Here is a 45,368-nt window from a genome sequence, read left to right as displayed (position 1 = left end):
CATCTATATCGGAGATCGGTTCGATATCAATCAACGGCTGTCGATTAGTGGCGGATTGCGGTACTCATTCTTTACGTATCTGGGTCCGCGCTCCGTCTTTCAATACGCGCCCGGCCTGCCAAAAACTGTAGCAAATATCGTCGATACGGTCACCTATATACGTAACAAATTTATCAACACGTACCACGGTCCGGAGTATCGATTATCGCTACGGTATGCGCTCTCTTCTTCGGCTTCGCTGAAAGCCAGTTTCAACCGGACACGACAGTATATTCAGATGCTGTCGAATACGACGGTCATTTCGCCCACCGATATCTGGAAACTAAGCGACCCGAATATAGGCCCGCAGATTGGTGATCAGTATGCCCTCGGATTTTATAAGAATAATCGCGCTAACACGATTGAAATGTCGGTGGAAGGATATTACAAAACCATGCAGAACATGCTCGACTTTCGAAATGGCGCTACGTTGATTCTGAATCATCATATCGAAACCGACGTCGTGAATGCACAGGGAATGGCGTATGGAGTTGAATTTCTGGTGAAAAAAATGACCGGCAAGCTAAACGGCTGGCTGAGCTACACGTATGCCCGAACACTGCTGCGCACAAACGGAAATATAGGTTCGGACGTCATCAACAAGGGCGAATATTACCCAAGCAGCTACGACAAACCGCACGAAGTAACGATGATCGGGTACTACAAAATAAACCGTCGGTTTAGTATCTCGCTCAATTTTACCTACAGCACCGGGCGGCCCATTACGTTGCCTATTGCCAAATACACAGTCGATAATGCGCTGCGGTTGCTGTATTCAGAGCGAAATCAGTATCGCATTCCCGACTATTACCGCGCTGACTTTGCGATGAACATTGAGGGAAATCATAAAATCAGAAAGCTGGCGCATAGCTCCTGGACGATTGCCGTTTATAACCTGACGGGCCGCCGGAATGCGTACTCCGTTTATTTCAAATCAGAGAATGGGGTTGTAAATGGATATAAGCTGTCCATCTTCGGGCAACCGATACCCTCCGTTACGTACAATTTCAGATTCTAGGTTTTGGTGTGTACTGCTACGTATGAAAAACAGAATGTATCGACAAATTATTGGATGGTTTCTGGTGCTTCTCGTCGGGGGCTGCGTCGATCCTTACCGTCCGGCAGAAATTACATCGCCGGATAGTTATCTGGTGGTCAATGGTTTTTTTGACAGCGCCCCCGGAACAACAACCAGGATCACTTTATCGCGGTCGCAGAACCTGTCAGATCCAAAAGCGCCCACTGCCGAAACCAGGGCCCGCGTAACCATCGAAAGTGCACGTAATGCAATCTATACGCTTTCCGAAGGAAGCGGGGGCGTTTATTCGTTGTCGGGCGTAACGCCGTTGTCGGGCGAAACGTATCGTCTGCACATCCGTACGGCCAGCGGAGGAGACTACTATTCCGATTACGTGCCGGTTCTTAAGACGCCCGCCATCGACAGCATTAGCTGGTATCCTGAAGATGATGGGTTGCAGATTAATGTAAATACGCACGATTCAAACAACAACACCCGGTATTATCGCTGGGAGTTCGACGAAACCTGGGCATACGTAGCGGCCTATTATTCGTCGTATGAGTACGATCCAAAAACCCGGCAAGTGAATCCCCGAACCGAAAACGTGTACAACTGCTGGGGAAGCGGCAACTCCAAAAACATTATAGTTAACTCGACCACCCGGCTTAGTCAGGACATAGTGAGTCAATATCCGCTGATCAGGATACCGAGCACGTCAATTAAGTTTCAGGTGAAGTACAGCATCTTGGTCCGGCAGTATGCGCTGAGTCAGGAAGGTTACAATTACTACGACCAACTGGCGAGAATAACGCAGAATATCGGTTCGATTTTTGACCCGCAACCGTCGCAGGTTACGGGGAATATCCGTTCGACGAATAAGCCTGCGGATCTGGTGTTAGGTTTTTTTCGGGTAGGCGACATCGTAAGCAAGCGGATTTTTATCAGTAAAACGCAACTTCCTCCTTCCTGGCGGGCTTACACCGGGAATCCCTGCGAGGTAGATACGTTAAGTCTGGGGGAAATTCAGGATTTGCAACCGGGTATTATTAACATCGTCGACCCCCCGCAATCCGCACAATATACGACGTCATCCATTGACTGCGTAGATTGTCGAATAAGGGGGGGCGTTAACAAAAAACCTGAATTCTGGGAGAATTGAGATCTCGGATTCGAACGGATACGCCAGTTCGACCGCGTTACAAAAACATAAGGAAATATGGCTGCAAATCGGTTTTGGGGTGGTCTGTTGCTGCTGAGCTACCTGTCTGGCTTCGGGCAAACGCCGGCATCAGTCAATACGTTGGTACAGTCGTTTGATACGTATCGGCAACAGACTTTGCAGGAAAAGCTTTTTGTGCACACCGATCAGGGGTTTTACTTTACCGGCGAAACCATGTGGTTTAAGCTTTACTACGTAGATGCTACGCTCCACCAGCCAATTGATCTTAGCAAAGTAGCTTATCTGGAACTGCTTGATAAAGAAGGTAAATCTGTATTGCAGACCAAAATTGAGTTGACGAAAGCTGGAGGGAACGGGTCGTTGTTTTTGCCTTCGTCGGTCAACTCAGGTACGTATCGGCTGCGTGCCTATACCAACTGGATGAAGAATTTCAGCGCCGATTACTTCTTCGAAAAGAACGTAACCATTATCAACCCGTTCAAACGATTAGGCTTGCCATTACTACGTGAACGGGCAAATTACTATATTCAATTTTTTCCGGAAGGAGGCAGCCTGGTTCAGGGAATTACCAGCAGAGTTGCTTTCAAGGTTGCCGACGAATCCGGAAAAGGAGTTGGAGTTCGTGGCTGGCTGTTAAACGCTCAGAACGATACACTTACCCGGTTGTCTGCGCACAGGTTTGGCATGGGGTCTTTTACATTTACTCCTTCGGATAACGTAACGTACCGGGTGGTTGTCATGGACGAGAAAGGTCGTTCGTTTACGCGTCCGCTACCCCAAATCCAGCCACAGGGATATGTTCTACGATTGGAAGAAAACGGGGCTGAGCAACTGAAACTTACGGTTACGACAAACGTAGCGAACCCGTCGGCTGTGTATTTGCTGGGGCATACGCGGCAAGTTATTAACGTAGCAGAAATGCGATCAATTCAGCGGGAAACTACGTTTTTGATCGACAAAAAAAAGTTGGGTGAAGGCGTCTCGCATCTGACGGTTTTTGATGCAGAGCGCAGGCCGGTTTGTGAGCGATTGTATTTCAGGCGACCCAAAAACCCGTTAGCCATTACGCTGAAAACCGACCGGAAAGACTACACGTCCCGAACGAAGGTGTCTCTGGAAGCGGCTGTGCAGGGGCGAGCATCCATGGCTAACCCCGCTACGTTGTCGATGGCCGTTTACCGAATCGATTCACTGGCTACGGTCGATTCGGGTTCGATTCTGAGCTATTTGTCGATGACCTCTGATTTGCCGGGATTGATTGAATCGCCGGATTATTATCTGCAATCAGAAAATGCTGCCGTGCAGGAGGCCACTGATCATCTGATGCTGACACACGGATGGCGTCGTTTCCGTTGGGATGCTATTCTAAAACAACCGACGGCCAGTAAACCGACGTTCCAGTTTTTGCCTGAATACAACGGCCCGATCGTTGAAGGAAGCGTAACTGACCCGTCGTCTGGCCAGCCCGTACCAAACATCATTACGTATCTTTCTTCGCCGGGCAAGCCCATTCGGCTTTACGTGTCCCGAAGTGATTCGTTGGGCCGTATCCGCTTTGAAATGCAGGATTTTTATGGGCCGAAAAACCTGATTGCACAAACCAATCCTGTCGATAGTATCAACAAAATAACAATTGATAACCCTTTTGTTGCTACGTCGACGAAGGGGCAACCGCCGGAACTTTCGGTAACGGAGTCGCAGAGCGATCAGGTGCTGAGTCGGAGTGTAGCGATGCAGGTGCAGGGAACGTATTGGGGCGAACGGGCAATCCAGTATCGTTATCCGACGGTCGATAGTACGGCATTCTACGGAAAGCCCAGGGAGAGTTATTTACTAGATGCCTACACGCGATTTCCGCGAATGGAGGAAGTGTTACGTGAATATGTGCTGGGGGTAATGCCCCGTAAAAAGCAGGAACACTTTCAGCTATACGTACTGAACGAGCCTTACCGGGAAACGTTCAATGATCTGTCGATGGTCATGATCGACGGAATTCCAGTTTTCGACATGGACAAAATCATTGAATTCAGTCCGTTGAAAATACAAAAACTCGATGTCATGACGAATCGATACCTGTTTGGCCCGGTTATGTTCAATGGAATCATCAGTTTCCAGACCTATAAAGGCGACTTGGCGGGTTTTCCACTCGAACCGAATCTGCTGAAGGTTGACTATGACGGTTTACAACTTCAGCGGGAATTTTACAGCCCGCGTTATGATACAGCCAAACAACTCGAAAGCCGTTTACCTGATGGTCGAACCCTGCTTTACTGGAACCCGAATCTACAAGCGGATAACAGCGGCAACAGTCGCGTCGAATTCTTTACCTCCGACCAGCCCGGTACGTATCTTATCGAAGTAAACGGCTTGGCAAAAGACGGTACGGCCGGAAGCCAGCGAGTACTGTTCGAAGTGAAAAATACGCCAAAGTAGATTGACACTTTACTCCCGCAGTTACTTACGCACCGTATAGATTCATCGCCAGAAAATCATTCCGAAATTTGCCTTTAGGATCAAACTGTTTTACGAGTTCTTTGAATTCGTCCAGCCTGGCGTAACGCGATTGCAACGTAGCAGGTGCTAACGTAAATAGCTTTCCCCAGTGGGGGCGGGCCTGAAAAGGAGCCAGTTCTTTCTCGATCATCGGCAATACTTTCTTAACGGCGGGCCAATCCTGTTTCCAGGTAAAATGAATGGCTAAACTGGGCTGTATGTAGCACGGACTCATCCAGAAATTATCGGCGTCGATGGTACGTAGTTCCGAAATAAACAGGTGTGGGCTAATGTGATCACGTAATCGCTCAACGGCCAGGATGGCTTCTACCGCATTTTTACGCGGCACGAAATATTCGGACTGCAATTCCTTACCGCTGCTTGGCGTAAAGCCCATCCGGAAGTGAGGCAATCGTTCGTACCAGGGCCCCGGCACGCCCATTTGCTCGGTGCAGTTAACGGCTGAGAGTTCAGCAATGGGATGGAGGTTTTTGGTTGCGAGTTTAGCGCCATAAAACTCAGATTTCGGTTTTGGAGCATCTCCTTTTTCAAGCAGGCTTTTTATCCAGACTTCGTTGATCCGTTTCTTCTGCCAATCGGTGAATAAACTGACGCTGTAGCCACTTGATACAATAGCCTCGAAGTGATCTCTAAGCTGATCCAGCGGTAGATTTTCGTAGACGTATTGCCGCATCTGGTACGTTGGCTGAATGTCGAGCGTAACCTTAGTAATGGCTCCCAACGCACCCAGTCCCACAACAGCACCCCGGAACGTATCGCCATCTTTTGCGCGCGAAAGTGTTCGAACTTCACCGCTGGCAGTAATGATTTCGAGGGCCGCGACCGCCGTAGAAAGATTCCCGTTTTTAACCCCGGAACCGTGCGTCGCTGTGGTACAGGCACCCGCAATCGATATGTGCGGTAACGAAGCCAGATTATGCAGCGCATAACCTTTTTTGTCGAGGTAAGGAGCAAGCTGGCCGTAACTCATTCCAGATTCGACCGTCACCGTACGTGCCTTTGGATCTAGGGATATGACCTGATCCATGTCTCTGAGCGAGATAAAGTTATGCTTACTGTCGGCAATATTATTAAAGCAGTGCCGTGTTCCCAGCACTTTCACTTTATCGTATTTTTTGATGAGTTCCTGCGTATTTTTTACCGAATTTGCTTTGTAAAGCTTATCGGTGCTATACTCAAAATTACCTGCCCAGTTTTTTAGTTTTTCAGCGGCAAACCATTCCGACAGAGGAGAAAATACAGGAGCGGCCATTAAGGTCGATGATAGTTTTATAAACGTTCTTTTCTTCATGGAGGTAGGGCTTTCTGCGAAACTAATTGGATAATTTGATAATGATGACGCTTTTCTTAACAAATTCGAAAAGAACGTAACGAAATCCTAACCCCGGCGATTTTGCTTTGACACATAGTATTTGTTCTGAACAGGTCAGGTCATAAAAAAAGGCTTCTGAAATCATTTCAGCAGCCTTTTTTTATGACGTTACGTAACGATTACAACCATTTCTTGTATTCGTTGTGAGTGATTTTCTCAACGAGAACTTCCGCCAGTGACTTAGCCTGTTCCTGCTTCGTTTCTGACTTGCCTTTCGTTTCAACGGTTACATTGATAATGTGATTGTTGTATAGCACGTGCATCGCCCCGGTTGTGGCGTCCCAAACAGCTTTGTCGCCCACATTAGCAACGGCTTTATAGTTGCCTTTGCTAACGGCTGGTTTGGTTAATGGGGGCGTAGCGGCCGACTCACCAGCGTGTTCCGGGTGCTTGTCGTCGGTGTTATGGTGCGTTGTATCAGCAGCGGATGTTTCAGAGTTTGTTCCTTCGGTCGCCGGGCCCGTGTCTGCCGAGTCTACCAGCATTTGCTCCGAAACCGGTGCTGTAATGGTTTCGGCAGGTGCACCCTGAAACATTCTATCAAAGACGTACTGAGCCTGATTAGTAGAAGAAAATGGTTTTGCTCCACCAAAGGCCACGATAACTTTGTTTCCAGCCCACTCAAATTCACAACCTTCGTGGGTATGCCCTTCGCTCAATTCTGTCTTCTCATCCAGATTGAACGTAGTGCGGATATACTCTTCACCCAAAATGTTGCAAGGCTCGTCGTAGTTGAAATCGACCGAAAGCGTATTGACGCCTGCTACTTTCCTGGCCTGAATAGGGCTGGCCTCCATTTGGGTGGCCGGATCGGAGGGTGAACTAGGGTCATTACACGCAAAGCAAAGTACAGGAAAGGCGAGTATCAGTGTTTTGATTTTCATAAGATGTTCTGAGAAAGCCCAAAAATAGCGTTTTCTTAAATACCATTTGTGTTGGTCTGATGTTTTTGATGCTTCTGGTAATTTAACTGCTTCAGTCTTCTGATGGCTATTCGCCTTCCTGGCTAACGTAATATAGAAGTGAAATGCGGTCGATATATCCGATAACCGCATTCGTTACGTAGTTTTACAAACGAATTGCCGTGTTCATGTTTGATATAGAAACCATTCCGCTTCCTCCTGGCCGTAAGGTATATTTTGCTTCCGATTTTCACCTTGGTGCGCCCGACCCTGCACGAAGTCGTCAGCGCGAACGGCAAATCGTTCGCTGGCTCGATCAGATTCGGACCGATGCCGAAGTGATTTTTTTAGTAGGAGATGTATTCGACTTCTGGTTTGAATACAAAAAAACCATTCCTAAAGGATTTGTGCGGCTGCTCGGAAAACTGGCCGAACTGACCGATGCGGGCCAGCGTATTATTCTCTTTACAGGGAATCATGATATGTGGATGGAAACGTATTTTACCGACGAAATGGGCATACCGGTCTATCGCCAGCCTCGTACGTACCATATTGGTGATAAACAATTTTACATCGGCCACGGCGACGGACTCGGTCCCGGCGACGAAACGTACAAGAAGCTCAAAGTCGTGTTTGAGCACAAACTGGCCCGAAAACTGTTTCGGTGGCTACATCCTGATATTGGCATTTCGATTGCCAACGCCTGGTCAAAACAGAGTCGGCTGAGTCATTATGACGAGATGGTTGCGCGGGACCCAGAAGAAGAATGGCTCTTTCAGTACAGCCGGACGTTGGAGAAGGAGCGCCATCACGATTACTACGTTTTCGGGCATCGGCATGTTCCCCTTAATCTGGAAATTGGGCCAGACAGTCGATACGTAAATATCGGTGAATGGATATCAGCTAAGACCTACGGCGTTTTTGACGGCAAAACGCTTGAGCTTAAGAAATGGATGGAATAGAGTTAGCGCTTCCCGAACTAGTTTCCGTCCTGCAGTATATCTTTTCGTGATACGTTTTCCCGGGGCGCTTTGTTGAGTTCGCTGCGCCATTCCTTGTTCTTGAAGTCGCCACGCTTAACCGAGCGAATGAAATTGGCCCAGGCAAACGGATTGGTAAAGGAAAAGCTTGGTGTCTGGGAACGTCCGACCACGGATTCACGCCCGAAAAACTGCTGATTCACAAAGTTCTGATGATTTGCCAGTGCGCCCATCGGCATTGTGGCGGCCTGGCGCATAATCGCTTCCGGACTGGTGTTACGTGCCAGGGCTTCCCGTTCTTTCTCGTCGGGGAGCTTTAAATTCACAAAAGCGTCTTTGAATAGCTCTTCCGTCGCGTATGGATACACCTTTACCTCGGCCAGTGTTTTTACATCTTCCTGCAACGCGACAACTGCCGAATACGTAAGGTCAGTTAATCGACGCGGGATAATGTGGTACTGCGTTTTGAAGCCGACGTAGCTAAATATAACACTATCGCCCGGAAAAACGGGTAAGGCAAAGTAACCGTTGGGAGCCGACAGAACTCCTTTGCCTGCTTTAGGAATATAGATGTATGCGCCGGGTAAAGGCTCATTGGTGCGGCCGCCTGTCAGAAAGCCGGTGAACGTAATCTGCCGTTCCTGGCCTTGCGCCTGTGCCGAAGAAAACAGGCCACCCAGAAAAAAAATCACCAGAACGAACCCGATTAACGTTAGTAAATTTTTCATACACCTTCTATCCATTCTACAAAGTAAACGAGGAAAAGGCAAGATATGGTTTCGGTTACCCGAATTTTAAGAATTTTAACAGGCTTACAGAGCCATAATCTGATCACGCAAACAGCTTCAAAAACGTAATAATGAAGGGGGCGGCCAGCAATAAACCATCGAACCGATCTAAAAAGCCTCCATGACCCGGAATGCTGCTCCCGGAGTCTTTTATTGCGATGCTACGTTTAAATAACGATTCAACCAGATCGCCGTAGGTTCCGGTTACAACAATAATCCCACCCACGCAGTACCACTGCCAGGGTCTGAGTTCCGGTGCCCAGAAAGCCAGCCCTAACGCAACTAATGCAGCCGCGGCTGCACCGCCCAGGGCGCCTTCCCACGATTTTTTTGGTGATACGCGTTCGAACAGTTTCCGACGCCCAAACTTTGTTCCGGCAAAATAAGCCCCAATGTCGCTGGCCCAGAGTAAGAGCAGGCAGCCCGTAATCAGCATGGGGTGGAATCCTCCGCCACGTAGCGCCAGAATAATAAGCAGCGCAAACGGCATAGCTACGTAAATAATGCCGAGAAACGTAAAGCCAATATTGGTGAAGGGTTTCATATCCCGCTTTTTGTAGAGCTTGATCAGGAAAATCATGGATGAAGCCGGACAAATCAGGAAATAATGCCCCATACTGATGCGGTCGGTTTCAATAAAATAGGCGAGCACGCAAATCATGACCCCGACGAGCGTTCCGTAGGCAGTAAGCGGTTCGAATCCGTCAAGACCAAGTAATCGGTAAAATTCCCGTTGAGTAAGGGCGCTGATAACGCAGAAGAGTATGGTGAACGTCCAGTCGGCATACCAGATCATGAACAGAATAAAGGGAACCCCAACTACAGCGGCAATGACGCGCTGCTGAAGATTCGACAGGTTAGCTAAACGTTGCTTCATTCTCTAAGATAACTTTTGCCAGGATTGCGTCTTTGGCCAGTACGTGAACTTCGCTTTTACCCGAACCGATCGTCGGATAGCTGCTGCTCTGTTTGTTGATAACCACGGCCGGAATATCATGTTCGAACAATAACGCTTTTGCCAGTTCAGCCCGATGGGGCAAAGGAGTAGTATAAATTGATTCCCAGGTTTCGTTCATCGTATTTGATTGGTAGGGGCCGATCACTACGTGGGGCGGTTAATTTTTCTAAAATAATATAACAGTCCTACCGTAAAGACGAAGGCTATGAGTGCATTGAGGAGAGGTACCGATTCCGTGCTTTCGATATTCATAGAAATCATTTTCTTCTGATACAAATAGACCATGAACACGGTAAAACCATTATTGACAAAGTGAGCCAGAATGGCTACCCACAGATTGCCCGACCACAGATACAAATAGCCAAACAAAGCACCCAGGAGCATGCGGGGAAAGAACCCCAGAAACTGTACGTGGATAGCGCTGAACAGGGCCGCAGCCAGCCAGATTCCGACGTGTGCATTGCCTGTCCAGTAACTGAAATTGCGTTGCAGAATCCCCCGGAAAAGCGTTTCCTCGCCGATGGCTGGGATTACCGCAATGACCAGTAAGGCTACAAGAAGCTGGCCGGTAGTCCGGAACGTAGTGAGGTATTTGGTGATACCTTCCAGATTCTTTTCTTTGTCACGAATCCATTGTTCGATAGGGGCCAGCGTTTCGGGTAAATGCAGGTTTTGATTCCACTCGATGATCAGGCCATCGAAAGGCATAAACGCGACAACAATTAAAGCGACCAGTACCAGCCCCGCCACAGCCGAAACGGGGCGTGGATTAAACTGTTCCCACGTCCGTCGTTCAACAACGTACCAGTAGAGGAGGGAAGGCAATAAAAAGGTACCCAGGTGGTTGACAGCCTGCAGAAGCATCAACTCGTACCAACTGTTTGGGGAAGTTGTTGGATTGGTTGCCAGGTCGCTCAGATACACTTGCGCCTGCTCAAAGCCCATCCCTTTGCTGAGAGCCAGAATAACAAACAAGAGTAATGTACTGACAACACCCCCGATGAGGACGAAACCGACGAGCATAATCAGCCCGCCGAGCGTTGGTGGCCGTAATGTGGAGCCTTCCGGCGTATAGATGGATTGCATATTTCCCTGTAAATTTACGTACTCGTTCGCATAATCACCATAAGGGAACCATTTCTGCCTTCGGATTGTGCTAAAACGTACCATTTATCATTTTCCTGAGGCCAGGTACGATCATGTAGTGATACGACTATTTCTGATGATAAATGGCTCTGGAATGAGTTGAAGAGAATGACATTAGCAAGAATATGGTAACAATCGGCAATATACAACTCCCGGATTTCCCACTGTTACTGGCGCCTATGGAGGATGTGAGCGATCCGCCATTTCGGGCCGTTTGTAAAGCCAATGGGGCCGATTTGATGTATACCGAATTCATCTCGTCGGAAGGGTTGATTCGCGACGCAGCGAAGAGTGTCCAGAAGCTCGATATTTTTGAATACGAACGACCCATCGGGATTCAGCTCTTTGGCTCCGACGTAGAAACGATGGGCGAATGCGCCCGAATTGCCACCAAAGCGCAGCCCGACCTGATCGATATTAATTATGGTTGTCCGGTCAAGAACGTAGCGTGCCGGGGGGCCGGAGCCGCGTTATTGCAGGACATCCCGAAAATGGTACGTATGACTGAAGCCGTCGTGAAAGCAACCCATCTACCCGTTACGGTGAAAACCCGGCTCGGCTGGGACGATCATACGAAAAATATCGGCGAAGTGGCTGAGCGGTTGCAGGATATTGGCATCAAAGCGCTCACGATTCACGGCCGTACACGCGTGCAGATGTACAAAGGCGAAGCCGACTGGACGCTTATTGGGCGAATCAAAGAAAACTCACGTATACAGATTCCAATTTTTGGGAATGGCGATATTGATTCACCCGAAAAAGCCCTGGAATACAAAAATCGCTACGGTGTTGACGGGGTTATGATTGGCCGGGCAAGCATCGGGCATCCTTGGATTTTCAATGAGATCAAACACTTTGCCCAAACAGGCCAGCATTTATCCGCGCCAACTATTGCAGACCGCGTTTCTGTTTGTCGGCAGCATCTTGATTTCTCGATTCGCTGGAAAGGTGAAATTGTTGGTCTGTTTGAAATGCGTCGTCACTACGCCAACTATTTTAAAGGGCTCCCCGATTTCAAACCGTATCGAATGCAGCTAGTCACAACCGATTCGTATGATGGCGTAAGGGCGATACTGGACGAAATTCAGGAGAAATACGTGGTTGAATTAGTATGATAAAGGAAAGAAGAAAAGATTCTATTATTTTTCGCTCGCTCTTTATTTACTCGTCTCCTTATGTATACTGCTACCCTTAACAGCCAAACACTAACCATTGATTTCCCGACAGATGGGCCTACGCTAAATGGTGAGCTTTTTGCCTGGGATTTGGTCAGGTTGTCAGACCGGACGTTTCATATTCTACATCAAAATCGGTCGTATACTGCGGAAATTATTGACCTAAATGCGCTCGAAAAAACAGTTGGGCTAAAAATCAATGGCCATATTCATCAGGTGCAGCTCAAGGATCGATTTGATCTTTTACTTGAAAAAATGGGAATGAGCAGCACGGCAAAAGTCAAAGTAAATGATTTGAAAGCACCGATGCCGGGCCTGATTGTAGGTATCAATGCACAACCTGGCGAATCCGTCAATAAGGGCGACAGTTTGCTGGTACTTGAGGCCATGAAAATGGAAAACGTACTGAAAGCTGCGGGCGATGGTACCATTAAGGCGATTCGCATTGCCAAAGGCGACCGGGTTGAAAAAGGACAGGTTCTGATTGAGTTTGTTTGATTGCGGGTTGATCAGCTGAGCAATATTAAAATGGACTCGTCATACTCACGCCGTTGTTTTCTGAAACAAGCAGCATTATTGGCTGGAACTTCACCTATTTTACCTTCCTTTACGTCGTTCCCGCGGGCTTCAATGGACGCTGATTTGCCCGATATTCATATCTTTTCGAAGCATCTGCAATTTCTGAATTATACTGATATGGCTGAAGCGGCTGTCAGTATGGGGTTTGCGGGGGTTGATTTAACCGTTCGACCTGGTGGGCACGTAACGCCCGAACGAGTCGAAGAGGATTTGCCAAAAGCAGTTGATGCGCTCAAAAAAGTCGGTTTGGCCCCTAATCTGATGACTACGGCTGTAGGCGATGCTGCCGACCCAATCGATAGGCGGTTGTTGACGGCGGCTTCCAGACTTGGTTTTCGAACGTATCGAATGAAATGGTATCAGTACAGTAAAACAAAAACCATACCTGAAGACATACAGGACTTTCAGCGCCAAATTCATGGGCTTGGCGAACTCAACAGGAGTCTTAGTTTGACAGGATGTTACCAGAATCACGCAGGATTGTTGGTGGGGGCATCAGTTTGGGAAATATGGGAAATCCTTAAGAGCGCTTCCACTGAACAGATGGGGGTTCAGTATGATATCCGGCATGCTACTGTTGAAGGTGGGCAATCCTGGCCAAACGGATTTCGACTGCTTCAGCCTCAAATTAAGTCGATTACGATAAAAGATTTCCAGTGGGAAAAGAAAAAATCAGCTGCTACGTCAGGAAAATGGGATGTGCAGGACGTACCGCTTGGCAACGGAATGATTGACTTTAAATCTTACTTTAACCTGCTTAAAAATAGCAACTTACGCGTTCCGATAACCCTGCACATTGAGTATCCGGTGGGCGGAGCTGAGCATGGTGCCACAAAATTGTCTGTTCCTCAAAACGAGGTTTTTAAGGCAATGAGAAGGGATTTAAGTCGATTAAAGGAGCTATGGCAGTCGGCTTAGCGGAAAACAAAAGACAAAACAAAGCACTTCATCGCCAGCCAAGCTTTTCCTGGGTCCGTACGTCTTTATTGCGTTTTCCTTTCCTCCTTTTCCTTATCTTTGCCCGCAAAACTTCCCTTCATGACATCGCAAACAAAGTACAAACGCATCCTGCTCAAACTGAGCGGGGAGGCTTTGGCGGGGCCTAACGGTTATAACATTGACCCGGCAATTCTAGAAAGATACAGTCAGGAAATTAAACAAGTAGTCGATCTGGGCGTTCAGATAGCCATTGTTATTGGTGGGGGCAACATCTTCCGGGGCGTTTCTGGAGAACGCTCAGGGATAGACCGTGTTCAGGGTGACTACATGGGAATGCTGGCCACCGTAATTAATTGCATGGCGCTTCAAAGTTCACTCGAAAAACACGGTATGTACACCCGGGTTATGTCGGCCATCAAGATGGAGCAGGTCTGCGAACCCTATGTTCGTCGGCGGGCCGTCCGTCATCTTGAGAAAGGGCGGGTTGTGATTTTTGGTGCTGGTACAGGTAATCCGTATTTCACGACCGATTCAACCGCGGCCTTACGGGCTATCGAAGTCGAAGCCGACGTAGTACTCAAAGGCACAAAAGTAAACGGAGTGTATACGGCTGACCCGATGAAAGACAAAACGGCTACGCGGTATACGACCATAACCTTTGCCGACGTTTACGAAAAAAAACTGAGTGTAATGGACCTGACGGCGTTTACATTATGCCAGGAAAACAATTTACCCATCATTGTCTTTAATATGAATGAGCCGGGCAGCCTGCTGCGTTTAATTGAGGGCGATGACAACGTTGGTACCCTTATCACAACGAGTCTATCTTAATGAAGCGTTGTAAAGTCATAGAGTTGTAAAGTGGTTACCGCCTACAGATCTTTAAAACTCTATCACTCTTCAACTTTATAACTTTATAAAAATGGAAGAGATCGAGCTGTTTCTCGACGATGCAAAAGATACGATGGAAAAGGCTCTTAAGCATTTGTCCATCGAACTAACCAAAATTAGGGCTGGAAAAGCCAGCCCTGCCATGCTGGACGGTATTCAGATTGAGTATTATGGGATGTTGTCGCCTTTAAACACGGTGGCTTCTGTTACAACTCCCGATGCCCGCACCATAGCTATCAAGCCATTCGAGAAAAAACTTATTGGTGAGGTTGAAAAGGCTATTCGTAACTCAAATCTTGGGTTGGCTCCCAACAACGATGGTGAATTGATACGACTAAGTATTCCACCTTTAACGGAAGAACGTCGCCGTGACCTCGTTAAAAAAGTAAAGCAAGAGGTTGAAATCGCGAAAGTTAATGTTCGCAATATTCGTAAAGACACAAACGACGACATCCGGAAATTAGTTAAAGATGGTGTATCGGAAGATGCCGTGAAAATGGGAGAGGAACGTGTGCAAAAACTAACAGATGCGTTCATTGCCCGGATTGATGACACGTTTGCCGCGAAAGAGAAAGACATTCTTTCCGTCTAAACCATAGCGAAGTCGGAGACAAACATGAAACTAGCAAAACTAATTGTTGCTGTTGCCCTTGGCTTTCTATCCTGCGAAGGAGGAAGTTTCAAGAAGAAGGACTGCAAAACCTGCGAAACCATTACGTATGGTCTGCAGGGACAGACTGGACGTATCGAAAACAAAGTCTGTGGGAATGACGAAGTTTCGGCATACATCGTCGCCAACACCACCAGCAACAATAGCACAACGGTTGTATCAACTTGTAAGTGATACGTTGTCAGCGACTTCTCTATATATAAAATGGCGTAAAAGCCGTTCATGCTTTGACATGAACGGCTTTTTAGTTAATTCTGATCGCTCCTGCTTTATCTTTGACGATCTCCATCATACCTGATTACGCTCACATGAACAGGGTAAAAAAGCAAACAAGCTGGATTTTTCTCTTCCTTTTTGTCGGCCTGTCAATAGGTCACACAAAAGCGCAAACGTATCGATATAAGGTTACGCAAGGCCAGGGCAATACACAGATTATCAGTAGAGAATCAAGGCCGGGCTCCAACCGTTTCGATCAGGTTGTGAGTACGTTACCTTCTGATGCGGTACAGGGTCGGAAGGCTGGCCGTTTCTTGCTTCCCTATGCACCGGAACCCAAAGGGCAGATTGATATTACACAGTTTGGCACGCAGAAATATTACTCGCCGAATTTTCATTTTTGCATTGACATAGTAGGAAACAAATCTGTAAATGAACGTAAAGCCGCAGGAATTAATACGTTCACAACCTGGTCAGTTAAGCCCGAACATAAGACTCAGCTAGTCTACGGCGATGAGATGATTTACCTGACCGAAAATTTCATTGAACCGTTACGTAATGCAGCCTTTTACTTCTGTACCCTCCAGGAATTTTTCAATCATGCCTGGAACGTAGTGCCTGCTTTGGGGCATGGCGATTTAGCTAATACAAAATACCTTGTTTTCGACATTGAAAGCAGTATGTGGCTGAACGCCGGTAACAGTGAAGAAGGACCGCTGCCGGGTTGGAGAGATGCCGGATATTACTCAAAACAGGGGAGTAGCAATGGAAACTGGCATGATGCAAAAAAGAAAACGATTCAGCTGGAAGGCACAAAAGAAACCGTTACGGTGGAGCAACTGGCAGCACGTGGACAGTCCGTCTGGACGAACGAACTATACACACGTCGCGCCAACCGAATGGCAATTCTGATGGAAGTTGCCCGGCTGAAGGGAAAACCGGGCACAAAAGTAGCAGAGGGTTCGTCGATGGCACAGGGAGAACCACGTGTTGATTTCGAAAAAAATACCGGACTTTTTTTTGAAGGTAGCTGCAACGTAGCGAATGTTGGGGGCGACAGGCAGGGGAACCTTAGGTTCAATAAACCGGGTGGAGGTACCGTTACCATTCGATTCAAGGAAAGCTTTTACGCACACGAAGATTTTAATCAGGCGTATTGGTATCGCTTTGATCCCGAATTCGACCCGTGGGATAAAGAAGCTATTTTCGATCAGAAAAAGCCAGGTACACAGACGTATCAGTACATCTGGAGTAAGATCAAGCCGATCCATATTGTTGGCCTGGAGAAAGGCTATCTTCAGGAGAACCGGCGCTTGATGCGAGCCCGGTCGGGGGGTGTGCGTCCGATGTGGCGTCAGATTGAACCTTGCTACGAGGGTAACTGGCGGGCTCCGTTCGCAGATGTACAGAACATCCGGCGCTATGGTAACGACAATTTCCGCGATACGCCCAAACTATGGCAGCCACCGTATGAACAGTATTCCCGTTACGTTGTCACTCGATTTTTTGCAGGTGATGAGCCTGACTGGGGATTTTATATGTTCCCTATCGATCCGCTTGATATTGTTAAAGAACTAAGCAACCCGGCTGATCCGGATACAAAATCCTACTGGAATTTTTCGCTGCATCCTGTTTCGGCAATGCTGCAGGCCAGGGCCGATCTTCAGCCGTACGAGACGTATTATCCGGGCAGTACGTTGATCGAAGATCCGGAAGTACAGATGAACGAGTCAGGGGGCTTTTTTGCCTACAATGGCGTTGCTGCCGTCAATAATGATGGCGGTAAAGTAGGCCCCAGACGCCCCGCCTACATGCTACGTTACAAACCTGTACCGGGCGGTTGGCGCGTACTGATTATGGGAGGTATGCTGCAAAACTGGGCTGAAGAAAGGACCGATATTGTGCGTGTACCGGGGGGGCAATTGAATGGTAACCGCTTCAAAGTTAAGCTTCGCGGGCCATCGGCACAGGTCTACGAGTTTATGGTCAAGGAAACGGATAAAAATCAGCTTTACGAAGCGCTTCCGGTGGCGGCACCAGCCTGGGAAAAGCCTGGTTACGCAGGCCGTGTAGGAGCGTTTCTGAATAATTGATGTAATAAATAGTTAGTCCTGCGATAGTCTTGCTCGAAATTTATTTGCATATGGCAGAGGACGTAACCATGAATAAGTTATGATGATAGATGCAGAGAACTTGTTGTCTACGTAATGATTTGTACGGTAATTAAAACTAAAAAAATGTGTTACCAGTTAGTAGACAGGGCGTCTAATTGGCATGAATAAGAAGTCTTTTTTACCCGGTCCCTGGACATTGATACTTGCCCTTGCTTTTTTGTTATTCCTGGTCGTTACAAAAACGATATGGGATGTGCTTTGAGCAGGTTGTGCGAATTGTAGAACTATTTTTACCTCGTCTGGCGAACCGCAGCTTTCAGATAATCAAGTGCTGTCCGACTGATGAGTTGAGTATCGATATTCGCTACGCGCTCGCCCCGATGTTCGTAAGGCCAAACCTCCCCCGTCAGTACATCGAAGGTTCCGTACGGCACTAAATCGTATTCTTCATATCCCCAGTATAAAAAATCAGTTGCGTCCGTCAAGGTATCGAACCCTACGGCGTAACCAATCTCTTGCTTAGCGAAAACAACGATGTAGCGCATGCAACCATATACGCAAAAAGAGACAGCACGGTTGCGTTCTGTTTCGTTTTTTTAGCGTATCATCATTGCCAACAATCCACTACTGGTTCGGTCCGTTTTAGACAAAGCCGTATCTTTGAGCTACGTATCGTCTTTACTTTATGAACCAACCAACTTTGTTCCAACGGCTGCGCCCGCATCTTCTTGCGGTGCTGGGGCTTTTGGTGCTGGCAATTATTTATTTCTCGCCAGTACTTTCAGGTAAAACGCTTGCCATGCATGATGTTCAGGAGGCATCGGCAGCGGCCCATGAAATTCGCGAAATAGCCCAGCAAACGGGAGAAAAACCGCTCTGGACTGATGCCTTATTTAGCGGAATGCCCGGCTACATGATTGATTTCTCCTATCCATATATTCTGGTCTACAAAGCGGTTACGGGTGTGGTCAATCTACTGCCCAACACCGCCAGCATTATTTTCGTCGTCATGCTGAGCATGTACGTCTTCCTGATTGTATTAGGCTGTAACTCATGGCTTTCAGCGCTTGGAGCCGCTGCTTACGGACTTGGTACGTTCGGAATCGTTAGTCTGGAAGCGGGGCACGTTTCCAAACTGTTTGCCCTGGGGTACGGAGCCGGTATGTTGGCTGGGGTGATTCTGGCATTACGTGGCCGGCACTGGCTGGGAGCCGCATTGACAGGGTTTTTTCTCTGTATGGAATTTGGTGCCAACCACATCCAGATTACGTATTACCTGTTTATGGCTGCTGGCCTTTACGTTCTTATTGAAGGTATCGCCCTGATCCGGGCGGGTAGAGGTCGTCAGTTGGCGTTTGGCCTGGCAACGCTGGCTCTGGCCGGAGCACTGGCCGCGGGTAGTTTTGGTAAGCGGCTGTTGGTCCTAAATCAGTATACCAAAGAAACCATTCGGGGCAAGTCGGAACTGACGGCAAAAACAACAAATCCGGATGGAAAGTCACCCAGTAGTGAATCGAAAGGCGGCCTGGATAAAGATTATGCTTTTGCTTACAGTTATGGCAAGGCCGAAACCCTTACGTTGCTGATTCCGAACGTATACGGTGGTGGTTCGGCGGGTGGATTGAGTACTGATTCGGAGTTATACAAAGCGATGGTGAACCGGGGGATCGATCCGGGAGCGGCCAAACAACTGGTCGAGCAGGGATTTCCTACATACTGGGGTGATCAGCCAATATTAGGCGGGCCTGCGTATGCCGGGGCTGCGTTGCTCTTCCTGTTTGTACTGGGCATGTTTGTTATTCGAGGGTCAATCCGCTGGTGGTTATTAAGTGCCACTTTGCTGATGGTTATGTTAGCCTGGGGAAAGAACTTCCTGTTTTTCAATGAGTTGTTGTTTGATTATCTGCCCTACCTAAACAAGTTTCGGGCAATGACTATGGCGCTCTGTCTGGCTCAGTTATTTATGGCTGCCGGAGCCGCCCTTGGTATTCAAACCATCGTTAGTGAGAAGCTGACACTGGCACAGCTCAAACAATCGCTCTTTATTAGCTTAGGGCTTACGGCAGGCGTAGCACTGCTTCTGGCTGTAGTGGGCGGGGCTTTTTTCGCGTTTCAGCGCCCAAACGACATCAATATTTTATCTCAGATTTTTGGTGATGCGGGTAAGGATTTCCTGGCACCCCTTATCAGCGACCGGCAGAGTATGCTACGTTCCGATGGGTTTCGATCTGTTATTCTCATCGTATTGGCGGCCGGCACGCTCTGGTTATTTCTGACCAATAAAATCAAAGCAGCGGTATTCTATCCGCTGCTATTTGCCATTGTGGTATTCGACTTATTTGCCGTTGACAAGCGATTTTTGAACAGCGCCGATTTTGTGACGAAGGCAGAAGCCAGCACACCCTTTGTGGCAACGGCCGCCGATGAGCAGATTTTGCAGGATAAATCGTTGGGGTACCGCGTATTCGATCAAACGGGCTCGTTCATGGAAACAAACCGGACGTCTTATTTTCACCGTTCGGTGGGCGGTTATAACACAACCCGGCTCCGGCGATACAATGAGTTGATTACACATGCGTTTCAGCCCAATTTTTTGAATATCCTGAATATGCTGAACGCCAAATACGTGATACGTCCGGCAGAACCCGATCCGGCTAATCCGCAACAGCAACCCACCGGGCCAGTGGCTTTGCCGAACCCAAACGTAATGGGGGCTGCCTGGTTCGTTAAGCATGTGCAGCAAGTCAACAATGCCGACGAAGAAATGGCGGTTATGAAAACATTGAGCACGCGAGACTCGGCCGTTGTTGATAAACAATTTGCCACTCAGTTAGGCAGTTTACCCGCTACAATGGATCATACCGGTAGCACAATCCAGTTGACGAGTTATCGTCCCGATAAACTTATATATCAGGCAAATGCTGCCCGGGATGGATTAGCCATTTTTTCAGAAGTCTATTACCGGGGGCACGAAGATTGGCAGGCGTTTATTGATGGAAAACCAGCTCCACATTTGCGGGCTAATTACGTATTACGCGCCATGCGGATTCCGGCTGGAAAGCACACAATAGAATTCCGATTCGACCCGCCCCTGGCTCGTACTGGCGATACTATCGATCTGATTTGTAACGTATTACTGATTGCGCTGATCGGATTTGTAATTTTCCGGGAAGGACGCGGGCGTCAATCTCATCCGGTGCCCGAACCTGAGCCAGTTACACCAACACCTACAACATCAGAAGGCTTAAAACCAATTCAGCGCCATACGAAGTCCAAAACAAAATAGCCCGCATTCCACTAAAAAGCCCTGCACATTCAGAATGTGCAGGGCTTTTTAGTGGAATGCGCTCAGGATTTAGGCTTTTTCTCTGGTTTAGTAGCTGCAGTAGGTTTGCTCTTTGGTTTAGGTCGTGTATTGCCGTACGATCCACTGGCAATCTTGCCTTTGCGGGATTTTTTATCGCCTTTGCCCATAGTTACTGGTTCGTTTAGGGTAGAAAGATTTATTTATTACTTGAAAATGCCTTCATTTGTTTGATTCATCTTTGCTCCACGGAAGCATCTGGCAATAGATGAAAGGCAATCCCTGAGAATAAAAACATGAATAGTTTGCAACGAATACGTCAGTAAGCGGGTCAGTAGTATAAATCCTCTTTATTTCGTTTATGAATCGCCTGCAATCGTTTCTTTACCTGTGGCTCCTCGGGCTTTTGCTTCTGGCAAGCTGCGACAAGACCAACGTAAAACCTGAAATCATTACTATGCAAATTGCTGACCATACGCAGGACTGTGTTGGGGTCGGTCCTCAAAAATGTTTGCTGGTTAAACAGGATGGTGATACGGACTGGAAATTTTTTTACACCAGAATTGAGGGTTTTACCTACGAGCCAGGCTATGAGTATAAATTGCTCGTGAAGCGGGAGCCAATAAAAAATCCGCCAGCCGATGGGGCCAGCCTTCGCTATACACTGGTTGACATGCTGGAAAAAAATAAAACGTAGGTTCAATACAAATCGGCCCGTTTCTAAGGTAGAAACGGGCCGATTTGTATTGGGCGTCTAGCTGAAGACTATCCAGGGGAACTACAGATATGGAGCTTAATTCAGCTCGACCATCGCTTTGATAACGCCATTTGCCGGATCAAGCCAACTGGCGAACGTAGCGCCAACCTCGCCGAACGTAACGCGGTGAGTAATATAGGTTGTTGGGTCAACCAGGCCTTTTTTCAGACTCGAAATTACATGCTCGAAATCCTGACGGGTAGCGTTCCGACTGCTCATCAACGTAGCTTCGCGCTTGTGAAATTCGGGATGACTTACGCAAATCTCGCCTTTCTGAAGGCCAACCAATACGTAGCGAGCGCCGTGTGCCATATATTGAAAACTGTTGTTAATGGCTTTCAGACTGCCTGTTGCGTCGATTACCACGGTTGGCATATCACCATTGGTGATTGTCCGAAGTTGATCTGCTACGTCGGGAGCCAGGGCGTTGACGGTATGAGGAACCTTTAGTTTGTTCTGACAGAACGCCAGTCGGGATTCATTAATATCCATCGCAATTACGTTGCCGCCTGCAATCCGGGCAAACTCCATAATTCCCAGCCCGATCGGGCCTGCCCCCACCACCAGGACAAACTCACCCGGCTGGACATCTGCCCGACGAACGCCATGAGCACCAATGGCCAGAGGCTCTACCAGCGCCAGTGCATCAACGCTCAACCCTTCGCCATGCACCAGCGAGTAGGAGGGAACGGACAGATACTCAACCATGCCACCGTCGATATGTACGCCACTCACCTGTAGGTTTGTGCAGCAGTTGGGCTTACCCGATCGGCAGGCAATGCACGTACCACAATTGAAGTAAGGAATGAACGTAACGGTTTCGCCCGGCAAAAAACCAGGAGCGCCATCGGCTTCGATGAGTTCGCCGGCTAGCTCGTGCCCAAGAATTCGAGGGTAAGCAAAATATGGCTGAGTGCCTTCGTATGCATGCAGGTCCGTCCCGCAAATGCCAATACGTTTAATCTGGATAATAGCCCGGCCAGGAGCCGACGTCGGTTTAACGCCTTGCTTATAATCGAATTGGCCCGGTGTTGTACATACTAACGTGTTCATAGAAAAAAAGAAAAAACTTACCGAAGGCTCCACATGGCGCATAACACGCTTTGGAAAAAACTTCGGTAAGTTTAAGAAATACTACCAACCTATTCACTATTCATTATTTCAATGGATCAAATGTGCCCCCCCACGTTGTATTCTGAATGAGTTTGGGGTTGTTGTCGATGGCAGATTGTGGTATGGCAAAGAAATAATATTCCGGTTTCCAGTTGACGGCATACTTCGTGTCAAGCTGTTTGAATGCCAGCGTAAAATAATCGGTGTAAGCCTTTTCCAGACTGACGTTGTCGCGTGTGGTTGCGAAGTCGGCCGGTACGCCCGTTGTTTTCAAGTTGATCGTGACACCAGTCCGACGGGTACCGTTCAGCGTTTTTTCGATTAGTTTCCAGCGACGAAGGTCCCAGAATCGTTTTCCTTCGAAAGCAAATTCAATTTGCCGCTCGTACAGAATGGCGTCGAATAACTCGGCACGGGTCATGTTAGCTTTCAGTCCGTATAGTCCATCAGTACCGGCTTCAATGCCCGCCCGTTTGCGGATGGCTTTCAACTGCGTGTATGCTTCATCCAGTTTATTCACACCAACGGCACTTTCGGCCAGGTTCAACAATACTTCGGCAAAGCGAATCTCAATCCAGTCTGTCCCCGAATACTGAACTTCGCTGATCGCTGGGGCAGGGTTAATGGCTTTGCGTGTGTAAAAACCAGTATTCGTCGCTTTAGGCTCTACGGTTTTTCCGCCCGCAAAATAAGTCCACAGCTTGTAGTTGCTGTTGCCGTTCAGCGGCCAGGTTACCCCATTGTAAGCAATTGTCTTATCAAAACGAGGATCACGATTTTTGAAAAACAACTGATCGGTGTACGCATACTTCGTCGATTCGCCTGGTTTTTTGCCGTCCAGCATCGGAAACGCTTTAACCATTTCCCAGGATGGCTGGTTTGAACCTCCGCTTGTTCCTGTGTAAGATGGGCGCGTTGCGTTGTCATAGCCGTTATTTTTCCGGGCCTGATCGGAGGTCGTTGTATTATACCCCGTTACGAGTACAGCTTCCGGATTGTTGACTTCCTGAAACCACAACTGATCGAATGAACTGTTTAAACCATACCCGTTGGCTGTCAGCAGATCATACGCCTGTTTGTTGGCATCGTACGAAGCCTGCCATTTCGTTACGTCGTCCGTTGGGTTAAACTGCGGACTGGCCGCCGTGAGCAGAACACGACCCTTAAATGCCGCTGCCGATCCCTTCGTGATACGTCCCCAGTCGTTCGTAGAAGCCCACTTGCCAGGAACCGATGCAATCGTCGAATCCAGATCTTTAACAATCAGGGCAAAACTCTCTGCGGTGGTATTACGGGGTAAAAATGCCTGGTCTCGCGCTTCGACGCCTACAGCCGCCAGTGGAGTCAAGACCATGGGCACCCCACCATACAAACGGACCAGATCGAAATAGCGCCAGGCCCGGAAAAACTGTGCCTGCGCCCGAAGTTTGTTCTTCGTAAAGCGAGGTAGCGATCCGCCATTAACGTCATTCAGGAACATATTGATGACCCGAATTTTACCGTAGTTGTTCGTTGCGTCGAGCTTCGTACCAAAATCACCGACTTCGTTGACGAGCAGTGTTCCTTCCAGCAGTTTGCTTTCGCCAAACGATTCGTCCGACAGGGTAGTAACACTCGGATTGCCTGGTCCTAAGCTTGAAATCCCGGCGGGGAGGTTCTGGTCGTAGATGTAATCGAGGTTCATCTGCGTAAGCGTCGAATCGTTAAAGATCAGCGCCCCGTTGGTCGAACTCAGATCGGTTTTGTCGAGTACCTTCATGCAGCCTGTCAACGCAAGCGACGAACAGAAGGCAGCCAGGAATTTATGGGATAGTTTCATTGGATCAGATGGAGGTTTACAAACCAAGATTTAAGCCTAGCGAGAAGGAACGTAGTACGGGATACGTATTGTAAGGACCTGAATACGATTTGTAATCGTATGGGTTGTACAGGTTAAGCGGGTTCGTTGCCACCATGTATACCCGAACGTTGCTCATGCCCAGTTTACTGGCCACACGGGCAGGCAAACCATACGACAGGTTGAAGTTCCGGACAGCTACCTGCGTTGAGCTTCTGAACCAGAAATCCGAAGGGACGGTATACGTATCTTTGTAATAAGGGCTTGGATACGTAGCGTTTGGATTTTCGGGAGTCCAGTGATTAGCCCAGAAAGCAGGTCGGTTGGAGGTTGCCGTGGCTTGTGACTTCGCATCGCCCTCTACGGCATCCTGACCACCGAACGAACCGCTGATAACAGCCGCCATTGAGAAGTTCTTGTAAGTCGTGCTGAAATTGAAGCCGAATCCGTAGTGGTTGTTGGCTTTGCGCGTCAGGAACTGCATGTCGGCGTCGGTGATTTTACCGTCCGGTGCGGTGTATTGACCTGATGCATCCTTCGGTCCGCGAACATCTTCGTAATACAGCATACCTGGCTTCGGTACCGCTCCGAAGAGTGTGTAGCCGGGATTTTTCTCCAGATACGCGTCTACGTCCTGCTGGGTCCGGAACATACCCAGGTATTTATATCCCTGGAAACCCATATCCGACGATTTACCGAGAGGGTCTTCATACGTGCCCATTTTACCTTTTTCGACGTCAATTTTGATTTGCTTGTTATCGTTCCAGGTAAGGAACGTATTGACTTTATACGACCAGTCGTTGGTAATCTTGTCGCTCCATCCGAACGAAAGTTCCGTTCCAAAACCGTCCACAATTGCGAAGTTTTCGGAAGGCAACGTAGCACCAACAACCAGCGGAACCGACGAGGTCAGAGCCGTCAGCATGTTGTAACGGTGATCGTAGAAAGCGTCCAACGTAACCGAGAGCCTGTTTTTCAGGAACTGTGCATCCAGTCCGATGTTGTACTTTGTGTTGTTATCCCACTGCGCCAGACGGTTGGCCATCGCGTTGTTGGGTGTTACTACCAGCGGACGGTTTGAGTTACCGCCAAATACGGCCCCTTTTCCGGTCTGGATCGAATAGCTTGTCAGCCAGTTATACGGTTTTGTCGCATCGCCACCCATGAAACCTAACGAACCGCGTAGTTTCAGGAAGTCAACCCAGCGAACGTTGTTGCGGAAGAAAGGCTCTTCAGAAATCACCCAGCCCAGCGAGAACGACGGGAACAGACCCCAGCGATATTCAGGCGCAAACTTGGTCGAGGCATCGTACCGGATAGCCGTTTCGAACAGGTATTTGTTGGCGTAGTTGTAATTGATCCGACCGGCATACGACAGGAAGCCCGCTTCGGTTTCGGTTTCGGAGGCCGACTGGGTACCCGTCGCGTAACGCATATTATCCAGACCGCCAATGATAACACCTTCAGCCATAGCCGCTACCTGATCGGAGTGGGTTTCGGCCTGTTCGAAGAAGGCAATCGCCGATATCTGGTGCTTGCCAAACTGATTGTCGTAATTCAGGTACCCGTTAAACTGATACGTATCAACATAGCCTGGGTTGATCCGGACCCGGTCGCCGTTGTTCAGCGGAACGATTTTCAGAACATCGCCCCCGTAAATGTGCTTGTGGTCGCCAAGCATCGAGAAGCTATACGTATTATACCACGTACCGTATTGTTTGCCGAAGCTATTGTCGAACGTACGGCTGTACAGAACACGGGCTTTCAAACCTTTGACAAACGGAATTGAATAGTCCAGATTGGCCGTTACGTTCAGACCGCTGGTGCGGGTCTGGGTATAGTTGTTGGATTTCTGAATTTCGAAAAAATGGAACGCATTGAAGTCGTTGGTACCACCGTTCGCCAGCAGAACTGGTAACCCATTAACGTAAGGCGGATTGAACTGGGACGTATATAGCAGACTTTTCATGTCGTTTTCCGCGCTTTCGCCACCCTGCTTCAGGTAATACATACGCTTGTTCGACAGATCACCGCTCAGCGACAGAGCCGCTTTCAGATTCCGGGTCACCTGCATATCGGCGCTGGCACGGAACGTCCATTTGCTCGAATTGATATTGTCGAAATTAGCGTCCTGAGCATTGTACGAAGCTCCCGCGAAAAACGTAGCCTTGTCGCTACCACCACTCACGTTCAACGCATGACGCACAACGGTAGAAGGTTTCCAGGCCTCACGCAACCAGTTCGTATTGTTGTTTCTGAAATATTCCAGTTCGTCCGGCGAGTAAATAAGCGGATCGGTTAGCGGCCTGCCCGCTGCAATGTTCATATCATTCAGATACGTCGCCTGCTCGTAGCCGTTCATCATCTTGGGCAACGTAGCATCCGAAATACCGGTTGAGCCACTGTAGCTGAATTTGGGCGTACCGGCCTTACCGCGCTTGGTCGTTACGACAACAACACCCTGGTTAGAGCGTGCGCCATAAATAGCAGCAGCAGCATCTTTCAGTACCGAAATTGCGTCAACTTCCGATACGTCCAGTGCGTTGAAATCCTCTTCCGAACGCACTACGTTATCAATAACGTAGAGAGGACGTAGCGTTCCTCCGTCTTTGGCTAATACGACAGGATTCCGAACCGTAATCTGGGCTGCTTCGCCCGGACGGCTCGTGCCGCCTGAAACGCCTACACCCGGCAGTTGACCCGTCAGCGCTGCGGATAAGCTGTTAACCGGCAGATCCTGCACTGATTTCATGTCTACCGAAGCAACGGCACCGGTCAGGCTAACCTTCTTCTGAACGCCGTAACCCACAACGACTACCTCGCTCAGCGCTGCTGCATCTTCTTCCAATTGAATAGCCACCGCCGTGCGTCCGTTCATCTGAACTTCCTGGGTTTTGAAACCGATATAGCTGAAGATCAGCGTTTCGTTTCCTTTCGGCAGATTCAGTCGAAACGTGCCCTGAATATCGGTAACAGTTCCCGTTTTAGTTCCTTTAATTAATACGTTTACACCCGGTAAGGTCTGACCTTTAGCGTCTTTCACCGTCCCGGTTACGTTTTCCAGCGGGGCCATTGGGCCAGCCGAAACCATTACGGTATTCCGGCCTTCTTTTTCTGCGTAGCAGACCTTTTCGGTCACACCACTCAGAACCAACGCGCAGACCAGGTTGGCAGTGCTGGCGAAGAGTTTAGGTTGTTTATTTCGTAGAGCCAGGAGCATAATTGTTTAGGCAATTAGAAGTTGAAGCAAAAAGGTGTCCGTTATAAAGGTTACGTAAAAGTTATTCGGGCTTATTTGCCGGATTTAGCGGCTTCTTTCTCTCGGGCGATACGTTCTTCCCATTCTTTGCTCGCCTTTTTCATGTCGATACCAGCCGCCGAGAGGTAATTATTAATACGTCCTTTGTATTTGCCGAACGTAGCGTGTTTCCGCTCCGACGAGCCTTCATCCATGGCTCGCTCGCGGGCTTCGGTCAAATAAGTCAGGATCTGCTGTTTTTGCTCATTGGTCAAATTCGGGAGCATCGCCTGATAACCTTTGTAAGTGATGGGCAATACGCCGTAGGTCATACCATCCTTAACCTGCTCAATCTGCTGCGAAGTTAAATCGCGGGCGAGCGTAGTTAAGTACGAGCTATGCAGAGCAGCCAGTTTTGCGCTTGCTTCCGTTTCAATTACTTCTTTCTGGGATGCATCGGTCAGCTTTGCCAGCGCTTCTTTCCGGTTATCATGAATAGCATTCAAATCCTGATATTGCTTTGCTATAGCTTCCTGAACGCGGGCCAAGATCTGCGAATCACTGATTCCTAACGTAGCGGCAATTTTGGCGGCCCGTTCGTTAACGACCCGTGTATACGTTGCTTCTTTGCTCTGCGTCTGTTGATCCTGCGCCTGGCTATAGGCTACGCTGGTAAAAGCGATCAGGGAGCTCAGCAAGAGGTTTTTTGGTGTCATTTTCATGATTAAATCGTAAAATCTTAGAATTCTTGCCTGCTGGATCGCTCCTGAACAAACGGACGAAATAGCGCTGTTAATCGGGTGTGAAAAGGAGATAAAACCGAGAATTAACAATACTTTTCTATAACACACTACAAAAATATAGTACATTTTATGGGCAGGGCTGCATTTTTTTGTCAATTTATTATAGGAAATTATCATAGAATAAATTGGAATTATCTGCGTTGATTCGATTAAGTTTGTATAATTATTGCCAGAGCGGTTTGGGCTATATGTAGAAGGCGGAAAACACACGGGGAAATAGGCCTCAAGGCGTCCGCAAACCCATTTCAAACTGGTGATACCAATCAGTCAGCGTTTACTCAGTACCTCGATAGAATAGCCTACTCAATACCATGAAGCCCTTATTTCGAAAAGTGACGGCCAGACTCGAAAATTCTTTTACAGTCCGGCACGATATTTTACCTCATTTTAAGAACATATGGCATTACCATCCCGAACTGGAACTCCATTATATCCTCAAAGGCGAAGGGGTCCGGTTCATCGGTGATAAGATCAGTAATTTTTCTCCCGGTGAAATCGTCTTCGTGGGCGAGAATTTACCCCACACCTGGCGTAGTAATGAGGAGTATTTTTACAATGATCCCGATCTGAATATCGAGGTTATTGTTATTCAGTTTTTGCCCGATTGCCTGGGAGAGGATCTGCTGAAGCTGCCCGAAGCGTATTTGATTCCCAAGCTTTTTGAAAAAGCAAAAAGCGGCATGGTAATTAACGGCCGAGCCAACGCAAAATTGGCTGATCTGATGCATCAGGCCCTCACGGCCAGTAATCTTGACAAGATCATCATTCTGCTGTCAATTCTGAAAACACTGGCCGAAACAGATGAATATGAGCCGATTGTTAATGGGCGTACGGTGTTCTATCAATCGAATGAAACAGATTCACTACGTCTGAACACGGTTTGTAGCTATACCTTAACAAACTACAAAAAAGAGATAACCCTGGAAGAGATTTCAGCCATCAGTAATCTGAGTGTTACGTCTTTCTGCCGTTATTTCAAATTAATGACGAACAAGACGTATTATGATTTTCTGATTGAGATCCGGATTAGTCATGCCTGCCGGGCGCTGATTGAGGACAAGATTCCGACTGAAGTAATCTGTTTTGACTGCGGCTTTAATAACGTGTCGAATTTCTACCGTCATTTCAAAAAAGTTACCGGACTTACTCCGCTGGAGTATAAGCGCCAGTATCTGAACAAATCGAAATCGCTGCTAACCAAAGTTGCTGCTGTGTAAGTATTAATAAAACAGAAGGCTCATACAAATTTGTTACGTAATGCCGAATCGGATCAGGTACACCTGCCGTTTCGGCATTATGCTTTAGAAACCCTTTAAAATTACGACTTCCGCATTAAAAGAATTGCTCATTGCAACGGAGGTAAGGGGGGCTGCGTATTCTACAACAGCAAACCTAATACATTCCCATAATGAAAAACCTAATGATTACGGGCTTTATCGCCCTGTTTGGCGTAGCTCTGTGGAGTTGCAACCAGAACCAGGCTGTTTCGCCTGACACTGATCTGACCGCAAGCGCGGCCCGGTTGTCCGCTGACTCGACTGGCTTCTATTGCCGGGACAGTTTAACGAGGATAGACGTATCGACGCTGCCTGCTACGGTGACAAGCTACATCTCCACCAGCTACGCCGGGGCTACCATCAATTATGCCGCTACAGACGACGCAGGCAATTTCCTGGTGGCTATTTCGCAGAATGATGATCGGAAAGCGCTGCTCTTCAATGCTGATGGTACGTTCAATCGGGAATTATCGCTGAGAGGGGGTAAAGGTGGTAAAGGTCACGGAAAAGGACCAGGTCATGGACATAAAGGAGGTGATCGTGACAGTCTGTCAAAAATAGACGTAGCGAATCTTCCCACGGCGATTACGAATTACATCACGACCAACTACGCCAGCGCAACCATTGTAACAGCGGCATTGGATGCAACACGCGGCTATCTGGTCATGATCAAACAGGGTACGGATCGTAAAACGCTGCTCTTCAGCACCGACGGTACGTTCACGCAGGAAATTGTTCGGGAAATAGGTAAAAAATATACGGCTATTGACATTAGCGCCTTGCCCGCAGCCGTAACGACCTATATCACAACAAACTACGCTGGAGCTACCATTGTAGCGGCTGGTACAAACAGCACCGGACAGTTTAAGGTAATAATACAGCCAGCCAGTGGGCGAAAGATTGACCTGCTCTTTGCCGCTGACGGTACGTTCGTTCAGACTAGGAGAGGGAAATAAACGGGAAGTGAACAAACAAAAAGACCGGCGTTCAACGCCGGTCTTTTTGTTTGTTGGTGTGCTCAATTAAGGTTATTTTCGGGGCAATCCCTCGATTCTGCCGTTGCTATTCCTCGTCTATGACCTTTTCCTGCATTCAACAATTCTGCTGTGCTTCCAGAAAGAATCTTTTTCTTATTTCCGTAATGGCTTTTCTACTTTTTGCTGGTTATCAAACCAGTAAGGAGGACGACCGCACGTGGGCTGTCTACAAAGCCGATGCCAACAGTTCCAGTTATTCGCCGTTGAGTCAGATTAATACGTCCAATGTTAATCAGCTGCAGCCTGCCTGGACATTTACGATCAGCGATATGAAACCCGGCTCCCGATCGGGTAGCAGCGAATGCAATCCGATTGTTGTTGATGGCATAATGTACGCTACGTCGGCAAAACACTGGGCCTACGCCATCAATGCCGGAACAGGCCAGCGACTCTGGTCGTTCGATCCCTTCGATGGGGCGGAAGGTGGTGGAGTCAGCCGGGGAGTTACGTACTGGGAAGATAGGAGCAGCAATGGCAAGACCGACAGGCGGATATTGTTTACGGCTGGCGATCAGCTTTTTGCGCTCGACGCACGTACCGGCAAACCCATTGCTACGTTCGGGAAAGGGGGTAAAGTTAGTCTTAACGTTGGCCTTCGGGATGCGCCCGAAACCATCTCCGTGATTCCAACGTCGCCGGGAATTGTGTACAACGATCTGCTGATTATGGGTGCTGAGGTGTCGGAGTTGTATGGGGCGCAACCCGGCTATATTCGGGCGTACAATTGCCGAACCGGAAAACTGGTCTGGACATTTCACACGATTCCGCTGCCCGGCGAGCCTGGCTATGAAACCTGGCCGAAAGACGCTTATAAGTATGCCGGTGGCGTAAACGACTGGGCAGGTATGAGTCTCGATCTTCGACGGGGGATGGTCTTTCTGGCACTTGGCTCACCCAGTTACGATTTTTACGGCGCCGACCGAAAAGGGAAAAACCTGTATGGCAACAGCGTAGTGGCTTTACATGCGGCAACTGGAAAATACATATGGCATTACCAGATAGTCCATCACGATTTGTGGGATTATGATTTGCCCGCACCGCCCAATCTGGTCACGATACGTCGGGATGGCAAAACGATTGATGCCGTCGCGCAGATCACCAAACATGGCTTTGTTTTTGTGTTCAACCGCGAAACCGGCGAACCCCTGTTTCCGATCGAGGAACGTAGCGTACCGGCATCGGCTCTACCCGGCGAAGAAGCCTGGCCAACGCAGCCGTTTCCGCTAAAACCCAAACCCTTTGCCCGCCAGTGGATGACTGAAGCCGACTTGACAAATTACTCCGTTGCCGGGCACGATTCCATCACCAAAAAATTCCGGTCGATGCGGTATGAAGGCTTGTTTACTCCGCCTGATCTGAAAGGTACGCTCATGCTGCCAGGTACGCGAGGGGGCGCTGAATGGGGCGGGGCCGCCTACGATCCGGCAACGACGATGCTTTATATAAAATCGAATGATTCCCCAGAAATTCAGACGATTAAGCGAGTTGATCAGGAGCAGGAAGCCCGTGACATGACGGTTTTTGATCAGGGCAAATCGTTATACATGACCTATTGTGTAGCCTGCCACGGTCGCGACAAAAATGGCGATGAACCCAACTATCCGTCGCTGATTGGGCTGAAAACTCGGATGAGCCGGGAGATCGCCCTGGATAAGATTCGCAAGGGAGGAGGGAAGATGCCCGCTTTTGCCAGCGTCGTGAAAGGAAAAGAAAAAGCCATCATCGCATTTCTGTATGAAAAGGAGCAGAACTCCAGTAAAATGACCAAGTTCGAAAGCGGTAAAACACAGGCAGGTGCCGAAAAGTACCTGAACGTAACGGCTTACGGCCATTTCCGAGACCCCAACGGTAATCCGGCGTTACGTCCGCCCTGGGGAACCTTAAACGCGGTGAACCTATCAACTGGCGATTATGAATGGCAAATTCCGTTGGGCAATGATGAAAAAAGACAGGAATCTGGAGCGGTCGAAACGGGGCAGGAAGGATCAGCAGGGCCAATTGTTACAGCGGGTGGTTTAGTGTTTATCAGCGGAACGCAGGACAAAAAACTACGGGCTTTTGACAAATCGACTGGCAAATTACGTTGGCAAACGACCTTGCCTGGTGTGGCAAATGCCACCGCCTGTACGTATCAGGTTAAGGGAAAACAATACGTAGCGCTGTCGGTCGGCGGTAGCAAAGACAATCCGTCCGGATTTATAATGGCGTTTGCTCTGCCTTGATGTAATACGTCCAAATCTTCTGTTCAGGGGATTTGGACGTAGCAGAAATCTCAAAATTTCTTCGCTGTGACCGATTCCAGCTTTTCACTACGTATCACTTCCTTTCCGTTTGAAAAGATCCGAAAGCCTTTTCCTTTTCCGTAGTGCTTTCCGGTTTTGTCGTACAAAATCGTCAGGGTTTTGCCGTGATACAGGACGTTGTCCAGGCAGAACCAGTCCCATTTACCATCGGGGATAAGCGGGTGAATTTCCAGTACGTTGTCGGCGCGAGGTTTCAGGCCGATTAAGTCGTTAATGATTAGATCGGCAAAACCGGAGTGATTATAAAATTTACTACGTGGGTTGTCGCCTTTCAGCCACTCGCCTGTTTTTTCGTCCTGATATTCACCCAGGTACAATTTTCCGCTCATTGTATGCGAATGGGCGTATTTCAGCAGTTCATTGTAAAATACATCCTTTGTCATACTGCCGTGATTCTTGTAATTCGTGAGCAGATTCGAAAGCCCTTTCAGCGTTTGTGTAGTAGCAAATGGCCACAAAGCACCGTCCCACTCGCAACTGTGCCCTGACCCGTGCGTGCGAAACTGAGGATGCCGCCGTTCGGCAGTCGTAATACCCCAGGGAGCGCAGAAACCCGTTGTGTCGGTTAGTTGTGCCCATTGACTGGCGAATTCGGGGGTGTCGTCGGGTAGGTTAAAATACCAGGGGATAAACCCGATGGCTTCGCGAACGTTGGCAAACGTACCGTTCGGATGTTTCACTTCAAAAAAATGATTAGCGATATTCCACAAGCTATCCTGCGTCAGCTTTTTCAGATTAACAGCCAGTTGCGCATACCGACGTTTTAACGTATCATTTTTCGTCAACTCTGCCATCGCGACCAGCGCTTTGGCATTACCGTACATATAGCTATTAATAGTGGGACGCCGATTCTTATCCTTCCGGGAGCCACTAATGGATTCCTCCATCGCATCCTTAACGTCAAATTGCCAGAACAAACCGCTGGGCAATTGCTTTTCGGCCTGCCATTTCCGGTAGTCGGCATCCAGCGCAGGCAGGTTTTTCTGAATATACGGCTTGTCGAGATTAACGAGGTAGCGATTGTAAACGGCATCATCGACCCAGCTGCTGAATCCATGAAACCGTTGCGCCGTATGCTTCGGATCGACATAGAGCCAGAACGAAATGTAGTCGTCTATAAACTTCGGATTATGGAGCCAGCGTCCTTCGTAGATATGATGACCAAGCGCACTGCTGACGGCGTTGTATTTTCCGGCGTGCTTGACGGGCGTAATAAATTCGGTAAAAATGAACCCTTCAGGCGTTTCTTTCAGGTGTTTCCGAAAAGCCCACCATCGATAGTAATACATTTCCCGCAGCGACGAATCGGGGCAATCGAATAACGGAATATTCTTGGCCAGCCAGTTGAACGACTGCGCATTGGATACGTAATTTTTTACAGCTTCCTCCTGGTCGAGTGCATTGAAATACGTAACGTGTTTTTTCAGCTTATCAGTCGATAAGACCTTCGCCGACTGCGACCAGCCAAGGGTAGTCTGCACCAGAAAAAAGAAAAAGAAAAAACGACTGTATTTTGTCATTGCAGCTATACAGAACCTAAAGGCGGGCGCCCGTGCGGTTCTATTCTGTTAATCAAAAGAACCCTTTACAAAGCTACTTTCTAAATTTGTCCTTAATCTCTACTATTTTCCCTATTAATTATACCATATTAGCCTTGACACGCCTTACCTCCGACCAGCCAACGTATCAGAAAATAGCCCAGGTAGTATTGCTTATGTGGTTAAGTATGAGCTCTTTATCTGTAGTGTTAGCCCAAAGAAATTCCATTGATCAATATAATGTAAGCTGGACCAGTCAAAGCAAAAATTCGTCAGAATCAATGCCCTGTGGTGGTGGCGATATTGGTCTGAACGTCTGGGTTGAAAACGGCGATTTGTTGTTCTACATTGCCCGAAGCGGTACGTTCGATCTCAACAATACGGTGCTGAAACTCGGGCGGGTCCGGCTTAAACTCTCGCCCAATCCGTTTGCCGACGGCGCTACGTTCCGGCAGGAGCTGGTGCTCAATAAAGGTCACATCGAAATTAAAGGCACTACGTCCAGCCTGTCGGCGAACGTAACGGTTTGGGTTGATGCGTTTCGGCCCGTCGTTCATGTCAATGTGTCCAGTAATAAGGCGCTGAAAGCCGAAGCCGCGTTTGAAAGCTGGCGCCACGTTGACCACGTTACGAAAGGAAAAGAAAATAACGCCAATTCCTACAAATTTGCCCCACCGGGTGAAGTCAAAACGCTAAAAGATTCTGTTCAATTTGCTGGAAATGACGTCGTCTTTTATCATCAAAACGGTTCCGCACGTTCCATTTTCGATGTAACGGTTCAACAGCAAGGCCTGGATAGCGTTAAGAATCAGCTATTTAATCCGATCAAAAACCTGATTTTTGGCGGAGGCATATCGGGCAAAGGAATGAAACCCGGTGGTACGTATCGGGGCAGGTATCTCGACACTGATTTTCAGGGCTGGAAACTTACCAGTACGACGCCCTCCCGAACGCACGAGCTTGTTGCTGCGTTGCACACCGCCCAGTCAGAGAACATAACAAACTGGAGACAGGGACTGGAGCAACTACAGAAAGACGCCATAAATTCAGCAAAAACGGCGCAAGGTAAGACGCAGGCTTGGTGGAAAGACTTCTGGGATAAGAGTTTTATTTACATCAATACGTCACCAAATTCGCCCGAGTGGCAGGTGGCCCGCAATTATCAACTATTTCGGTACATGCTGGGTTGCAACGCATTCGGCAAGTACCCCACGAAATTCAACGGCGGGCTTTTTACGTACGATCCGTCAACGACCGATTCAACGATGCGCTTTACACCAGATTTTCGAAACTGGGGAGGGGGGATTCATACGGCACAGAATCAGCGACTCGTGTACTGGCCAATGCTGAAAAGTGGCGACTGGCAACTCATGAAACCGCAGTTCGATTTTTACCTGAAAGTGCTAAAAAATGCCGAATTGCGCACTGAGTTTTACTGGAAGCATAAAGGCGCCAGTTTTACGGAACAGATCGAGAATTTCGGCCTGCCCAACTATGCAGAATACGGCACGAAACGCCCGGCTGGTTATGACCAGGGCATGGAATACAACGCCTGGCTTGAATACGAATGGGACACAGTATTGGAGTTTTGCCTGATGATGCTCGAATCCGAACGCTACACCGGTCAGAACGTAGCGCACTACGTACCGTTCATCGAAAGTTGCCTGACGTTTTTTGATGAACATTACCAGTATCTGGCGAAAAAGCGCGGTAGTAAAGCGCTGGACGGCGATAAGAAATTAGTTCTGTACCCCGGTTCGGGAGCCGAAACCTACAAAATGGCCTACAACGCTACGTCTACGGTTGCAGCGCTACGTACCGTTCTGACCCGGTTGCTGGAGTTGCCTGCTACGTACCTGACTCCTGAAAAACGCACGCATTGGCAGGAAATGCTCGGGCGGATTCCGAGCATTACGTTCCGGTTGTTCGACGGCCATCCGACCATTTCCCCCGCTAAGCTTTGGGAACGTATCAACAATACTGAATCGCCACAACTGTATCCGGTATTTCCATGGGGAATCTATGGGGTCGGTAAATCCGGACTGGACACAGCCATTAATACGTATCGGTACGATAAAGACGTACTGAAATTCCGGAGCCACGTTGGCTGGAAGCAGGACAATATTTTCGCGGCCCGGCTCGGTCTGACCGACGAAGCCGCCCGGCTAACGCTCCTCAAACTGGGCAACGCACCCCGCCGATTCCCTACGTTCTGGGGGCCAGGTTACGACTGGACGCCCGATCATAACTGGGGCGGTTCGGGTATGATTGGTCTACAGGAGATGCTGATGCAGACCGATGGAAAAAAAATCTACCTGTTCCCGTCCTGGCCCAAAACCTGGGACGTCCACGTTAAATTGCACGCGCCATACAACACCACCGTTGAAGCCGTTCTGAAAAATGGCCAGCTCGAATTACTTAAGATAACCCCCGAATCGAGACGTGACGACGTAGTAAATTTGTTGATGTAAGCTCAGGTGTTGTTATACAGGCTCTCTACGCAAACCCGAACATTTTACGCTCAATGTTAAAAAACAAAATCCCGGCGACTGCATTTGCGGACACAAAACCGCATTATAATATACTGGACGGACTACGTGGAGTAGCGGCCTTAACCGTTGTGTGTTTTCACTTATTTGAAGCCTTCGCCACCAGTCATATAGACCAAAAAATCAATCACGGCTATCTGGCGGTTGACTTCTTTTTTATCCTGTCGGGCTTTGTTGTCGGCTACGCTTACGATGACCGGTGGGAAACAATGTCAATCAAAGATTTCCTCAAACGCAGATTTATCCGACTGCATCCCATGGTCGTCATGGGGGCTATTATCGGTGCTGTTGTGTTTTACTTTCAGGGGTGCGCTGCCTGGGACGTATCAAAAGTGTCTGTACCGGCGTTGTTGGTAGCTACGGTAATAAATGCTTTTTTGATTCCGGCAACCCCCGGTTTTGAAATTCGGGGCGTCGGTGAAATGTACCCGCTGAACGGTCCGAGCTGGTCTTTATTTTACGAATATATTGGCAACATCCTCTATGCGTTCGTTATCCGTAAACTACCGACCAGGGCGCTTTCCCTGCTTGTCCTGTTGGCGGGTTGTGGCTTGGGCGCGTTTGCCATTTGGGGGCCATATGGAGATATATGCGTCGGATTTTCACTCACAGAAGATAATATTATCGGCGGCTCGCTACGTCTGTTATTTTCATTTTCGGCAGGATTGCTGCTATCTCGGGTATTCAAACCTGTCCATATAAAAGGAGCTTTTTGGATCGGTGGCGTAGCGATAATTGGTTTATCCGCAATACCACGGATTGGGGGTAGTGAAAATCTATGGATGAACGGTTTATACGACACAATCTGCGCTGTTATTCTCTTTCCCTTGATTGTTTATCTCGGGGCGTCGGGTAAGACAACAGACCAGCTAACTACCCGATTCTGCAAATTTTTAGGCGATCTTTCCTATCCGCTTTATATGGTTCATTACCCATTCATTTACTGGTATTACGCCTGGGTAAAAAATGAAAACCTCACCTTCGAACAGTCCTTTCCCGGCGCTTTAGCGCTCGTCATTGGTTCGGTCGTACTGGCTTATTTATGCTTAAAACTGTATGATGAACCTGTACGTAAGTTTTTAACGAAGCGTCTGCTGCTCGTGAAAAATAGCGCTTAAAGCGTCTCAAGCCACAGCTCCTGACGATTCTCCGTTTGCCATGTTGGTTCGACGTAACGATTGGTAAGAATCTGTTTCAATATAAATTTCGTTTCGCTTGCTCAACTTAAAAAAAGTGAAAAACTGCTGACTAATTTTTCAATAAGTAAAACAATCCTGGATAGTCTGGCGTTTTACATTCGTGATTCGCTGATAGACTGGGATGCTGTGAAAGGCACCTGCTTTTTATAAATTAACTGTTCTATTAAGCGAAACTAAAAGCCAGGTAACTTCGTGTTGTCTGGCTTTGTTTTTTACAGGTTGATCCGTATAAATTATCTTTGATTATCGCAGAACTTAGTATCGAACGGGCTGAATGACAGAGATCTTTGATAACATAAGAAAACTTTACCGGTTTTACGCGCCTGAAAATGAACTGGCCGACTATATCGAATTTTTCTCGGAGTCGTCTGCATCAGAAACTCACCGATACGTAGCAAACAATACGTTTAGCATCCGAATGTTTCCTAGCTGGACGCCTACCATGTATATCAATCTGGGAGAGCCGTACGTAATAGATGTAGGAACTAAGAGCTACCAGATTCAGAAGCATACGGACGTGCTGATTCTACGTAACAACATTGTTGAACGCCATAATCTGCCGACCGATTCTATTTTTACGATTAAGTTCTTTCCAGGCGGTCTGGAGGCCGTTCTGGGTATCAATCAGGTTCAGTTTGTCGACCAGGTTGTCAATCTGGAGATGCTCCTGCCCGAGTGGCTCATTCGGCGCGTTAAACAACCCATTTGCTTCGAGGAGCGTATTAATTTACTTCAACAATATTTTTTGAATCAATATCAGCTGCAGCGAAAAAGCGACCACTATCGGCAATTTGTATCCAGTACTATCGGTACATTCGATGATAGCGGTATGGTACTGAAGACGGGCCAATTAGCTGATCGTCTGTATGCTACGTCCAAAACGATTAACCGTTATTTCCGCCGGGTTATTGGCATTCCACCTAAGCAACATCTGTCGATGGTTCGAATAAGAGCAGCGCTGACAGGTTACGTTACGCACAGGAACCAATTCTTTCCTGATGCGTATGGGTATTACGACATGAGTCATTTCTACAAGGATGTCGTCCGGTTTACGGGTAAAAAATTACGGGAATCCCTGTAACCGGATTGATCCGTATACGTTTCCAGGCGAGTTGCGTGGATTCCAGACCGGATAGTAACTCTAGGAGGTGAAAATGTCCGTTTTTTACTAAAATCTATGCGGCTAATCCGATTGTTTTGCCTCAAAAACAAACGCTGATGAACCGATTTTCAATACTTGCCGTACTAGCTTCTCTCTTTGTATTCGCTGCGTCTGCCCGCAGCCAGCCAGGTACTGTCCGTCAACTGGAATCCTGCCCTTGTCAGGTTAAAATAGATAGTAGTTTCAGAACGCGTTGTGCGTATCTGATTGTGCCTGAGAACCGAAAAAAGAAGAATGGAAAAACTATAAAACTTCCCTTTATTCTGGTAGAAAGTAAGAAGCCCGACAAAAAGAAAGATCCACTTTTGTTTACGGCGGGCGGTCCCGGCGGTAGTTCGCTGGGTTGGGCCAGAGGGATCAGCCAATCGCCATTTATAAATGATCGTGATTGTATTGCCTTCGAGCAACGCGGCACTCATTTTGCGGTCCCGAACCTGTGGAGTAACGAGTTATCTGATGCCATCAGCGAGTCTTATCGGAAAAACCTGGATAAGGATAGCATGGTAGTGGTTGGCGTAAAGCGTTATAAAAAAGCGCTGGAAAGTAAAGGAATTGACCTCGCCGGATACAATACCGATGAAACCGTTTCCGATATTCACGATCTGTTGGCAACGCTACGTATCGATTCGGTTAATCTGACCGGAGGTTCCTACAGCGGTGGACTTATGACGGCTGTACTTCAGCGCGACCCATCGCGGATTCGGTCGCTTATTCTGGATTCACCGCTCCCAACCTTTGTTCCGATTGATGAAGATGAACCGGCCAACTTCGTTGAAGCGCTGAACGTACTGTTTCGAAACGTAGCGAGCGATTCGACGGATAAAGCGCGTTACGGCAATCTGAAGGCAAAATTCGAGCAGTATTTCTCCGCGATTGACGGAAAAAAATTTATCATGCCTTACCTGGCTCAAGGTAAGGCAGATACACTACGTATCCAGTATACACGTAGCGACTTGCTGGATATTCTGGTTAATACGTCGATGAAGCATGTGCCGTATGCCATTACAGAAATGATAAATGGTAACCATGATCAGTACATACGGCCCTATCTGGTGCATAAACTCGAACGAAATAACGGCCCATCAGGTATGCGTATTTCGGTGTATTGCGCCGACCAGCCCGCTTACTATAGCGAAAAAGTACTTCAGCAACTCTACGATATCTATCCGTATATGAAAGGTTATCACATTAACGATGTGTATCGAGCCATGTGTGATTGCTGGAACGTACCGCCCATAAAACCAGAAACCAAACAACCATTTTATTCAACAAAACCGGCTTTGCTTGCCGATGGCGAAATGGACAATGCTGTTCGACCGCTGTATATCGACATGATGCATCATTATATGCCCAACAGCCAGCGGATATTGTTTAAAAATAAAGCGCACGGCGTTGGCGGCTCCGACTGGAATCGACTCACGCAGCAGTTTCTAAACAATCCATATGAGAAACTAAAATCTGATAAAAAGGAAGTTATAGTGTATTAGGCAGGGGTGTGGACTATGGGGCGTAAAGTTGGAGTAAGTCTACCCTTTGCCCCGAATTCCATGCCCTGGGCTACTCACTACGTAGTGATTTCACCGGATTCATCAGCGCAGCTTTGATACTTTGAAAACTGACCGTCAGCAACGTAATACCTAAGGCGCCCAAACTGGCCGCGACAAAAATTCCCCACGAAATGTCGGTATGATAGCTGTACTTTTTCAGCCACTGATTCATGTAATACCAGGCGGTTGGCGCTGCAATCAGACAGGAAATGATAACCAGAACCACAAAATCTTTGGATAGCATCTGCCAGAGATTCATTACGCTGGCGCCCAATACTTTCCGAATACCGATTTCTTTGGTGCGTTGTTCGGCTACAAAACTGGCTAAACCAAACAAACCCAGGCAAGAGATAACAATGGCGAGAACGGTAAACAGTAACGCCAGCTTACCGATACGTTCCTCATTGGCAAATTTTAAGGCATACTCCTGATCCGTAAACCGATAGTCGAACGGACTGCCGGGGTTGAACTTACGAAATACCGCTTCAATTTTAGCTAATGACTCACTGGCGCTGTGGGCAGGGTTAAGTTTGATATTGATGACATTAGCCCAGCCATAATCAAGCATATAAACGGTTTGGGTTACCGGTTCAAAAGGTGAATTCATGAGCATATCCCTGATTACCCCGACCACCGTAAATGGCCTGCCATTCCACTTAATTTGCTTATCTACAGGGTCTTTTATACCCATGTAACGGACGGCTGTTTCGTTTAGCACCATGCCCGATGAATCGCTGGAAAATTGCCGGGAAAGATCCCGGCCCTGCACAAATTGCCAGCCTACCGTTTTGCCAAAATCATGCGAAACCGCAATTGTACCAAAGCTTTCTTTGAAGTTAGGATCTTTGCCTGGCCAGTCGAACCCACTATTCTGAGAGTTTAGGTTAGTGGCCGGTGTCGACGAAGTTGACATCTCGACAGCCGCTCCGGTTTGTAGAAGCGCGTCGCGGAGAGTATTGTAGTGCTGGTGTAGCTCCGGTGTATTCATGGCAACGGTAATTAGTCCGTTCCGATCATAACCGACAGGCCGATTTTTCGCGTACTCAATTTGACGGAACACAATGATTGTTCCGATAATCAGCGTGACGGAAACGGTAAACTGCACGACAACCAGAAACTGGCGAGGCATGGAGGCAAACCGGCCAACGCGAAAAGTTCCTTTCAGCACTTTTACAGCCTGGAATGACGACAGATAAAGAGCTGGATAGCTACCCGCAATCAAACCCGTCAATAAACTAAAGCTGATACCACAAATCCAGAAAACGGGATTCGCCCACAAAATACTAATCTGTTTATCCGCCAGCTCATTAAATACGGGCAGTATGAGCAACACAAGGAATATAGACAAGCCGAATGCCAAAACTGCCACCAGTAACGACTCGCTGAAGAACTGACTAATTAATTGACTACGTAATGAACCAACGGCTTTGCGAACACCAACCTCTTTGGCTCGTTTTTCGCTACGTGCCGTACTCAAATTCATGAAATTGATACAGGCCAGGAACAGAACAAATACGCCAATAATCCCAAACAGCCAAACGTACTGAATCCGACCCTCTACATTTCCGGCTTTGTCCCAGCCTGTGTATAGATGCCATTCGCTCATAGGTTGCAGATAAACTTTCGGCTTAATAAATGCCAGTTCGGGCGTATGTTTTAATCGAATGTTTTCGATTTTTTTCGTTACTGCATCGAACGTTGTATTCGGCGCAATTTGCGCCAGGATCTGCCAGGAATTATTCCCCCATGCGACCTTATCCTGGGCTTCCTTTACCCAGGCTTCCGCCGAAACATACAGATCCCAGGGAGCAATAAACTGCATATCTCTGAACTCCGTATTGTATGGAAAGTCTTCATAAACACCCGTCACTTTTACGTCCAGCCGGTTATCAATTTTCATGATTTTTCCTACAGGATCGATTGTGCCGAAAAGAGCTTGTGCTACCGATTCCGACAACAAAATCGACGAAGGATCTTTTAACCCGGTCCGTGTACCGCTGAGCATTTTCAGGGTGAGCATGTCAGGGGCGTCTGCAGACAGGTAGTTGCCTGTCTTGGTGAATTTTTTGTCGCCGTACGCCAGAATATGATCGCCGGTCCATGATGACATAATTACGTGCTCGAAATTGTCGCCGTAAATCGTTCTCAGCTCTGGCCCCATCGGTGCTGGATTGTAACTTCCGTGAAAGACCTGCCCTTCGAACGTACCGGTTTGCATGACCTTGGCAATGCGGTCGTAATTCTGAAAATACCGGTCGAAGGAAATCTCGTCGTAAATCCATAAGCCGATCAGCATGGCTACTGCCATACCCGAAGCCAGACCGAAAATGTTAATAAACGAGTAGACACGGTTCTTGGCTAAGTTTCGAACCGCGATTTTTAAATAATTACGTAGCATCGTTGTGGGGGTTGGGTTGGGATATTGTGAAGGTTGTCGTCGAATAAATTCCGGTCGCAGGTAGGCCAGTACGTCTACCCAATAATATCGTCGGGCGCGGGCTACGCCTGATCGCTTTGCCCGTACTACGTAGCGTTCATGCAAATCACCCAGCACCTCTTCCTGCAAATGAGGAGCGCAAAACCAGGTCAGTAAGCGGTCGGCGAAGTGGGGTGGTGGTTTCATGGGGTAAGGGCATAGGGCAGAGGGGAAGCGATGAACTGGTTTTACCCGATGCCCAACGCCCTCTGCTGGTTATTTAGCTCCATTCAAGGCGAATAGTAGGGGTGATACGCTCCCAGAGTCGATTGCGAATAGCCTGGACTTCGCTCAGAACCCGGCCGCCCAAAGGAGTTACGGTAAATAATCGTTTCCGACGGCCCCCGCGCTCGGCCGTTGCTTCGCCCAGCGAAGAGGTCAGATAGCCTTTCTGTTCCAGTCGTTGCAAAGCTGCGTGTACGGCTCCTGTGCTAACCGAGTTGCCCGTTTCGCTTTCGAGTTCTTCGGCAATAGCCACCGAATACGCTTTGGGCGATAAAGCCGCTACGGCCAGCAGTACCACTTCTTCAAATTCGCCTAAATCACTACGTCGCATGGTGTAAAGAGTGAGTCAAGGTGTATTACATCCATTTCGGTATAACAAATACTTGACCAAAAACGCAAAAGCGTCATTTCTAATCTGAAATGACGCTTTTTACTGGAAACGACAGGAAACGATTGTCCAGAATCGGACAGGCTGCGTACGATGATGGACGTAGCGGTCGGGTTTCGGGTAGGTATCCGAATGTAATTAGCAACAGCAGTTACATCAATCCTGTAGGTCCTTCGTCATAATTCTAACCGGCCCCAGCAAGCCCGCTTCCAGCAGTGGCTTGCCCTGCAGGCGGAATGGAGCCGTTGTGCGGGTGATGCGTTTGGATTCGGGCAGACGTTGGTCGCCAATGAGCCGGTTAGCCCACGTATTACTGACGTTGATGGCTAGCCGATTTTGGCCTGATCTCAGGAATTTGGAAATGTCGATTCGGTAAGGAGCTGTCCAGACGGTGCCGCACGAAACACCATTCAGCGTTACGTTGGCGACATTGGCGATACGCCCCAGATCCAGCCAGACGCGTTTCGAGCCCGTGGACGACCACGTAAATGTTTTGGTATACGTAGCGGTGCCGGAGTAGTAGCGAATCGACGAATCGGCAGACTGGCTCCAGTCGGTTAACTGCGCAAACGTTTGCTGTTGTTCAGGACCTCCATACGTAGTATCGAACTGAACCTGCCAGGGACCTTCCAGCGTTTGTACGGGCTGTACAACAACTTTGTTCTTATCAATCTGTCTGATTTGTCGGGTCGGTTTTCGGAAGATGACAAACAACGATGCATTTGGTGCCAGATGTATGGGTAGTTGCATGTGTTCGCCGGTTACGCGCCATTCGGGTGCAGCGGTCAGCTCATCCGTAACGGGATCATAAAGCTCAGGTGATTTGAAAAATACCCGAAACGAAGCCATAACGTTACGTTCTTTACGCTGCTGATTAGCAATAAAATAAATGTCGGTTTCGCCATCACTCCGGTGCGTCCAGGCGATGTCGTTGGTGTAGCGATCGGTTGAATCCGTAAACAGAACGTCACGTTTCACACCAAGCTTTTCAAAGGAATCAGGCTGAAACGGAGTCTGAATAACGCGTCCTTTCCCCAGTCGTGTGTGTTTTTAAGTGGTTTAACCAAACCGTACGGTGTGAAAAAAACCCCCCCCAAAAAAGTACCACAAACCCGTAAATTTGGTGTTGTTTTC

Annotated in this window: 37 protein-coding genes; 21 read left to right on the top strand and 16 right to left on the bottom strand. The window is 48.1% G+C overall.

Annotated elements, in window-relative coordinates; all coding sequences use genetic code 11:
* The 3 genes from ACOJS8_RS11850 to ACOJS8_RS11840 form a co-directional block, all read left to right on the top strand.
* Nucleotides 1-1,057 (top strand): TonB-dependent receptor domain-containing protein (locus ACOJS8_RS11850; RefSeq protein ID WP_420148751.1); only part of this gene is annotated, 1,057 nt, incomplete at its 5' end.
* 22 nt (nt 1,058-1,079) lie between these two features.
* The gene (locus ACOJS8_RS11845; protein ID WP_420148750.1) at nt 1,080-2,216 is read left to right on the top strand and encodes a DUF4249 domain-containing protein; all 1,137 of its coding nucleotides are present in this window, start codon (nt 1,080-1,082) and stop codon (nt 2,214-2,216) included.
* Between the two features lie 57 nt (nt 2,217-2,273).
* Nucleotides 2,274-4,670, top strand: coding sequence for a hypothetical protein (locus ACOJS8_RS11840; RefSeq protein WP_420148749.1), 2,397 nt, complete (start codon nt 2,274-2,276; stop codon nt 4,668-4,670).
* A 25-nt stretch (nt 4,671-4,695) separates the two neighbouring features.
* On the opposite strand, the gene ACOJS8_RS11835 is transcribed toward ACOJS8_RS11840, so the two are convergent.
* Nucleotides 4,696-6,042 (bottom strand): D-arabinono-1,4-lactone oxidase, encoded by a 1,347-nt coding sequence (locus ACOJS8_RS11835; protein WP_420148748.1) that lies wholly within the window; start codon nt 6,040-6,042, stop codon nt 4,696-4,698.
* 200 nt (nt 6,043-6,242) lie between these two features.
* The gene (locus ACOJS8_RS11830; protein WP_420148747.1) at nt 6,243-7,007 is read right to left on the bottom strand and encodes a hypothetical protein; all 765 of its coding nucleotides are present in this window, start codon (nt 7,005-7,007) and stop codon (nt 6,243-6,245) included.
* A gap of 206 nt (nt 7,008-7,213) precedes the next feature.
* On the opposite strand from ACOJS8_RS11830, the gene ACOJS8_RS11825 reads away from it, so the two are divergent.
* Nucleotides 7,214-7,987: a UDP-2,3-diacylglucosamine diphosphatase gene (locus tag ACOJS8_RS11825; protein WP_420148746.1), complete on the top strand. Its 774-nt coding sequence runs from the start codon at nt 7,214-7,216 to the stop codon at nt 7,985-7,987.
* A 17-nt stretch (nt 7,988-8,004) separates the two neighbouring features.
* Here ACOJS8_RS11825 and ACOJS8_RS11820 read toward each other — a convergent pair whose 3' ends face one another.
* The 4 genes from ACOJS8_RS11820 to ACOJS8_RS11805 all read right to left on the bottom strand — a co-directional run bounded on the left by ACOJS8_RS11820 (nt 8,005) and on the right by ACOJS8_RS11805 (nt 10,837).
* Nucleotides 8,005-8,733, bottom strand: coding sequence for a carboxypeptidase-like regulatory domain-containing protein (locus ACOJS8_RS11820; RefSeq protein WP_420148745.1), 729 nt, complete (start codon nt 8,731-8,733; stop codon nt 8,005-8,007).
* A 103-nt stretch (nt 8,734-8,836) separates the two neighbouring features.
* A complete protein-coding gene (locus ACOJS8_RS11815) occupies nt 8,837-9,670 on the bottom strand; it encodes a phosphatidate cytidylyltransferase (RefSeq protein WP_420148744.1) in 834 nt (277 codons plus the stop codon).
* On the bottom strand, nt 9,651-9,869 hold the full coding sequence (locus tag ACOJS8_RS11810; protein WP_420148743.1) for a putative signal transducing protein: 219 nt from the start codon (nt 9,867-9,869) through the stop codon (nt 9,651-9,653). The genes ACOJS8_RS11815 and ACOJS8_RS11810 overlap by 20 nt, the downstream gene beginning before the upstream one ends.
* A 26-nt stretch (nt 9,870-9,895) precedes the next feature.
* Complete coding sequence (locus ACOJS8_RS11805) at nt 9,896-10,837, bottom strand: CPBP family intramembrane glutamic endopeptidase (protein WP_420148742.1); 942 nt, start codon at nt 10,835-10,837, stop codon at nt 9,896-9,898.
* 185 nt (nt 10,838-11,022) lie between these two features.
* On the opposite strand from ACOJS8_RS11805, the gene dusB reads away from it, so the two are divergent.
* The 7 genes from dusB (at nt 11,023) to ACOJS8_RS11770 (ending at nt 17,460) form a co-directional block, all read left to right on the top strand.
* Nucleotides 11,023-12,012, top strand: a complete 990-nt coding sequence (gene dusB / locus ACOJS8_RS11800) for a tRNA dihydrouridine synthase DusB (RefSeq protein ID WP_420148741.1) — start codon at nt 11,023-11,025, stop codon at nt 12,010-12,012.
* 60 nt (nt 12,013-12,072) lie between these two features.
* Nucleotides 12,073-12,570: a biotin/lipoyl-containing protein gene (locus ACOJS8_RS11795; protein ID WP_420148740.1), complete on the top strand. Its 498-nt coding sequence runs from the start codon at nt 12,073-12,075 to the stop codon at nt 12,568-12,570.
* A 78-nt stretch (nt 12,571-12,648) separates the two neighbouring features.
* The gene (locus tag ACOJS8_RS11790) at nt 12,649-13,569 is read left to right on the top strand and encodes a sugar phosphate isomerase/epimerase family protein (RefSeq protein ID WP_420148739.1); all 921 of its coding nucleotides are present in this window, start codon (nt 12,649-12,651) and stop codon (nt 13,567-13,569) included.
* Nucleotides 13,570-13,689: 120 nt separating this feature from the next.
* Nucleotides 13,690-14,421, top strand: a complete 732-nt coding sequence (gene pyrH / locus ACOJS8_RS11785) for a UMP kinase (RefSeq protein WP_420148738.1) — start codon at nt 13,690-13,692, stop codon at nt 14,419-14,421.
* A gap of 91 nt (nt 14,422-14,512) precedes the next feature.
* Complete coding sequence (gene frr / locus ACOJS8_RS11780) at nt 14,513-15,073, top strand: ribosome recycling factor (RefSeq protein ID WP_420148737.1); 561 nt, start codon at nt 14,513-14,515, stop codon at nt 15,071-15,073.
* A gap of 24 nt (nt 15,074-15,097) precedes the next feature.
* Nucleotides 15,098-15,325: a hypothetical protein gene (locus ACOJS8_RS11775; protein ID WP_420148736.1), complete on the top strand. Its 228-nt coding sequence runs from the start codon at nt 15,098-15,100 to the stop codon at nt 15,323-15,325.
* Between the two features lie 134 nt (nt 15,326-15,459).
* Nucleotides 15,460-17,460 (top strand): hypothetical protein, encoded by a 2,001-nt coding sequence (locus ACOJS8_RS11770; RefSeq protein ID WP_420148735.1) that lies wholly within the window; start codon nt 15,460-15,462, stop codon nt 17,458-17,460.
* 311 nt (nt 17,461-17,771) lie between these two features.
* Here the strand turns inward: ACOJS8_RS11770 and ACOJS8_RS11765 are convergent, their stop codons facing one another.
* Nucleotides 17,772-18,026, bottom strand: a complete 255-nt coding sequence (locus ACOJS8_RS11765) for a hypothetical protein (protein WP_420148734.1) — start codon at nt 18,024-18,026, stop codon at nt 17,772-17,774.
* A 140-nt stretch (nt 18,027-18,166) separates the two neighbouring features.
* Between ACOJS8_RS11765 and ACOJS8_RS11760 the strand changes: the two genes are divergently transcribed.
* Nucleotides 18,167-20,767 (top strand): hypothetical protein, encoded by a 2,601-nt coding sequence (locus tag ACOJS8_RS11760; protein ID WP_420148733.1) that lies wholly within the window; start codon nt 18,167-18,169, stop codon nt 20,765-20,767.
* Nucleotides 20,768-20,829: 62 nt separating this feature from the next.
* On the opposite strand, the gene ACOJS8_RS11755 is transcribed toward ACOJS8_RS11760, so the two are convergent.
* A complete protein-coding gene (locus ACOJS8_RS11755) occupies nt 20,830-20,955 on the bottom strand; it encodes a 30S ribosomal protein THX (RefSeq protein WP_420148732.1) in 126 nt (41 codons plus the stop codon).
* Nucleotides 20,956-21,146: 191 nt separating this feature from the next.
* Here ACOJS8_RS11755 and ACOJS8_RS11750 point away from each other — a divergent pair, with 191 nt between their 5' ends.
* Entirely contained in the window at nt 21,147-21,482 is a 336-nt protein-coding gene (locus tag ACOJS8_RS11750; RefSeq protein WP_420148731.1) for a DUF4377 domain-containing protein, read from the top strand.
* Between the two features lie 96 nt (nt 21,483-21,578).
* On the opposite strand, the gene ACOJS8_RS11745 is transcribed toward ACOJS8_RS11750, so the two are convergent.
* The 3 genes from ACOJS8_RS11745 to ACOJS8_RS11735 all read right to left on the bottom strand — a co-directional run bounded on the left by ACOJS8_RS11745 (nt 21,579) and on the right by ACOJS8_RS11735 (nt 27,565).
* Nucleotides 21,579-22,595: a zinc-binding alcohol dehydrogenase family protein gene (locus ACOJS8_RS11745; RefSeq protein WP_420148730.1), complete on the bottom strand. Its 1,017-nt coding sequence runs from the start codon at nt 22,593-22,595 to the stop codon at nt 21,579-21,581.
* 103 nt (nt 22,596-22,698) lie between these two features.
* The gene (locus tag ACOJS8_RS11740) at nt 22,699-24,474 is read right to left on the bottom strand and encodes a RagB/SusD family nutrient uptake outer membrane protein (protein ID WP_420148729.1); all 1,776 of its coding nucleotides are present in this window, start codon (nt 24,472-24,474) and stop codon (nt 22,699-22,701) included.
* Between the two features lie 16 nt (nt 24,475-24,490).
* Nucleotides 24,491-27,565 carry a SusC/RagA family TonB-linked outer membrane protein gene (locus ACOJS8_RS11735; protein ID WP_420148754.1) on the bottom strand — a complete coding sequence of 1,025 codons (3,075 nt, stop codon included), beginning with the start codon at nt 27,563-27,565 and terminating at the stop codon, nt 24,491-24,493.
* Between ACOJS8_RS11735 and ACOJS8_RS11730 the strand changes: the two genes are divergently transcribed.
* Nucleotides 27,515-27,700: a hypothetical protein gene (locus ACOJS8_RS11730; protein WP_420148753.1), complete on the top strand. Its 186-nt coding sequence runs from the start codon at nt 27,515-27,517 to the stop codon at nt 27,698-27,700. The genes ACOJS8_RS11735 and ACOJS8_RS11730 overlap by 51 nt on opposite strands.
* Nucleotides 27,701-27,783: 83 nt before the next feature.
* Here ACOJS8_RS11730 and ACOJS8_RS11725 read toward each other — a convergent pair whose 3' ends face one another.
* Entirely contained in the window at nt 27,784-28,452 is a 669-nt protein-coding gene (locus ACOJS8_RS11725; protein ID WP_420148728.1) for a DUF3826 domain-containing protein, read from the bottom strand.
* 392 nt (nt 28,453-28,844) lie between these two features.
* Between ACOJS8_RS11725 and ACOJS8_RS11720 the strand changes: the two genes are divergently transcribed.
* The 3 genes from ACOJS8_RS11720 to ACOJS8_RS11710 all read left to right on the top strand — a co-directional run bounded on the left by ACOJS8_RS11720 (nt 28,845) and on the right by ACOJS8_RS11710 (nt 33,069).
* On the top strand, nt 28,845-29,750 hold the full coding sequence (locus ACOJS8_RS11720) for an AraC family transcriptional regulator (RefSeq protein ID WP_420148727.1): 906 nt from the start codon (nt 28,845-28,847) through the stop codon (nt 29,748-29,750).
* A gap of 191 nt (nt 29,751-29,941) precedes the next feature.
* Nucleotides 29,942-30,766 (top strand): PepSY-like domain-containing protein, encoded by an 825-nt coding sequence (locus ACOJS8_RS11715; RefSeq protein WP_420148726.1) that lies wholly within the window; start codon nt 29,942-29,944, stop codon nt 30,764-30,766.
* Nucleotides 30,767-30,951: 185 nt separating this feature from the next.
* Nucleotides 30,952-33,069 carry a PQQ-binding-like beta-propeller repeat protein gene (locus ACOJS8_RS11710; protein WP_420148725.1) on the top strand — a complete coding sequence of 706 codons (2,118 nt, stop codon included), beginning with the start codon at nt 30,952-30,954 and terminating at the stop codon, nt 33,067-33,069.
* 50 nt (nt 33,070-33,119) lie between these two features.
* Here the strand turns inward: ACOJS8_RS11710 and ACOJS8_RS11705 are convergent, their stop codons facing one another.
* Nucleotides 33,120-34,670, bottom strand: a complete 1,551-nt coding sequence (locus tag ACOJS8_RS11705; protein ID WP_420148724.1) for an MGH1-like glycoside hydrolase domain-containing protein — start codon at nt 34,668-34,670, stop codon at nt 33,120-33,122.
* Between the two features lie 206 nt (nt 34,671-34,876).
* On the opposite strand from ACOJS8_RS11705, the gene ACOJS8_RS11700 reads away from it, so the two are divergent.
* The 4 genes from ACOJS8_RS11700 to ACOJS8_RS11685 all read left to right on the top strand — a co-directional run bounded on the left by ACOJS8_RS11700 (nt 34,877) and on the right by ACOJS8_RS11685 (nt 41,085).
* The gene (locus ACOJS8_RS11700) at nt 34,877-37,159 is read left to right on the top strand and encodes a DUF5703 domain-containing protein (protein WP_420148723.1); all 2,283 of its coding nucleotides are present in this window, start codon (nt 34,877-34,879) and stop codon (nt 37,157-37,159) included.
* 53 nt (nt 37,160-37,212) lie between these two features.
* Nucleotides 37,213-38,355 carry an acyltransferase family protein gene (locus tag ACOJS8_RS11695; protein ID WP_420148722.1) on the top strand — a complete coding sequence of 381 codons (1,143 nt, stop codon included), beginning with the start codon at nt 37,213-37,215 and terminating at the stop codon, nt 38,353-38,355.
* Nucleotides 38,356-38,710: 355 nt separating this feature from the next.
* Entirely contained in the window at nt 38,711-39,517 is an 807-nt protein-coding gene (locus ACOJS8_RS11690; RefSeq protein WP_420148721.1) for an AraC family transcriptional regulator, read from the top strand.
* Between the two features lie 137 nt (nt 39,518-39,654).
* Nucleotides 39,655-41,085, top strand: coding sequence for an alpha/beta fold hydrolase (locus ACOJS8_RS11685; protein ID WP_420148720.1), 1,431 nt, complete (start codon nt 39,655-39,657; stop codon nt 41,083-41,085).
* Between the two features lie 70 nt (nt 41,086-41,155).
* Here the strand turns inward: ACOJS8_RS11685 and ACOJS8_RS11680 are convergent, their stop codons facing one another.
* The 3 genes from ACOJS8_RS11680 to ACOJS8_RS11670 form a co-directional block, all read right to left on the bottom strand.
* Complete coding sequence (locus ACOJS8_RS11680; RefSeq protein WP_420148719.1) at nt 41,156-43,768, bottom strand: ABC transporter permease; 2,613 nt, start codon at nt 43,766-43,768, stop codon at nt 41,156-41,158.
* A gap of 73 nt (nt 43,769-43,841) precedes the next feature.
* The gene (locus ACOJS8_RS11675; protein ID WP_420148718.1) at nt 43,842-44,177 is read right to left on the bottom strand and encodes a PadR family transcriptional regulator; all 336 of its coding nucleotides are present in this window, start codon (nt 44,175-44,177) and stop codon (nt 43,842-43,844) included.
* Nucleotides 44,178-44,390: 213 nt separating this feature from the next.
* A complete protein-coding gene (locus tag ACOJS8_RS11670; protein ID WP_420148752.1) occupies nt 44,391-45,272 on the bottom strand; it encodes a glycosylhydrolase-like jelly roll fold domain-containing protein in 882 nt (293 codons plus the stop codon).
* Nucleotides 45,273-45,368: the final 96 nt, after the last annotated feature.

Source organism: Spirosoma sp. (genome assembly GCF_048594605.1).
In the GTDB taxonomy this organism is placed as follows: Bacteria; Bacteroidota; Bacteroidia; order Cytophagales; family Spirosomataceae; genus Spirosoma.
The sequence above is the reverse complement of the archived record's forward strand: the minus strand, read 5'-3'. Positions and strand labels throughout refer to the sequence as shown.

Coding starts and splice junctions, on each gene's coding strand:
- ACOJS8_RS11680 (WP_420148719.1), bottom strand. CDS start 43,768: ATGAAACCACCACCCCACTTCGCCGACCGCTTACTGACCTGGTTTTGC.
- ACOJS8_RS11805 (WP_420148742.1), bottom strand. CDS start 10,837: ATGCAATCCATCTATACGCCGGAAGGCTCCACATTACGGCCACCAACG.
- ACOJS8_RS11830 (WP_420148747.1), bottom strand. CDS start 7,007: ATGAAAATCAAAACACTGATACTCGCCTTTCCTGTACTTTGCTTTGCG.
- ACOJS8_RS11750 (WP_420148731.1), top strand. CDS start 21,147: ATGAATCGCCTGCAATCGTTTCTTTACCTGTGGCTCCTCGGGCTTTTG.
- ACOJS8_RS11845 (WP_420148750.1), top strand. CDS start 1,080: ATGAAAAACAGAATGTATCGACAAATTATTGGATGGTTTCTGGTGCTT.
- ACOJS8_RS11685 (WP_420148720.1), top strand. CDS start 39,655: ATGAACCGATTTTCAATACTTGCCGTACTAGCTTCTCTCTTTGTATTC.
- dusB (WP_420148741.1), top strand. CDS start 11,023: ATGGTAACAATCGGCAATATACAACTCCCGGATTTCCCACTGTTACTG.
- ACOJS8_RS11775 (WP_420148736.1), top strand. CDS start 15,098: ATGAAACTAGCAAAACTAATTGTTGCTGTTGCCCTTGGCTTTCTATCC.
- ACOJS8_RS11745 (WP_420148730.1), bottom strand. CDS start 22,595: ATGAACACGTTAGTATGTACAACACCGGGCCAATTCGATTATAAGCAA.
- ACOJS8_RS11815 (WP_420148744.1), bottom strand. CDS start 9,670: ATGAAGCAACGTTTAGCTAACCTGTCGAATCTTCAGCAGCGCGTCATT.
- ACOJS8_RS11755 (WP_420148732.1), bottom strand. CDS start 20,955: ATGGGCAAAGGCGATAAAAAATCCCGCAAAGGCAAGATTGCCAGTGGA.
- frr (WP_420148737.1), top strand. CDS start 14,513: ATGGAAGAGATCGAGCTGTTTCTCGACGATGCAAAAGATACGATGGAA.
- ACOJS8_RS11810 (WP_420148743.1), bottom strand. CDS start 9,869: ATGAACGAAACCTGGGAATCAATTTATACTACTCCTTTGCCCCATCGG.
- ACOJS8_RS11825 (WP_420148746.1), top strand. CDS start 7,214: ATGTTTGATATAGAAACCATTCCGCTTCCTCCTGGCCGTAAGGTATAT.
- ACOJS8_RS11735 (WP_420148754.1), bottom strand. CDS start 27,565: ATGGCCCCGCTGGAAAACGTAACCGGGACGGTGAAAGACGCTAAAGGT.
- ACOJS8_RS11705 (WP_420148724.1), bottom strand. CDS start 34,670: ATGACAAAATACAGTCGTTTTTTCTTTTTCTTTTTTCTGGTGCAGACT.
- ACOJS8_RS11740 (WP_420148729.1), bottom strand. CDS start 24,474: ATGAAACTATCCCATAAATTCCTGGCTGCCTTCTGTTCGTCGCTTGCG.
- ACOJS8_RS11795 (WP_420148740.1), top strand. CDS start 12,073: ATGTATACTGCTACCCTTAACAGCCAAACACTAACCATTGATTTCCCG.
- ACOJS8_RS11760 (WP_420148733.1), top strand. CDS start 18,167: ATGAACCAACCAACTTTGTTCCAACGGCTGCGCCCGCATCTTCTTGCG.
- ACOJS8_RS11715 (WP_420148726.1), top strand. CDS start 29,942: ATGAAAAACCTAATGATTACGGGCTTTATCGCCCTGTTTGGCGTAGCT.
- ACOJS8_RS11725 (WP_420148728.1), bottom strand. CDS start 28,452: ATGAAAATGACACCAAAAAACCTCTTGCTGAGCTCCCTGATCGCTTTT.
- ACOJS8_RS11820 (WP_420148745.1), bottom strand. CDS start 8,733: ATGAAAAATTTACTAACGTTAATCGGGTTCGTTCTGGTGATTTTTTTT.
- ACOJS8_RS11700 (WP_420148723.1), top strand. CDS start 34,877: ATGAGCTCTTTATCTGTAGTGTTAGCCCAAAGAAATTCCATTGATCAA.
- ACOJS8_RS11675 (WP_420148718.1), bottom strand. CDS start 44,177: ATGCGACGTAGTGATTTAGGCGAATTTGAAGAAGTGGTACTGCTGGCC.
- ACOJS8_RS11770 (WP_420148735.1), top strand. CDS start 15,460: ATGAACAGGGTAAAAAAGCAAACAAGCTGGATTTTTCTCTTCCTTTTT.
- pyrH (WP_420148738.1), top strand. CDS start 13,690: ATGACATCGCAAACAAAGTACAAACGCATCCTGCTCAAACTGAGCGGG.
- ACOJS8_RS11710 (WP_420148725.1), top strand. CDS start 30,952: ATGGCTTTTCTACTTTTTGCTGGTTATCAAACCAGTAAGGAGGACGAC.
- ACOJS8_RS11835 (WP_420148748.1), bottom strand. CDS start 6,042: ATGAAGAAAAGAACGTTTATAAAACTATCATCGACCTTAATGGCCGCT.
- ACOJS8_RS11765 (WP_420148734.1), bottom strand. CDS start 18,026: ATGCGCTACATCGTTGTTTTCGCTAAGCAAGAGATTGGTTACGCCGTA.
- ACOJS8_RS11695 (WP_420148722.1), top strand. CDS start 37,213: ATGTTAAAAAACAAAATCCCGGCGACTGCATTTGCGGACACAAAACCG.
- ACOJS8_RS11690 (WP_420148721.1), top strand. CDS start 38,711: ATGACAGAGATCTTTGATAACATAAGAAAACTTTACCGGTTTTACGCG.
- ACOJS8_RS11840 (WP_420148749.1), top strand. CDS start 2,274: ATGGCTGCAAATCGGTTTTGGGGTGGTCTGTTGCTGCTGAGCTACCTG.
- ACOJS8_RS11720 (WP_420148727.1), top strand. CDS start 28,845: ATGAAGCCCTTATTTCGAAAAGTGACGGCCAGACTCGAAAATTCTTTT.